Raw genomic sequence first — 57,222 nt, 5'->3', positions numbered from 1 at the left:
GCCGGGCTCGTTGTGGCCGCGCAGGAAGATGTAGAAGCCGACGAGCAGCACGATGGGCATGATGACCCGGGTCAGGATCACCATCATCATCGGGTGCATGTCGCCGGCGCGCCGCTGGCTCGGCGCGCGGTTGAGCAGGCGGCGGCGGACCGGGCCGGCGAGCAGGGATTCCGTCAGCGCGAAGATCAGCAGCGCGGCGATGCCGAGGACGATGATCTCGCCGTAGGTGTCGAAGCCGCGGAAGTCGACGAGGATCACGTTGACCACGTTGGTGCCGCCGCCGCCCTTGTAGGAATTGGCGAGGTGGAACTCGGAGATCGGCGTCGCGACCGCGTCGCGCAGGAGGTAGTGCCACGACAGCGCGAAGGCCGCGAGCCCGCCGATCAGCGCCACGCCCCCGTCGCGCACCCGGCGCAGCACGGTGCTCTCCACCGGGGTGCGGTTGGGCAGGAAGTTGAGCGCGAGCAGGAGCAGGATGATCGTCACCACCTCGACGGTGAACTGCGTCATCGCGAGGTCGGGCGCGCTGAGGTAGACGAAGGAGATCGATACCATCAGCCCGACGATCCCGATCAGGATCAGCGACAGGAAGCGGTTGCGGTGCATCACCACCAGCGCCAGCACCGCCGCCACCAGCATCGTCCAGCCCGCGACCGGCACCGGCCCCGCCGCCTGCACCTCGCGCGTCGGCGCGCCCGTGCTGCCCGAGGCCCAGGCGTGGTAGCCCGCGGCGAAGATGGCGAGCAGCCCGACCATCGCGTAGCGGGTGAAGGCGCCGTTGTGCAGCCCGTGGATCAGCCGCTCCGACAGGCGCGCGCTGCCGCCGACGACGCCGTCGAAGATGTCCTTCGCCTCGGGCCGGGGCAGGGCGTCCCAGCCGCGCAGGACGTGGCGATAGAGCCACAGCAGGAGCAGCCCGCCGAGCACCGCCGCGATCGACATGTAGAGCGCCGGCACCAGCCCGTGCCAGATCTTGATGTGCGCCGTGGTCATCTCGGCCGTGCCGCGCAGCACCGCCGACGTCACCAGCCGCACGAACGGCTCCACGAGGAACGGCGCGACGCCGATCACCACCACCGGCACGATCAGCAGCGCCGGCGGCAGCCAGAGCCCGGCGCCCGGATCGTGCGGCTTGGCGGGGTAGTCGTCGCGCACCGGGCCGAGGAAGACGTGGCCGATCAGCCGGAACGAGTAGGCCGCCGAGAACAGCGAGCCCACCATTGCCATCCCCGCCACCAGCCAGGCGTAGCCGAACAGGTTGGTGTGCAGCGCCTCCTCGAGCATCATCTCCTTGGAGAGGAAGCCGTTGAGCAGCGGGATGCCGGCCATCGACAGCGCCGCCACCGACGCGATCACGAAGGTCACCGGCATCAGCCGCCGCAGGCCGCCGAGGCGGCGGATGTCGCGGGTGTGGGCCTCGTGGTCGATGATCCCCGCCGACATGAAGAGCGCGGCCTTGAAGGTCGCGTGGTTGAGGATGTGGAACACCGCCGCCATAGCGCCGAAGGGGGTCCCGGTGCCGAGCAGCATGGTGATCAGGCCGAGGTGGCTGACCGTGGAGAAGGCGAGGAGCCCCTTCAGGTCGTGCTTGAACAGCGCGATCACCGCCCCGATGACCATGGTCAGCGCCCCCGCGCTGGTGACGATGGCGAACCACGCCTCCGTCCCCGACAGCACCGGCCACATCCGCGCCATCAGGAAGATCCCCGCCTTCACCATCGTCGCGGAGTGCAGATAGGCCGACACGGGCGTCGGCGCGGCCATCGCGTGCGGCAGCCAGAAGTGGAACGGGAACTGCGCCGACTTGGTGAAGCAGCCCAGCAGGATCAGCAGGAGCGCCGGGATGTAGAGCGGATCGGCCTGGATCAGGTCGCGGTTGTCGAGGATGTCGCTGAGGTCGTAGCTGCCGACGATCTGCCCGAGGATCAGCATCCCCCCGATCATCGCCAGCCCGCCCATGCCGGTCACGGCCAGCGCCATCCGCGCCCCCTGCCGGCCCTCGGGCAGGTGCTTCCAGTAGCCGATCAGCAGGAACGACGACAGCGACGTCAGCTCCCAGAACACCAGCAGAAGCAGGATGTTGTCGGAGAGCACGATGCCCACCATCGCGCCCTGGAAGAGGAGCAGGTAGGTGAAGAACTCGCCCATGTTGTCGTCGCGGCTGAGGTAGCGGCGCGCATAGGCGATGATGAGCAGCCCGATGCCGAGGATCAGCATCGCGAAGAAGAAGCCGAGCCCGTCGAGCATCAGCGTCACGTTCAGCCCCAGCTCGGGCATCCACGCCACCCGCGCCGTCACCACCTCGCCCGCGAGCACCGCCGGCAGGTTCGTCAGCAGCCCGACGAACGCCAGTAGCGTGACGGTGAAGGTCACCCCCGCACAGGCGGCCCGGCCCGCGGAGTTCATCACCCCCGGCAGCAATGCCCCGAGAAACGGCAAGAGTACGATGAAGAACAGCGACACGCCCGCCCCCAGTTTGAACCGCTCCCCTTATTTGTCAGATGCGAGCGTCGTGCAAACCGGTTTTCCGGGGCGGGATGCCGTGTCGCACTCTCAGCTGCTGCCGCTGATCGAGCGTTCACCGTCGTCGGTGGACGGCAGACCGAGACCGGCCCGGGAGGATCCCGGACCGGTCTGGCTTGGAGCAACGTCCCAGAGCAGATTGTCCACCGCTCCGAGGCGAATGCTGTTATATTGGCAGCATTATTTCCTCATCGGGAGGCCGGAAGTTGACGAGTGTTGACGCATCAGAGAGCCAGACCTTCGGGGCCCGGTTCGGACGACTGGTCCGCTCGTACCGCGAAGACCTCGGCCTGTCCCTGCGCGATCTGGCGGTACGGGCCTGGGACGACGAGGGCCGCAAGGCGACCATTTCGCGCCTCGAGAACGGTCGCGTTGAGCGGCCGGCGGCGCGGACCGTCATGCTCATCGCCCATGCGCTCGACATCCCGCAATCCGAGATCGACAACCTGCGGGAGCCGACCCAGCCGCTCGCCGCCAACCTCGCCGACTACATCGAGAACCTGTCGCACCGAAACCGCGACCAGCTGGAAGTTCTGGCTGCCCGCTTCGAGATCGACAACGTCTATGACCGGCCCAGCTCGGAGCTGCGGGAGCTGCTCGAGCGGAAGGCGGAGGAGTTTCGGTCCTACCGTCGCAAGGTCGGGACAATCGATCTGCGGCAGGCGGAGGTCGACGCGGCGCGCGCGGCCGCGAGCGCGGCTGCCCAGGAGATGGACTTCGCCGCGAGCGCCCGACACCTGCGCCGGGCGGATCGCCTCCAGACGACGCTCGCCATCGAGATCAAGGAAATGCGGGCGACACAGGCGCTGATGCAGGGCCAGGTCGACGGCGCGGTCGCGATCTTCGAGGCCGCCGCCGAGAGCCTGCGCGAGGTCGATCCGCGCGAGATGGCGCTGCGCCGGGATCGCTACTTCGGAGAGTTGTACGAGCATGGCCTGCGCTATGGAGACCACAGCCTCGCCGCCGCGCTGGTGATGCAGCGACAGGCCGTCGCCGCCGTGGAGGCGACGGAATGGCGCGCCGACTGGGCCAGGCTGCTGTCGAACCTCGCGACGGGGCTCGCGAACCTGGCCGAGCGCACCGAAGGCGACAGCGGGCGCGCCCTGCTGGCCGAGGCGATCCAGGCGTATCGCCGATGCTCGGCGCACTACAGGCAGGAAGGCGAGGTGCGTCAGTGGGCGATGGCCCAGCAAAACCTCGGCGGCGCCCTGTCCGTTCTGGCCGAGCGCACGGACGACCCCGCCCGCCGGGTCGAACTGCTGGAGGAGGTGGTCATGATCGTACGCGGCGCCCTCGAGATCCGCCGCCGGGAGATCGATCCGCTGGAGTGGGCGATGACCCAGCAGAACCTGTCCATCGGGCTGCGCGAGCTCGGTGTCGCGGTCGGGGGCAAGGCGGGGCACGACTTCCTGCGGCAGGCCACGGACGCCGCGCGGCAGGCGCTCGCAGTGCGGACGCGCGAGGATCATCCGCTCGACTGGGCCATCACCCAGGAGGAGCTGGCGCGGGCCGAGCTGGCGCTGGCAGGTCATCCGGAGACGGCGGACCCTGCGGCTCATGCCGCGGCCGCGCGCGAGCACATCGACCTGGCGCTCGGCGTGTTCAGCCCGGAGACGTCGCCCTTCTACCACAGCAAGGCGCTGGCCTTCCGCGCCAGCTGCATCGGGCCGGGGCCGGCGGGCGAGGGGGGCTGAACGAAAAGTGCCCCGCAGGGCGGGGCACTTCCGGTCGTTTGGGACGAGGTGGCGGAGCGGTCAGCTTTCCTGCTGCGGGCCGTACATCTCTTCGATCTGCTCGGGCGAGTAGCCGAGCCGCGCCAGCTCGTAGCGGCGACGGAAGTTCTGGATCACGGCAGACCCCGCCGCGGCGTCGGCAAAGGCCCACTGGCCGTCTTCCGCACCCTCGACGATCATCGCGAGCACCGCGAGCTCCATCGCTTCACGCGTGGCGAAGATCTCGGGCTCGTTGCGGGAGTAGCCAAGCTCGAACTCGAGAATCTCGTCGATGGCGACGAAGCGGAACGCGCCGCCCTGCACGCGGACCGAGTAGACGGTCTTGGTCGTGGTCACCGAGGTCAGCACGCGCCCCGTCGAGACGCTGACGGCACGAAGGGCGACGGTGACGACGTCCTTGCGGTACTCGTTGAAGCTGCCGATGCCGAGGTAGCGCGCGCCGGCGCCGCCGGTCACGGTGTTGGTGTCGTAGCCGACGATCGAGCCTTCGATGAGGGTCCCGGCGAAGCGCAGCGGCGGCAGCGATACGCCGCCGGTGAACGCCGTCTGCGTCTGCTCGATGATGGTCCGCTCGCGCAGGAGGTTGTCGACGCGGGCGCGTTCGACGACGTTGAACCACTGGCCGTTGCCGGCCTTCGCCAGCACGTCGGTCAGGATGTCGGCGCCGCCCTGGGTCACGGCCCGCGACAGCTCGGAATAGTTCTCGTTGGGCTCGTTCTGGCCGGTCAGATCCGGGAAGGCGTAGACGGCGATGTCGAGCGGCTGGACCGGCGGCGGCAGGCGCTCGACGGTCAGTCCGGTCGACGTCGCCGACATGACTTCTGCTGTCTCGAGAAGAAGGGCGTCACTTTCCGGGATGGCAATTTCACAGCCTGCGAGGACCCCGACAGCGCCAACCGCAAGAAGTGCCTGTTTGATTAGTCTCATTATTCGCACTGCCTCGTATTATCTATCTCGACTTCGGCGTTCATGATCTTCGCTCGCCGCCGCTTACTCGCCGACCTGCGGCACGTCCGCCTCGCCCCCGGTATTGACGGGGATGATGATCGTCGGGCCGCCGACGGCAGCCGGGCCACCGATGCCCGGAGCGCCGGCCTGCTGCTGCGACTGGTCGCCTTCGCTCGCGACGGTCGCTGTTCGCTGGGCCTCGGCGAGGCCGAAGAGGAACGACGCCAGGTTGGGGTCGCCCCCGAAGTTGGGGTTCAGGAACCCGAAGTTCAGGTTCTCGGCGGTGGACGGTCCGGCTGCCATGAGAGTGGACACCGTCACAAGTACGCCCATCGATCTACGCATCGGACTACCTCGCAAGAATTTTATTGATGGTCTGATTACCCGTCTCACCAGGACTTGAAACCCGCCAAGGCCAGCCTAGCCGGAGTTTTCAACCTGCTGTGCCGTATAGGCAACTCTCGTTGTACGAGTGCCGCACTGGCAGCAGCGTACGACGTCCGGTCAAAAGCCCGAACGTCGTTGCCGCTGTCTGATCGGATGGTTCAGCCTCCAAGCAGCGGGCGGATGACGATATCCCCGTTCTGCCTGCGCAGCACGGAAGCATTGACGTCTCCGATCGTCGTGGTGGGGCGGGTGTACGTGTTGTCGCGGACCATCCCGAGGTTCAGGCCGGGGCTCGAACCGACGCCGTTCTGCACGACACCGACTTGCAGAGGATCATCGGAGTCGTCCATCCGGTCGACGACCAAAAGATTTGCCACTCGCTGCGAGCCGAACTGCGCCACGCCGACGACCGTGTCGTCTCCCCTGACCCTGATGTTTGCGATGTGGGACGCGCCAACCTGGAGGGTGCCGACAGCGTTTCCGTCGCCGCGGACTCGCAGCACGCTCCGGTTGCCGGACCCGATCTGCGCGATGCCGACAGCGTTCGATCCGCCGACCGCGACCGCGGCCGCATAATTCTCCGGCCCGATCTGTGCCACGCCGACGAGGTTCGAATCACCCCGCGCGCCGTTCAGAGCGAAGTTCGCTCCGCCATCCTGGTAGACGCCGGTGGCGTTGTCGTTGCCGGCGACGAACTGGGCCGCGCCGTTGCCGTTGCCCTGCTGGATAATGGCTTGGCTGTTGCCGGACCCGGACGAAAAATTGAGCCCGCCGTTATTATTGCCGACCTGAGCAACGAACGCATCCTGCGCAAATACCGCAGAGCCCGCTGCAATTGCGACTGCGGCGAGTGCGTTCCGCGTCAGACGCGACTTCAGAATATCAATCATCATCGGCGCGATCCTATCGGCAGATTCTTTAACGGAAATCGAAATAATGTCGAGAGGTGGGGGTGGGCGTTAATCGCCCACTCCCTATTTTGTCAAACTTCGATCGGCATGGCTGCCGGTCTTAGTTGTTGGTGAAGCCGACGGAGCAGCAATCGTTCGACAGGGTGTAGAACGAATTCGGCTGCGGCTCGCTCGGACCCACGAGGTTCGAAAGATCGAGGCTCGGCGCCGGGATGATAAGGCCCACCACGGTCGCCTTCGGCAGGTCACCATTCGTATCATCCGACCAGTTGATCGCGCGGTTTTCGTCGCCGTACTGGACGATCTGCTGGTTGGCGCCAAGGTTCCCATTGGTGTGCACGGCGATATTCGCCGCCATGTTCGCGTTCACACCGTTGCCGTCAGCATCCTGCCAGATCAGGGCGTTCATGCCGCTCGAGCTGGCAGGGCTGAGCTGATAGGCGTAGGCGAAATTGCCACCCCCTTCGGCCAGGTTCACCGCGTCGGCATCGTTGGCCTGCTGCTGGATGATCTGCAGGTTGGGGGTGCTAGTCGGGTTCTGCGACACGTTGGCCGCGTCGTTGCTGTCCCCCATCTGCGTGATGTACGCGTCCTGCGCGTTGGCAGCCCCGGCGAATGCGAAAACGGCAGCCGTCATCATTAGCTTTTTCATAGCGTCACTCCAAGAGTCTAAAATTTCTTTATAACTAGCGGCTTTATACTGGCCGCCTGCAGCTCGGCTGATCTGCCCCTTCAGCCGTTAATGAAATATTAGTACTGCGGCTCGCCAACTTTCGGCAACAGAATCGTCGCAATCTCGCCAGATTTGAATTGATGGCCATAGATGTGGTGTGCGCCGCGGCTGGGGCTTCTAATGATGGAATCTCTCCGTTGCGAAAATTCTGCTAATGCGGGCATCGAAATTTCGGCATCAACCTATAAGTGTTAACGTGCCCCGAATCGTCGCGCTCTGATCTGCGAATCGATAGCGCCGCCGCCCGCATGCGATGCCGCTGACATTTCTGATGCGCCCTCGTGCGGCCGCCCATGGCCGGCTGTCGCGTAGGCCCGCGCGGGCCAAGGCCCCAAATTTGCCCGATTTCATCGCCACTTCGCCCGGGTCTCGCCCAAACAGGGTCACGCGCCGCTGTTTCCTTAGGGGCACCAAAACACCGGGCAAGCGGGAACTGTCGATTTGAGACGGACTGGCCTCGCCCCCGGCCACATTGAGCCAGGAGAGCACCATGAAACTCAGCATCGCCGCAGTCGCCCTTTTCGCCGCCATCCAGCTTCCCACCGGAGCCGCCGCCGACGGCGCCTTCGTGAACCAGATCAACGCCGGGCCGGTCTCGGTGTCCCTCAGCACCCCGTCCATGATTACCAATGCCGCGGCGGTCAGCGCGCAGCTGACCACGCCGGCCTTCCAGCCCCACGCCGGCAGCATCGATCTCAGCGCCTACCCCGTCGTCGGCGCCGCGACCACCGGTGCGATCGCCGACGTCACCTCCGTCGGCAACGGCCACAGCGCCACGATCGTCCAGACCGGGATCCACGCGGCGAGCATCAGCCAGACGGGCGGCATGAACGCCGCGAGCATCATCCAGACCGGGGCGGGCAACCGGGCCTCCATCTACCAGGCCGGCACCAACGGCACCGCCATGGCGGTTCAGCACGGCAGCAACAACTCGGCGCTGATCGTCCAGAACTGACGTCGTCTCCCGGAGGTGGCGCGTTGGGCGCCGCCCCGGGATGTGGTAGATCTGTCTCCGCAAGGGGAGGCTCCACGATGAAGAGGAAGCTGACGATCGTCGCCGTTGCGGCCCTGCTCGCTCCGGGCGCCGCCATGGCCGAGGAAGAAGCCTGCAAGATCGCGGTCCTGCAGGCCGACGGCATGGCCACCATCACCGGCCTCGCGCACGGCGCGCAATGGAACAGCGGGCGCTACAGCATGTCGGTGACGGTGCAGAACGGGACGAATCGTTCCGTCAGCCGGCAGGGCGGAACGATCGCGAGCGACGCCGACGGGGCGGCGACCCTAGCGCGCTCCGTCGTGTCGCTGCCGCCCGGCAGCGAGGCCGAAATCGTCCTCGAGCTCCGGAACGGCGCGGCAGAAACGCGCTGTTTCAGTCGCTTGGCGGGATGACGCCGTCCGGTTGTGCGGACGGGCCCCGGCGGGTTGCCCTCCGGGGCTGAATCCAGCATTACTTCGAGCGACCCGGGGTCGCCCCGGACAGTACGCAAACGGGGGTGATGCGCGGTGTCTTACAGTTCGATCCTGAAGGTTGTCGTGCCCGCCGCGGCCATGGCTTTCGCGGCCGCGTCGGCCGCCTCGGCGCAGGCCTACCTGACCTACACCAGCCCCCCGGCCACGGCGCGCCTTCCGGCCTTCGTCGGGCAGGTGTACCGCGGCCCCGCCTTCCAGCGCATTCCCCAGATCGTGAACTACCCGGCGTTCCGGCCTGTCGCGACAGCGGCTCCCGCGCCGGCGCCCGCTCCGGCCGCCGCGAGTCCCCGTCCGGCGCCGCCGCCGCCGCCGCCGGAGCCTGAAACGGTGATCCTGGAGCTCGGCGGCAACCAGACGGTCATCGTCCCGCGCGCCAGGCTCTCCGACAACTAGTAAGGCGCGCCGGCTCCTCCGAGCCAGCGCGTCGCCAGTGGCCGGCGCATCGCCTCAGATGTCGTCGCCGTCGCTCGCCGCGTCTTCCGGCGCCTCCATCGGCGCGGCCTCGTCGCTCTCCAGCAGCGCGGGCTCCGGCTTCACCTCGTCGAGCCGCCCCATGCCTTCGCGGAAGCCCACGAGGGACAGGGGGATCGGGAAGACCTGCCCGGTCGTGTTGGCCACGATCACCTGGGCGAATTCGGCATTGCCGATGCGGTCGACCAGCCCGGCCTCGAGAACGCCCTCGATCAGGCAGCCGTCGCTGACGCAGCGCGACACCGGCAGGCTCGTCGCCACCTCGTCGTCCAGGCTCAGCTGCGGCGCCAGTTGCAGGCTGATGCCGAGCGGCACCGCGAGCTGCACGTCGACGGAGCCGTCCGCCAGCACCGTGAAGGCCGCCGCGAGGGCGACGACGTTCTGATCGCCGGTCACGACACGCTGGTAGATCTGGCACGGCCCGCCGTCGTCGCTGACGCCGAAACACTCGAACTGCCAGTCGCCGACCCTCTCCATGGTCTGCGGAAGCTGCGGCGCCTCCTGCGCGGCCGCGGGATTGGCGGCGGCGAGGAGGACGCTGCCGACAAGGATCAGGGCCATTGATGGCCGGCTTGCTCTTTTGCTCGAAGAAATCATTTTGTGCCCCAACTTATCTGCCGGGCCCATCTGTTCCGCGCGCCCGGGGCGTTGATGTCGCAGATCGCCAGACGCAGCTGCCGACCCTACAAGAAGTAGAGCACAAGTCCGCTTGAAGCTCTACAAGAAGTGATCGAACACCGGATTTTGTGATGATGAGCCGGTAAGGGAACCCGCGAGCCGCAGGGGCAAGTCCTTCGGACATGGCGATAAGGGGGGGCAGGGGGCAGCGGCTCGTCGGCGTGTCGCGACGGCCACTGATCGAGCTGTGGCGGGCGGACTGGTGCCGTGCCGCGATAGTCGCGACCGCCGCGGAGGAGCCCCCGGCGGTCGCGTCGTCGGCGGTGCGCCTACTGGCAGGCCTCCGGCGCTCCGTCGCCGGAGACGCCCTGGCACAGGTCCTCCGTGCTGATCCAGCCCGCGTCGACGACGACGTCGAGGTTGTCGCGCGTGATGGCGACGGGGGACAGGACGATGGCGGTCTGGGTGATGCCTTGGGCGCCCTTGTCCCAGTCCTGTGCGCCCTCGATCGTCGCGGGGTCCTCGCCGTCGATGATCTTCGTGACGACCTCGCCGCCGAGGCGGCCGAGTTCGCGGGTGTCCTTCCAGGCGGTCACCGTCTGCGTGCCGCGGGCGATGCGGTTGAGGGCGGCGATGTCGCCGTCCTGGCCCGAGACGGGGACGTCGCCGGCGAGGCCGGCGCCCTCGAGCGCCGCGACGACGCCGCCGGCGGTGCCGTCGTTCGCGGCGAGCACGGCGTCGACGTCGTTGTCCTCGACGGTCAGGATCTGCTCCATGTTGCGCTGCGCGTTCGAGGGGAGCCAGCCGTCGGTGAACTGCTCGGCCACGACCTCGATGTCACCCGCCTCGACCATCGGATCGATGATCTCGCGCTGACCCTGCAGGACGTAGGTGGTGTAGGGGTCGGTGGGGCTGCCCTTGATGATCACGTAGTTGCCCTCGGGGGCCTCTCCCGTCACCGCGCGGGCCTGGATGCGGCCCACCTCGACCGGGTCGAAGGCGACGTAGGTGACGTCCGGGTGCTCGATCTGGCGCTCGTAGGCGACCACCGGCACGCCCGAATTGAGCGCGCGTTCCACCGAGGCGAGGATGGTCTCGGAGTCCTGGCTGACGATCATCAGCGCGTCGATGTCGCGGGCGAGCAGGCTCTCGATGTCGGAAGCCTGCTTGGAGGACGAGGACTGGGCGTCGGTGGAGATCAGCTCGCCGCCGAGCTCCTCGAGCGCGGCCTCGATGCCGGCCTGGTCGATCTTCCAACGTTCCTCCTGGAAGTTGGCCCAGCTCATGCCGACACGGGGGCCGTCCTGGGCGATCGCCGTCATCGGCAGCGCGGTCGCCAAGAGGCCCGCGACTAGGATTGAGCGTCTGTTCATTCTTCTCTCCCTGTAGGCGGTGAGTGTGAGTGCGATCTGCCGCACCGCCCTGCGGCGAGATCGTGGGTTTCGGGCGCTCCCGAGCATCTCAGGCGTTGCCCGGATTGTCGTCCGTGGCCCCGGCCACGTACTGGTCGAGGTCGATCACCGCGCCGGTCATCATCCGCGCGCCCGGCGAGACGAGGAAGGCCGTCAGCTCGGCCGGGTCCTCGGGCATCAGCAGCCGGCCGAAGGGCTGCGACGGGCCGAGCGTGTCGCGCCAGTTCTCGGGCAGGCCGTGGATCTCGGTCTGGGTGCGCTGCTCGCCCGGGGTCCAGGTCCAGCCGAGGTTGATGGCGTGGACGCGCACGCCGTCGCGCTTGACGGCGTTGGCGGTGTTGCGGGTGAGGGCGACGAGGGCCGCCTTGCTCGCGGCGTAGGTCGCCAGGAAGGGCGGGCCGCCGTAGGCGAGCATGGAGGTGATGTTGACGATGGTGCCGCCCGTCCCGGTCAGCATCGGCAGCGCCGCCTGCATCACCAGCATCGGCGCGCGCACGTTGATCTGGAAGATGAAGTCGAAGAGCTCGGGATCGGTGTCGGCGACGCCGCCGCGCGCGGTGGTGCCGGCGGCGTTGACGACGATGTGGAGCTGTCCGAGCCGCGTGAGAACTGGGGGCAGTTCGCGCAGGAGCCCCGCGCCGTCCTGCAGGTCGAGGACCAGCTCGGTGGCCTCGACACCTTCGCCCCGTAGCGCCTCTGCCGTCTGCGAGAGCGTCGCCGCGTCGCGGTCCACCAGCAGCATCCGGGAGACGCCGTCGCGGGCGAGCCGCTCCGCGCAGGCCGCGCCCACGCCCTGGGCGGCTCCGGTGATGAGTGCGGTGCGCGTGTCGGACATGTCGTTCTCCTCTATCCGGCGAACCGGGGCTCGGGACGGCCGGTGACGCCGAGCCCGTCGATCCGGAAGGTGGCGCCGCGCAGCGGGCCGTCGCCGGGGTACTTGGGCAGGGGCGGCTCGGCCATCGAGGTGACGAACAGCGTGTCGAGCCGCGCGCCGCCGAAGGCGACGGACGTGACCTTGCGGACCGGCATCTCGATCACCCGGTCGACGGCGCCGTCGGGGGTGAAGCGGAAGATGCGCCCGTCGAAGACGCAGGCGGACCACAGGCAGCCCTCCGCGTCCACCGTCGCCCCGTCCGGCGCGCCGCCCCGCTCGTCGGGCAGGGCTGCGAAGCTGCGGCGGTTGGCGATGTCGCCCGTGGCGGCGTCGTAGTCGTAGGCGCTGATCGTGCCGGTGAAGCTGTCGGTGAAGTAGAAGGTGCGGCCGTCCGGGGACCAGCAGGGGCCGTTCGAGCAGATGATGTCGCGCTCGAGCTGGTGGACGCTCAGGTCCGGGTCGAGCCGCCAGAGGCTGCCGGTCGGCTCGGCTTCTCCCGTGTCCATCGAGCCGCAGAGGAAGCGGCCGGCGGCATCGACCTTGCCGTCGTTGAGCCGATTGCCCGGGCGGTCGGGCTCGGGGTCGACGATGTGATGCGTGTCGCCGGTGTCGAGGTCCAGCGCGTGAAAGCCGTCCCTGAGCGCGACGATGGCCCCGCCGCCGGCGCGCAGGCACATCGCGCCGATCTCCGAGGGCACCTGCCACGCCCGCATCTCGCCGCCGTCGGCGGTGCAGCGGAACACGCGCTTGCCGAGGCTGTCGATGAAGTAGAGGCGCTCGGTCTCCACGTCCCAGAGCGGCCCTTCGCCGAGGACCGGCTTCACGTCGGCAAGTACGCTGATCCGCATCAGAAGTTGACCTCGCCCGCCCCCTTCAGCCCGAGCATGTCTCGGGCCTCGTCCGGTGTCGCCATGGCCATGCCGAGGCCGTCGAGGATGGAGGCCACGGAGGCGATCTGCTGCGCGGCGCTCTCGGCAAGCACGCCCGGCCCGGCCCAGAGGGAATCCTCGAGGCCGACCCGCACATGCCCGCCCATGGCCGCCGACATCGCCGCGATCCGCAGCTGCGACGCGCCGGCGCCGAGGACGGACCACAGGTGGTCGTCGCCCAGCTGCCGCCTGGCCATCGCGCGCATGACGGTGACGTCTTCCGGATCGGCCCCGATCCCGCCGAGCAGGCCGAAGACGGTCTGCACGAAGGGCGTGCCGGTGACGAAGCCGCGGTCGATCATGTGGCGCAGGTTGCGCAGGTGGGCGGTGTCGTAGCACTCGAACTCGAAGCGGGTGCCGTTGGGCGCGCAGGTCCCGAGCACGTGCTCGATGTCGGCGAAGGTGTTGCGGAAGACGAGGTCGCGCGAGCCCTCGAGATGGGCGTTCTCCCACTCGTTCGGCAGGTCGGGGTAGCGCGCCTGCATCGGGTAGAGGCCGAAGTTCATCGAGCCCATGTTGAGCGAGGCGAGCTCGGGCCGGAAGTGGGCAGCCGGCGCGACGCGCTCCTCGACCTTCATGAAGGGGCTGCCGCCGGTGGTGATGTTGAGCACCGCCCCGGTCTCCTTCAGCGCGGGAAGGATGCGGCCGAACGCCTCGACCGACTGGTCGGGCCGGCCGCTCTCGGGGTCGCGGGCGTGGATGTGCAGGATCGCCGCCCCGGCCTCGGCGGCGCGGCGGCCCTCGGCGACGATCTGCTCGGGCGTGACCGGCAGGTGCGGCGACATGCCCGGCGTGTGAATCGCGCCGGTGAGCGCGGCGGTGACGATGACTTTGCGGCTCATCCGGTGGCCTTCTCGTTGGCGGAGATCAGACGCGCGAGCCGGGCGAGGCAGCGGTCGCGCCAGGCGCGGCGGGCGTCGTGGGTGCTGCTCTGGCCGGAGGCGTACTGGACGAGGCGCTCGCGCAGGGTGCCGTCCCAGCGCGGCCGCGTGGGCCGCTGGGTGCCGATGGCGGCGTAGGCGGGGCCGTAGCGGTCCATGAAGTCGCCGATCCCGCCCGGCGCGTTGAGGTCGATCGTCTCGAACGGGCCGAGGAAGGTCCAGCGCCGCGCCAGCCCGTCGCGCATCGCGGTGTCGATGTCGGCCGGGCTCGCCAGCCCCTGCTCGACCAGCGCGAAGGCCTCGTCGAGCAGCGCGCCCTGCAGCCGGTTCATCACGAAGCCCTCCACCTCGCGGCTCGTCTCGATGGGGCTCTGCCCGATCGAAGACATCAGCGCGCGGGTGCGGGCCACCGTCTCGGCGCTGGTCTGCGGGCCGGGCACGAGCTCCACGGCGGGGACGAGGTGCGGCGGGTTCAGGGGGTGGGCGACGAGGCAGCGCGCCGCGCCGGCGAGACCGTCGGTGAAGGCGGAGGGCAGGAGCGCCGAGGAGGAGCTGGCGATCACGGCGTCGGCGTCGGCGGCGTCGTCGAGTTGAGCGAAAACCGACCGCTTCACCTCCAGCGTCTCCGGCGTGTTCTCCTGGACGTGGATCGCCCCCCGGACCGCGTCGGCGAGATCGGAGGCGGCGTCGATGCGCGCGCCGACGGCATCGGCCGTCTCGCCACCGAGCAGGTCCATCCGCTCCAGCGCCGCCAGCGCGTCGGGGAGGACCGCGAGCGCACGGTCGGCGACGGCGTGGTCGCGGTCGTGCAGCGTCACGGCGCAGCCGCCGCGCGCGAAGGCGATGGCCCAGGACTGCCCGATCAGCCCGGCTCCGATGATGGCGACCTTCGTCATTGCGCTCCCTGCGGCTCGTCTGTGCCTGGAATGGGAGGCTATGCGGAAAACGTTTACCTCGTCAACAGCGGCGGCAATGGTCTGCGGCAACGATCCTGAGTAGGGGCGCGATCCTGCGCGGGACTTTCGCCGCCTGGCCCTTCCGTTGTAGAAGGGGGCAAACGTTTACATGCCGGACGCGGCAGCCGTCGCTGCAGGAGGCTGGCGGAGCGGGGCAGCGGCGGGTAGACCCACCGCCATCGGCGCAGCAGCGATCGGACAAGTCACAGCCAATGAGCAACGCCCCGAAGAAGGTCTCGATCAAGGACGTGGCGCGCGCTGCGGGGGTGTCCATCGCCAGCGTCAGCCGGGTCATCAACGCGACCCCGGGCCGCGTGTCGGCGGAGACGCGCGAGCGGATCGAGAAGGCGATCACCGAGCTGGACTACCGCCCCAACCGGATCGGGCAGGCGCTCCGGGGCCAGATGAACGACACCTTCGCGCTGGTGATCTCGTCGATCCAGAACAACTTCTACTCCGCCGTCGCCTGGGAGATCGAGCGCCGCCTCAACGACGCCGGCTCGGCCATGCTCATCTACAATTCCAACGAGGACCCGGCCTTACAGGATCGCTGCCTGGGCGATCTGGCCTCGCGGCAGGTGTCCGGCGTGTTCCTGCTCTGCGCCGTCGACACGCCGGGGCTGCAGGCCGCGGCCGGCCAGACCCCGCTGCTCTTCATCAATCGCCGCGTGCCCTCGCTGCCTGGGGTGCCGTTCGTCGGGATCGACGACAAGTCCGCGGCGGCGGAGCTCGCGGGCGCGGTGCTGCGCGAGACCGGCGGCCGGATCGGCCTCATCCACGGACCGTCGCGCTCGCACACGAGCCGGGTGCGCAGGGACGGGTTTCTCGAGACGTTCGACGCGGCGGGGCGGCGGCTCGAGGGCGACAGCGTCGTCGAGGCGGAGCTGTCGATGGAGTCGGGCTACGCGTGCGCGGGACAGCTGCTCGAGAGCGGCCGCTACGCCGCCCTGATCTGCGGCAACGACCAGATCGCCTACGGTGCCTTCCGCCGCTGCCGCGAGCTTGGGCTGACGGTGCCGTCCGACCTCGCGATCTACGGCTTCGACGACAACCCGCTCAACCAGTGGCTCGCGCCGTGGCTCAACACCGTCAGCGTGCCTCACCTGCGCTTCGCGGAGGCGGCGGTGGCGGGGATGATGAAGCTGGTCGAGGGGCAACGGCCGGGCGACACGATCCTGCCGTACGATCTGGTGCTGCGCCGGTAGCCGGAGCGGCCGGCTCGCCGCGCAAGGAAAAGGGCGCGGCAAGTGCCGCGCCCTTCTCGTTGGGAGGATATGAGGGCTTACCAGCTCCAGGCGTTGTCGACCTCCGGCCGGCTCTCGAGCTGCTCTTCGCTCAGGCGCGTCACGAAGGCGACGTCGCCGAAGGTGTCGCCGACGATGCGGACGTCCTGCATGTCGATGATCACGTCGCTGTCGCCGATGTCGAGCCAGCCGCCGACTTCGGCCACGAGGCCGAGGACCTGACCGTCGCGCGAGACGACGATGTCTTCGATCTCGCCGATCTCTTCCCAGTCGGTGCCGATCTCGTTGTAGTAGCCGGTGTCGAACCAGGTGTCCTCGTCGTACTCGGCCTCGAGCGTGTAGATGTCCGCGCCGATCATGTTCTCGCCGCGCAGGGTGTTCTGCGCGATGTCGGGCGAGACGACGCCGCTGAAGGTGGTGTCGTCCATCACGTGCGTCTCCGCGACAGCCATGCCGGCGGTGGCGAGGGTGAGGGCGAGGACGGATGTGCCGATGCGGTTCATGATTGACTCCTTTCGGTTGCGATCGTTGTCACCAGTCCAACCAACGCTGGCGCGGGGAGTTCCTGTCCGAACACGCACATTTCACGCTTATTCGGGCAAGGCATAGGCGACGACCTGGTCGCTGACCTCCGGCTTCAGGATGTAGTTGCCGCCGCCCGTGAAGACGACGTACTGCCGGCCCTCGTGGACGAAGATGGCGGGGTTGGAGACGGCGGGGGCTTCGAGGAGGTCGGACCACAGCTCATCGCCCGTCTCGGCGGACAGGGCGCGCACGCGGCTGTCCATCGAGGCGCCGATGAAGATCAGGCCGGTGGCCGTCTGGGCCGGGCCACCGATGTTGGGCGAGCCCCACGCCTCGGGCAGGTAGAAGCCCCAGCGCTGCGTGCGGCCGAACGGGCGCTTCCAGACCTGCTCGCCGGTCCGCATGTCGTAGGCCGCGATCACGCCGAAGGGCGGCTCCCAGCACGGCATGCCGAGACCGTTCATGATCTTGCCGGTCTTGACCGCGTAGGGCGCGCCCTCCTGAGCATAGTAGCTGAAGGGGGAGCCCTTGGCGTTCTGCTCCTCCTCGGAGAGCGCGTCGTACTCCTCGCGCGGGATCAGTTGCAGGTAGTCGACCATGATCGAGGCGTTGGCGATGTAGAGGCCCGTCGTCGGGTCGTAGGAGCCGCCGCCCCATTGCAGCCCGCCGGCGAAGGAGGGCCAGAGCAGCGTGCCGTTGCCCTCGTCGGTGGGGGGCGTGTAGAGGCCCTCGTTGCGCAGGTCCTCGACGAAGGAGGAACAGGCGCCGAAGGAGACGGTGTCGGCGAGGCCCCAGACGCCGGGCCACTCGTCGGGATCGAGGATCGGCTCGGGGTGGCGCGGGATCGGCTGCGTCGGCGCGGCGACCTCGCCCTCGACGGTCGACGGCGGCACGTCCTCTTCCTCGATCGGCCAGATCGGCTCGCCGGTCACCCGGTCGAACACGAAGAACAGGCCCTGTTTCGTCGTCTGGACCAGCGCCGGAACCGTCTCGCCGTCCTTTTCCACGTCGATCAGCGTCGGCGCGGCCACGGTGTCGTAGTCCCAGATGTCGTGGTGGATGAGCTGTTGCGACCACAGGATTTCGCCGGTCTCGATGTCGGCGGCGGTGACGGAGGTCGCCAGCGGGATCTCCTCGGTCCGGTTGCCGCCCCAGAAGTTCGGGCTGGGCGAGGAGACGGGCATGTAGAGGATGCCGCGCTCGTCATCGACCGTCATGTGCGTCCAGACGTTCGCGGTGCCGGTCCGCGGGCGGATGTCCTCGGGGATGAACTGGATCTCCCAGTTCTTCTCGCCGGTCTGCGCGTCGAACGCGAAGACCGATCCCGGCGGGGCCTCGGCATAACGGAAGTCGTAGCCCGACCAGCCGGTGACGACCTGGTCGCCGTGGATCGTGGGCGGCTGCAGGATCGACAGGGGCCATTTGTCGTTCGTCGTGTTCCACTGGTTGAGGTCGAGGACGCCGCCGTCGCCGAAGGCTTCGCAGGGCGCGCCGGTCTCGGCGTCGACCGCGTGCATCTTGGCGTCGTTGGTCCCCATGTAGACGATCTTCTGGCAGGGTTCGTCCGCGCTCGGCGAGGCGCTCTCCCAGTAGGACACGCCGCGGGTCTTGAGGCCGGGCTGGGTCAGCTGTTCCAGGCTGGACCCGGTGTCGTAGGTCCAAATCTCCGTCCCGGTCGCCGGATCGAGGGCGATGATGCGGTAGAAGGGCGTGCCGATGTAGAGCGTGCCGTTGGCGTAGATCGGGGTGGAGTTGAAGTAGGTGGGCGGCAGGTCGCCGCTGCCGTCCGAGACGTCGCCGGTGTGATATTCCCACGCCCGTTCCAGCGCGCTGACGTTGTCGGGGGTGATCTGGTCGGCCGGGGAGAATTTCTGCGCCGCCAGGTTGCCGTGGAACGAGGTCCAGTCCTGCGCGGTGGCGGGCGTCGCGAGGGCGATGGGAGCAGCGAGGGCGGCGATGTCTCTGAAGCGCATGGGTCTCGACTTCCGTTCAGCTGTGAGAGGCGGCGCGGCCGCGTTCCGCCGCGATCAGCGGCTTGACCTGGAAGAACCGCAGGATCTGGATCACCAGCCCCACGGCCATGCAGGCCACGAGGATCCAGCTCTCGAGCAACCAGGCGGCGGCGAGCGTGCCGATCAGGCCGAGAAGGAGCAGGATCTCGAGCGTCCAGTGCAACGCCGCGGGCATTGAGGGCACGAAGCCGACGACGAGCGCCGCGCCGAGGATCAGGGCGCTAGCCGCGATGGCGAGCAGCGCGCCGGCGGTGTGGTCGATGCCGGAGGCGGGCGTGAAGTATTCATACGTGACCGCGATCAGGCCGATCAGGGCAAGCAGCGCCAGGAGGGCGGCGGGCACGACGAGGCTTTTCGGTTTCATTCTGCGACTCCCCCTTCCGTGCGCCAACGATGGAACCGCGCGGGCTGTTCCCTTCGCCTCGGGCTCGCGAGGCGGTGGAAGCCGCGAAGGGCGTTGCATCTTCGGGCAGCGCTCGCCCGGTCAGAGCACCACCAGCGCCACCGACAGCGCGTAGAGCGCCAGCACGATGACGCTCTCGAACCCGATCTTGGCGAAGCCCTCCTTCTGCCGCCGCAGCATCCCCAGCAGCAGCACGCCGGTCATCGTGATCGCGATGAGCGCGGTGCCGCGCTGGGTGGCGTCGATCTCGGCGTAGATCGAGCCGTCATGGACGACGTCGGCCGCGGCGAGAAACATCACCTCGAAGGCGTTGCCGCCGATGACGTCGCCCATCGCAAGGCTGACGGCGCCCATGCGGACGGCGGCGATGGCGGTGACCAGCTCGGGCAGCGAATTGGCGACACCGGCGAAGACGGTGCCGACCCCGGTGCCGTCGAGCGGGGTCAGCTCGACGAGGCCGAGGGAGCTCTCGCCGATGGTGTAGCCGGCGACGGCGGTGATGCCGGCGAGCACGAGGAAGCGCACCCAGAGGCTGCGCATGTGCCCCTCCGGCTTGTCCTCGGTCTCGGAGATCTGCTCGCGCGTCTCGTCGGTCTGCACGGGCTCCCACAGCTGCGTCTCCTGGATCTGGCCCAGCAGCCGGAGGCCGAAGCCGTAGATCAAGGGGATGCCGATGGTGGCCGGGTGGATGCCCCAGAACGTCCAGGAGGGGGCCGTCGAGGCGATCAGCGGCACGGTCAGGAGCACCACCAGCAGCGCCCCCTGGGCGAGGCCGGTGACGCTCGCCGCGGCGTGTTCGAGGTTGGCGCGGCGGTAGAAGATGTCGGCCACGGCGATGAAGGCGGTCTGCGCCGTCAGCCCGCCGAGCGCGTTGCCCACCGCGAGGTCGGGCGCATCCTGCGCGGCCGTAGACACCGAGGTAATTGCCCCGGGCAGCGACGTCGCCGCGCCCACGAAGAGCGCGCCGGCGACCACCTCGCCCATGCCGGTGCGGTCGGCGAGCTCGTCGGCCACCCCCGAGAGGCGCCAGCCGGCAAGCGCGATCGCCACGGCCGAAGCCAGGAAGATGAGCGTGGTGGGCCAGAGCGGCAGGTTCGACAGGTCGGGCATCCCTGAGACGACGCCGACGGGGCGGCGTCGGTTCCGTCACGGGGCAGGTTTGGCTTGCGAGGCGGGCGAAAGACGGGGTGTGGCGCGGCCCGCCGCGGACCTCGTCTACCAGATCTGATCGGGCGTCCGCGGCGTCCGGGTCATGTTGAGCCCGATACCGGCGCGCAGGCGGGCCTCGTAGCCGGCGGCGAGGGCCTCGGCCTCGGCCAGTACCCGCGCCAGCCGCACCTCGACGTGCTCGGTCAGGAGGCGACGCGCCAGGTCCGGCGCCTCCGCCGCGACGAGGATGTCGGCGCTGCGCTCGATGTCGCCAAGTTCGCCGGCCAGCCGGGATTCCACCGCCCGCCAATGGGCCGAAAGCTCGGCCACCCACGCCTCGCCCCCCTGGAAGGCGAGGTGCATCAGCCGCTTGAACACCGCGACGGCGGAGCGGGTCGCGGCGGCGCCCTGAGGCACCTCGGAGATGGCCTCCGCCCCGGTGACTTCGTGCACGCGGTCGACGAAGCGCGCGCTCTCGCCGCGCCCGAGGTAGCGGTGCCGGCCGTATTCGAGCGGCACCCGGTCGATCCCCAGGAACACCGGCACCAACGGCGCCGCGACCGGGCCGACCGGCGCGTGCCACATCATGCGCCGCATCTCCGGGGTGCCGGCCTCGAGCGGCACGATCTGTCCGTAGCCCGCGCTGTCTCCGGTCAGGCGCGGCGTCGAGACGGCCCAGACCACGTCCGCGAACGTCAGGCCGCCCGGGCGCTCCGCGCGGCGGGTCATCTCGTCCTCGATCCAGACCACGCCGGGCCGCCGTCCGCGCCCGTCGCCGAACACCCGGTTGACGTCAAACACCTCGCCGGGGCTGTGCCAGCCGAGCCGCTGTGCGGTCTCGAGGAAGTGCGGCGGAAACAGGACATCCTGACCCGGCTGCTGGGCGATGACGCCGATATGGCCCGGCCGCAGGGCGCGGATGCTGCAAGGGCCCAGCCGTTCGGCCACCCACAGGCCGAGGCCGCCCGCGCATTCGATGACCACCCATCCCTCGCGGTCATCCGCGATCAGGTGCGCGTTGCCGCCGTAGCTGGAATGGCCGTGCTGCGCGATCATGGCGCCGATGATCTCCACGCCGTCGCGGGCGCTGCGGGCCCGCTCGAGCACGAGGCGCGCGAGGTCGGAGTAGTTCGGCCCGGTCTGATCGGGGGGCGTCATCGCCACCAGGTCCGGGCGCGAAGGCGACCAGACGTCGCGCACGGCGACACCGTGCTGGTTCACGCCGCCGTTGGTCAGGAGCGCGGGCGCACCGAGGTAGTGGCTGTAGTTCACGCCCATGTACCGCGCGGTCCGCGCCGCCTGCGGGATCTCGCTCAACCGGCCGGGCAGAGCGGCGTCGGCGGTGACGCCCACCGTGATCGTGGCCCCTGCCGGGTGGTCCTCGGCCGGGGTGACCTGCAGCCAGTGGCCGGACGGCTCGTCGCCGTAGCCCGCGAGCCAGCCGTGGCCCGTCGCGCTGCGCTCGGCGCCGATGTAGAGTGCGTAGCTCATGGGGCATCTTCACCACGGCGCGGCCGCGACGTCCATCGGCGGGCCGGTCCGCGACGGAGCCGCCGAGACGTCACACGCCGAACGGCCAGGTCTCGGGGGTGCCGGGGTGGCGGTGTTCGGGGGCGAGGGGCGTCACCGCCCGGGTCTCGTCGATCCAGAGCCAGCCGTCGTACTGGCGTGAGAGGCTGGCTTGGGCATAGTGCGATTGCAGCTCCGTCTCGGGGCGGTAGATGACGCCGATGAAGCGCTGCAGCCGCTCCTCGGCGAGGCGCGTGCGCAGCGGACCGTCGGCGGCGAGGTCGAGCAGGAAGCGCGGCTGGCCGGCCTCGTGGCAGAGCCGCTCGTAGCTGTCCTCGCGGGAGGGGCGGACGCGCTTGACCTCCATCTCGCCGTCCCAGTTGGTCGCCGCGGCGACGGTGCCGGTGTGGGTGCCCATGCCGACCAGCGCGGCCTCGTCGCCGAAGCGCTCGCGGCAGAGCTGGCCGATGTTGTGCTCGCCCCGGACCGCGCCCATCTCCGTCGCCCGGGCGTCGCCGATGTGGGAATTGTGCGCCCAGACCACCGCCTTCGCCTCCGGCCCGCGCGCCTCGAGCAGGTGCTCGAGCGTCTCGAACATGTGGCTGTCGCGCAGGTTCCAGCTCTCGGCGCCGCCGTAATACATGATCCGGTAGTAGCGCTCGGCCGAGCGCACCAGCCGGGCGTTCTGCGCCGCGTCGAGGAAGCTCTGCCCGTCCCGCGTCTCGTAGTCGAGCCGCTTCTCCAGCAGGTCGCGCAGCTGGGCGATCACCTCCGCCTCGCAATCCTCGTAGCCCCGGCTGAGCACCGCGCGGCCGTAGGTGGCCGGGTCGCTCTGCCACGGCGTGAGGCAGCCGTAGCGCTCGCGGGCGATGCGGGCGGCCTCCGGGTCGTGCGCGTCGAGGTAGGCGAGCACGGCGGCGATGGAGCCGCGCATGTTGTAGATGTCGAGCCCGTAGAAGCCCGCGCGCCGCGCCGGCGGAACGCCGTCGTTGTGCCCGCGCAGCCAGTCGGCGAAGTCCGCGACGGCTTCGTTGCGCCACATCCAGGTGGGGAAGCGTGTGAAGGCGGGCTCCTCGAACTCCCGCGCGGCGTGGTGGCGGACGAAGCGGTCGACGGCGGCGGCGTCGGGCCAGTCGGCCTCGACGGCGACGATGGAGAAGCCGTGGTGGGCGATCAGGTGCCGGGTGACGGCGGCGCGGGCGCGGTAGAAGTCGTCGGTGCCGTGGCTCGCCTCGCCCAGCAGCACCACGCGCCGGTCGGCCCAGCGGTCGAAGAGACGGCCGAAGGCGGGGTCATCGAAGGCGGGCAGGGGCTCGGCCGCCTCGGCGATCGTCTCGGGCAGGCTGCGGCTGCGGGCGGGGACGTGGGACGAGGCGGCGCGGCTGCCGTCCTCGGCCCAGCCCTGCGCGCCGATCAGCGGCACGAAGCGCACGCCCGCGATCCGCTCCTGCTCCCATCTGTCGTCGCCGGTGCGGGTGATCTTCAGCAGCGACTGCCCCTCGGCGGCCGCCACGTCGCCCACCGGGATCACGAGCCGGCCGCCGGGCGCGAGCTGGGCCTTCAGCGCCTCCGGCACCAAGGGGCCGCCGGCGGCGACGAGGATCGCGTCGTAGGGCGCGGCCTCCGCCCAGCCGAGGGTGCCGTCGCCCACATGCACCTCGACCGAGCCGTAGCCCGCGGCGGCCAGCCGCTCGCGCGCGGTGCCGGCGAGGGGGGCGTGGCGCTCGATGGAGTGAACCGCGCCGGCGATCTCGGCGAGGATCGCGGCGGCGTAGCCCGATCCGGTGCCGACCTCCAGCACCCGCTCGCCGGGCCGGACCTCGACCGCCTCGATCATCAGCGCGACGATGTAGGGCTGCGAGATGGTCTGGCCGTGGCCGATGGGCAGCGGGCCGTCCTCGTAGGCGAACTCCTCCGAGCCCGGCGCGACAAACGCCTCGCGCGGCACCTTGCGCATCGCGTCGAGCACCCGGGCGTCGCGGATGCCCCGCGCGGCGAGCTGGCGCTCCACCATCCGGTCTCGGGATCGGGTCGTGTCGGGCATCGCTGGAACCTCCTCCTGTCGCCCGCGCGCTCAGCCCGGCCAGCGCCAGTCGCGGATCTCGGGCAGGTCGGTGCCGGTGGCGCGCACGTGGTCATGGTGGGCCTCGAGCCGGTCGCGGCAATGGGCGGCCAGCGCCTCGGCCGCCGGGTCGTCACGGCCGCTGCGGCGCAGGGCGGCGAGGACGAGGTGGAAGCGGTCGAGCGCGTTGCGCACCGCCATGTCCGCCGGCGTCGTGGTCGTGCCGCTCTCGCTGTAGCCGTGAACGTGAAAGTTGTGATGGTTGCGGCGGCGGTAGGTGAGCTCGTGGATCAGGCCGGGATAGCCGTGGAAGGCGAAGATCACCGGCTTGTCGGTGGTGAAGAGCGCGTCGAACCCGGCATCGTCCAGCCCGTCGGCGTTGCGCGGCGGGGGCTGCAGCGCCATGAGGTCGACCACGTTGACCACCCGCAGCGCCAGGTCGGGCAGGTGCTCGCGCAGCAGCGCGACGGCGGCGAGCGTCTCCTGCGTCGGCACGTCGCCCGCGCAGGCCATGACCACGTCGGGCGGTACTTCGTCGGAAGCCCAGTCCCAGGCGCCGAGGCCGGCCTCGCAATGCGCCCGCGCCGCCTCGGGCGACAGCCACTGGCTCTCCTCGTGCTTGCCCGAGACGATGACGTTGACCCGGTCGCGGCTCTCGAGGCAGGCCCGCGCCACCTGCAGCAGGCAGTTGGCGTCGGGCGGCAGGTAGATGCGCACGACCTCCGCGCCCTTGGAGGCGACGTGATCGAGGAAGCCGGGATCCTGGTGACTGAAGCCGTTGTGGTCCTGCCGCCAGACATGGGAGGTCAGCAGGTAGTTCAGCGAGGCCACCGGCGCGCGCCACGCGAGGCCCCCGCTCACCCGCAGCCACTTGGCGTGCTGGTTGAACATCGAGGCGGCGATGTGGACGAAGGCCTCGTAGCTGTTGAAGAGCCCGTGCCGGCCGGTCAGCAGGTAGCCCTCGAGCCAGCCCTGGCAGAGGTGCTCGGACAGCACCTCCATCACCCGCCCGTCGGGCGCGAGGTCGGCATCGTCGTCGCGCACCTCCCCCGTCGCCTTGCGCCCGGTGACGTCGAAGACGGCGTCGAGCTTGTTGCTCTCGGTCTCGTCGGGGCCGAACAGGCGGAAGTTGTCCGGGTTGGCGCGCATCACCTCGCGCAGCCAGGCGCCGAGCGCCTTGTTGGCGCTGGCCTGCACCGCGCCGGGGGCAGGGACCTCGACCTCGGCGGGCGCGAGGGCGGGCAGGTCGAGCGGGCGCAGCAGGCGGCCGCCGTTGGCGGCCGGGTTGGCGCTCATCCGGCGGACGCCCTCGGGAGCGATGGCGCGCAGGGCCTCGGCGGGGGCGCCGTCGCGGAACAGCTCGTCGGGGCGGTAGCTCTTCAGCCACGCCTCGAGCTGGCGCAGGTGGTCGGGGTCGTCCTTCACGCCGGGCAGCGGGATCTGGTGGGCGCGGTGGGTGCCCTCGACCGGCGCGCCGTCGACGCGCTCCGGCCCGGTCCAGCCCTTGGGGCTGCGCAGCACGATCAGCGGCCAGCGCGGCGTCTCGGCCGGCGTCGCGGTGCCGTCGCGGGCGGCGCGCTGGATGGCCGCGATGGAGTCGAAGGCGGCGTCGAGCGCGGCGGCCATGTCGCGGTGCATCCGCGCCGGCTCGTCGCCGCAGACGAAGAGCGGCGCGTAGCCGTGGCCGCGAAACAGCGCGTCGAGCGCCGCGTCGTCCATCCGGCCCATCACCGTCGGCCCGGCGATGCGGTAGCCGTTGAGGTGCAGGATCGGCAGCACCGCGCCGTCGCGGGCGGCATCGACGAAGCGGATCGACGGCCAGCTCGCCGCGAGCGGCCCCGCTTCGGCCTCGCCGTCGCCGATCACGCAGGCGACGTGCAGGTCGGGATTGTCGAAGGCGGCCCCGTGCGCGTGCATCAGGCTGTAGCCGAGTTCGCCGCCCTCGTGGATCGAGCCCGGCGTCTCGGGCGCGGCATGGCTCGGCACGCCACCGGGGAAGGAGAACTGCTTGACGAAGCGGCGGATTTCCTCCGCGCCATGGCCGGCCTCGGGGTAGACCTCGCCATAGGTGCCCTCGAGCCAGGCGTTGGCGAGGACGGCCGGCCCGCCGTGACCGGGGCCGGCGATGAAGATCATGTCGAGGTCGCGGGCGCGGATCGCGCGGTTCAGGTGGGCATAGACGAAGTTGAGCCCCGGCGAGGTGCCCCAGTGACCGAGGAGCCGGGGCTTGATGTGATCCGCGCGCAGCGGCTCCTGGAGCAGCGGGTTGTCGAGCAGGTAGATCTGCGCCGCCGAGAGGTAGTTGGCCGCGCGCCACCAGGCGTCCACTTGCGTGAGGTCGTCGCTCATCTGTCGCTCCCATCGAGGTGTGCCGCCACCGCCCGTGCGATCTCCGCCTCCTCCCGGGCCGGCAGGACCCGCACCTCGACCGCGCTCGCGGGGGTGGAGATCAGGGGCGCCGAGCGTGCGTTGGCCTCCGCGTCGAGCCCGACGCCGAGCCAGTCGAGGCGGGCGCAGAGCCGCTCGCGCAGGCCGGGCTGCCCCACGCCCGCGCCGCCGGTGAAGACGAGCGCATCGACGCCGCCGAGGCTGGCGACCATCGCGCCCAGCTGGCGGAGCAGGAGGTGGCAGTAGAGATCCAGCGCGCGCGCCGCGCCGGGCGCGTCGGAGGCGAAGAGATCGCGCATGTCGGCGCTGATGCCCGAGACGCCCTTGAGCCCGGCGTGGCGGTAGAGCAGCTCTTCCATCTCCTCGGGCGTGCGCCCGTCGCGCTTCATCAGGTAGAGCAGGGCGCCCGGATCGAGCGCGCCCGAGCGGGTGCCCATCATCACCCCGTCCAGCGGCGTCAGACCCATCGACGTGTCGACGCTGCGCCCGTCCTGCATCGCGCAGAGGCTGGCGCCGCCCGACAGGTGCAGCGCGACGACGCGGCGGGCGGACGACAGGGCCCGCATCTGCCGCGCGACGGAGGCGTAGGACAGGCCGTGAAACCCGTGCCGCCGCAGCCCGCGGGCGACGTCGTCGGGGAGCGGCAGGCGGCGGGCGACCTCGGGCAGGGTGGCGTGGAAGGCGTCGTCGAAGACCGCGAACTGGGCCAGCTCGGGATCCTCGGCGCGCAGCCAGGCCGCCGAGTCGAGGTTCGCGCCCTGGTGCAGCGGTGCGAGCGGCGCGAAACCCCGCAGCGCCGCCTCCGTCTCCGCATCGAGCGGCACCGGCGCACGGAAGCGCCCGCCGCTATGGACGACCCGATGCCCCACCACCAGCGGCCCGGGCAGCCGCTCCCGCACCCGCGCCGCCAGCGCCGACACCAACGCCCGCCGGTCCGGTTGGTCGGGCAGGGGCAGCGGGGGCAGGTCGTTGCCGTCACCGTCCTGCAGCACGACGCCGGTGTCCGTGGTCTCGTCGAGCTGACCGCTCAGCTCCGGCTCAGACGGCGCGTCGGGCGGATAGGCGGCGAAGCTGACGCTGGAGGATCCGACGTTCAATGCGAGAATGCTGCCGGTCATGAGCGGCCGCCCCCGAATTCGTGTGAAGGCGCCGGATCAGCCTTATCGCGGGGCTCGGACGTCAGCGGCCCGTCGCTGGGAGGCAAGCCGGCCAGGAGTGGTCGCCCATCGATACTGATACGAATGCACACACGCGCTCCCCCTCTGATGTCCTCTCAACGACGAGGCGTGCGGCCTGTTCCGAGCAGTGTCGAGGGCAAGGACCACTAAGGATGATTATGGTAATGGACGGCGCGAGCCGGGCTGAAGCCCGGCCTACGGCTTTGCCGGGACGAAGCGCTCAATCCGATGCCAGCCGACTGTCGCGCAGCTTTCCGGACTGGCTGAGGATCGGGTAGGCGATCATGGCGAAGGCGGTGTTCACGTTCTTGATGGCGCGCAGTAGCTCCAGGTGGATGCTGCTGGTGTTGAGCGTCTCCTCGAGGCCGCGCTGCAGGCGGAAGAGGTGGCGCTCTTCGAGCTGGCGGGCCAGGTCGCGGACCTTGTCCTTCTCCTCGACCAGCTTCTCGGCCAGCTCGGATTCGTCGTTCATCAGGACGGAGATCCCCAGCTGGACGTTGCGCAGGACCCGCTCGTGGAACTCGGTCAGCTCCTGCCAGCCGTCGTCCGAGAAGGTGAGCTTCTCGAAGCTCTTGCGCGCCGCGAGCCGGGGAATGGTCTGGGCCACGATGTCGGCGGCGGCCTCGAGGTTCGCCCCGACGCCGGCCAGGTCGAAGGCCCGGGTGCCGATCTTGTCCTGCCGGTCGCTGGCCTGCACCTGGGCGAGGTAGAGGCGCAGCTCCAGCGAGAGACGCTCGATCAGCGCGTTGGTCTCGGCGAGGCGCGCGGCCTCGGCGGCATCGTAGACGTCCATCAGGCCGATCGAGCGGCGGAACATCGCCTCGACCAGTCCGCCGATGTGGACCAGCTCGCGGACCGCGCAGGAGAGCGCCCGCTTGGGCTGGCTCAGCGCCTCGGGATCGAGCGCGGAGCGGTGCGCCAGGGGATTGGCCTCGGCGCGCGCCATGGGGAAGAGCCTCTCGTGCGCCCGGTGCAGCGCGCCGACGAACGGCAGGAACAGCAGCAGGAGCGCGAGGTTGAAGGCCAGGTGCAGGTTGATCGCCTGCTGGCCCGCACTGCCGCCGGGGATCTGCTGCAGGACATCCCAGGAGAACAGCACCGCGAGCGCGACGAGCGCACCGCCCCCGCGCAGGGCCAGGTTCAGCCAGACCACCCGGCGCACGCTGGCGGCCGATTGCAGGGTCAGGAGCAGGGCGATGAGGCAGCCGCCGAGATTCGCGCCCAGCACCATGGCCAGTGCCGCCTCGAGCGGCAGGACGCCCTGGGTCGCCATGGTCGCGTAGAGCAGGATCGCCGCGACGCTGGAATGCACCAGCCAGGCGAATACGGCGGAGACGGCGAAGGCGGTGACGAGGTCCCGGGCGAGGTAGGCCATGGCCCCGCTTGCGGCCGGGCTCTCCACCAGCGGGCTGCTCGCGGCGCGGATCAGGTCGAGCGAGATGAAGATCAGCGCCAGCCCGATCAGGATCCGCCCGACCTGCCGCGCCCGGCGCTGGCGGGCCCTCAGGAAGATCAGCACGCCCGCCAGCAGCAGCAGCGGCTCCACGAGGGCCAGCTGCGAGGTGAGCACCTGGGTGACCAGGGCGGAGCCGACGTCCGCGCCCAGCAGCAGGGCGAGCCCGGCGACGCCCCCGATGTTGCCGGCCGAGAGGAAGCTGGCCATCAGCACGACCACCGCCGTGGAGCTTTGCAGCAGCACGGCGGCGGCCGCGCCGCAGCCGGCGGCGCTCGGCCGGCTGGTCGTCGACCGTCGCAGCCACAGGCCCAGCTGGTCGCCGAAGGCCCGCTCGAACCCGGTCCGCACCAGCCGCACGGCCCAGACGAGAAGGGCCGCGGCGCTGGTGATGTTCAGCAGGAAGATGACCGGATGGCTTTCCAAGGTGCTGATTATCCTCTCTGTTCCGAGCGGGCTGCGTCGGCGGCCTCCGGGGCGCAGCCTGCTCTAGCGAGGTCAGCCGTCACGGGTCATGATCCATTCCACCTCCGGCGCGGGCACGAAGCGCCACTTGCGCAGGGGGCCGGCCATGACGTTGAGGTAGTACATCTCGAACCCGTAGGGCGCGCCGCAGGGATGGTGGCCGCGCGGCACGCAGACCACGTCGCCGTCATGCACGGCCATGGTCTCGTCCAGCTGCCGGTCGTCGGTATAGACCCTCTGGATGCCGAAGCCGTCCTTCGGGTTCAGCCGGTGGTAGTAGGTCTCCTCGAGGTAGGTGATCCGTGGATAATCGTCCTCGTCGTGGCGGTGGCTGGGATAGGAGGACCAGTTGCCGTCGGGCGTGAAGACCTCCGTCACCAGAAGGCTGTCGCAGTAATCCTCGGCCTCCATGGCGATGTTGTTGATGTGCCGGGTGTTGTTGCCCTTGCCGCGGGAGGTGAGGGTGATGCCGTCCGGTCCGATCCGCCGCGCCGGATGGCCGCCCTTGCCCGGGGCCGAGCAGACGGCGATGGTGCAGTCGGTGGTGGCCTCCGCTGTCCAGTCGCTGCCGTTCGGCAGGTAGAGGCAGTGGGGCGGCGTCTTGTCGAAGACGTCCATCCGCTCGCCCAGCTCGCCCCAATCCTGCCCCGCGCCCTCGATCCGCGCCTTGCCCTCGACCATGACGAGGATCACCTCGCGCTCGCCCGTCGCCTCCGCCACCCGCTCTCCCGGGCGCAGCCGGTAGAGGCCGAAGCCGACATAGCGCCAGCCGGCGCTGGCCGGGGTGATGTCGTGCACCTTGCCGTGGCTGCCGAAGGGGCGGTGGAGGAGGTCGGGCATGGCTTATCCTTTCGCGCTGGCGGGAGCGATCTCGAGGCCGGACCGGCGGCAGATCCCGACGATGTGGTCGAAGCCCAGCCTGGCGTATTCGGCGGGCGGGGCCTTGGCCGGGTCCTGCTCCGCCTCGACGACGATCCAGCCCTCGTATTGCATGGCCGCCAGCCTGTCGGTGACCGCCTGGAAGTCGATGCAGCCCTCCGGGTCTCCCGGCACGGTGAACGCCCCCGCCTGCACCGCATCGAGGAAGCTGCCGTCGTTCGCCCGGATCCGGTCCAGCACCGGCTGTCGGACGTCCTTGAAGTGGACGTGGCCGATGCGGTGAGCCCACTTGTCGAGCACCCCGGTCACGTTCCCCCCGGCGAAGTGCAGGTGCCCGGTGTCGAAGAGCAGGTCCAGCTCTGGTCCCGAGCCGTCCATCAGCCAGTCGATGTCCTCTTCGTCCTGGATCATGGAGCCCATGTGGTGGTGGTAGGCGAGCGGCATCCCCTGCCCCCGCGCCCATTTCGCCAGCTCCGTCAGGCGGCCGGCATAGGCGGTGACGTCCTCGCGGGCGAGCTTGGGGCGGCGCGAGAGGGGGGCCGCGGCATCGCCCTGGATGGTGTTGGCGCATTCGGCATAGACGATGCAGGGCGCGTCCAGCGCGGCGAATTGCGCGACCATGCCGCCGAGCGCCGCCTTCTCCGCCGCCGCGTCCTGCGCCATGAGGCTGCCGGAGAACCAGCCGCCGCAGAGCGCGACGCCGTAGCGGTCGAGATAGGCGCGCAGGCCGTCGGTGTCCGCCGGCATCCGGCGGCCCCGCTCGACCCCGGCGTAGCCGATGCGCGCGGCATCCTCCATGGCGCCCTCGGTGGTGTAGGCGGCGGTCAGCTCCGGCAGGTCGTCGTTCTGCCAGGCGATGAGGGAGACCCCGATCTTGACGCTCATGTCCCTGCCCTTTCAGTCGCTGCGCTGGCGTGCGGTGTTGGCCTCGTACTCGGCCCGGGCGGAGGCCACCTCGGGGCGGGCGGAGACTTCCGGCACCGCCACGTCCCACCAGTGCCCGCCGACGCCGGTGCCCGGGTAGGGGTCCGTGTCGATGACGATGACGGTGGGGATATCCCGGTCGCGGGCCTTGCCGATCTCGGCCTCGAGGTTCTCCAGATCCGCCACCTTGACCGCGGCCGCCCCCATGGAGGCGGCATGGGCGGCGAAATCGATCTGCGGCTGCGCCTCCACGCGGGAGGAGGCATAGAGGTTGTTGAACTCCGCCCCGCCGGTGCCCTGTTGCAGCCGGTTGATGCAGCCGTAGCCCCGATTGTCGGTCAGCACCACGGTGAAGGGAATGCGCCGCATCACGGCGGTCGCCAGCTCGGAATTGGCCATCATGTAGCTGCCGTCGCCGACGAAGCAGACCACGTCCGCCTCCGGCCGGGCGAGCTTGATGCCCATGGCGCCCGCCAGTTCGTAGCCCATGCAGGAGTAGCCGTATTCCATGTGGTAGCCGCCCGGCGCGGCCTGCCAGAGGGTATGGAGCGCGCCCGGCATGGTGCCGGCGGCGCACATCGCCACGGTCTTCGGGCCCGCCTGCCGCTGGACGGCGCCAATGACCTGCGCGTCGGTGGGCAGCGCCCCGGCTTCCGGCGCGGCCATGACGGCGGCGGTGGCCTCGAACCACTGGGACCGGGCGGCGCTGTCATGGTCGGGCCAGCTTCGGTCGCCGAGCGCGGCACTCAGCGCCTCCAGCGCCACCCTGGCGTCCGCGACAAGCCCCAGCGCGCCGTGCTTGCCGGCATCGTAGCCGGCGGTGTTGATCGAGACGAGGCGGCGGGCGGGGTTGGCGAAGAGTGTCCAGCTTCCCGTGGTGAAATCCTGCAGCCGGGTGCCGACGCCGAGGACGAGGTCCGCCTCCGCCAGCGCCCGGTTCGCGGCGTCGCTGCCGGTGACGCCGGGCGCGCCGAGGTTCATCGGCTCGTCCCATCCCACCGCGCCCTTGCCGGCCTGGGTCTCCGCCAGCGGAATACCGTGGCGGCGGGCGAAGTCGCGCAAGGCCTCCTCCGCGCCCGCGTAGATCACCCCGCCGCCGGCGACGATCACCGGGCGGCGCGCGGCCTTCAGCGCCTCGGCCACGGCCTCCAGCTCCACGGGGTCCGGCGCGGAGCGGCGGATGCGCCAGATGCGGGGCTCGAAGAAGCTCTCGGGGTAGTCGTAGGCCTCGGCCTGGATGTCCTGGCAGAAGCTCAGCGTCACCGGGCCGCAGCGGGCCGGGTCGTTCATCACCTGCAGGGCCCGGGGCAGCGCGGTGAGCAGATGCTCGGGGCGGCTGATGCGGTCGAAATAGCGGCTCACCGGGCGGAAGCAGTCGTTGGCGCTGACGGTGCCGTCGCCGAAATCCTCCACCTGCTGCAGCACCGGGTCCGGGGCGCGGCTGGCGAAGACGTCGCCGGGGATCAGCAGCAGGGGCAGCCGGTTCACATGGGCGAGCGCCGCGGCGGTGACCATGTTGGTCGCCCCCGGCCCGATGGAGGAGGTCACCGCCATCGCCCGCTGGCGCTTGCTGGCCTTGGCGAAGGCGATGGCGGCATGGGCCATGGTCTGCTCGTTCTGGCCGCGCCAGGTGGGCAGCGCGTCGCCGATGCCGTGCAGCGCCTCGCCGAGGCCGGCGACGTTGCCGTGCCCGAAGATCGCCCAGACGCCGTCGATGAAGCGCTCGCCCGCCTCCGTCTTCTGGACGGAGAGCCAGCGGACCATGGCCTGGGCGGCGGTCAGTCGGAGGGTGGCGGTCATCGGGCGGTCTCCTCTATCGGCGCGGCGCGGGCGGTGTCCCAGGCGTCGCAAAGGCGGCTGTAGCGCCGGGCCATCAGCGCCACCGCCTCGCCATCTTTCATCTCGCCCGTCAGCCAGGCGCGGGCGGCATCGCCGAAGATCGTGCGCCCCACGGCGAAGCCCTTCACCAGCGGCTGCGCCGCGGCGAGGGTGAAACTCTCGGCCAGCGCCTCCTCCGGCGCGTCGAGGCCGAGGACGACGATGCCCCTCGGGTGCGGATCGTGGGCCTCGATCGCCGCCACGGCCCGGGACCAGCCGGCCTGGGTCTTCAGCGGTTCGAGCTTCCACCAGTCGGGAAAGACGCCGAGGCCGTAGACCCAGTCGATCAGCTCCGCCATGGTGCCATCGTCCACCGGGCCGACCTTCGAGGGGATCAACTCCAGAAGGACCTCCAGCCGCTCTCGACGGGCGGCGGCGAAGAGCCTCTCGATCCGCGCCGCCTGCATCTTGCGCGTCTTGTCGTCGTCCCCGGGGTGGGCGAAGACCAGCAGCTTGACCACGTTGTCGCGGGACCATTCGCGCAGGCCGCCGAGGTCCGGCCCCAGCTCGGGCTCGAAATCCACGGGGCGGGAGCCCGGACGCTCTGCCGGCCGGCCGATCCAGAGGCCGGTGCCGGTGGCCCGGTGCAGCGCGTCGCGCCCGATCCGGCCGTCGCAGAGGATGCCGTAGCCGGGCCGGCCGTCCTGCACGGACAGCGCGGCGTCGAGGCAGAGCTGCTTGAAGGCGGCGCCCTTCTCGGGGGTGTAGCCGTCCATCTCCTCGAGCTGCGCCCGGTGGTCGAAGGCGAAGGCGCGCAGCACCGGCCAGCTGCCCCCGGCGTTGCGGTGGCGGTTGGTGGCCCAGTGGATCTGCTCGAGTTCCGCGTCGTTGCGCAGGTCGGGGCGGATCACCCCGCGCTCGAGGAAGAACTGCAGCTCCTCCCAGCTCGGATAGGCCGGGGTGCAGCCGTGGCGGCTGACCGCGAGCGCCCCGCAGGCATTGGCGTAGGTGAGCGCGCGGGGCCAGTCCTCGCCGTCGAGCCAGCCCTTCAGCAGGCCCGACATGAAGCCGTCCCCGGCCCCGAGCACGTTGAAGACCTCGATGGGAAAGCCCGGCCCGGTCTGCCCGTCGTCGAGGCTGCCGGGGATCGCGCCCTCGAAGGCCGACGCGCCCATGGGCCCACGCTTGCAGACCAGCGTCGCCGCCGAGACCGCGCGCACGGCCCGCAGCGCCTCGAGCGTGTCGGTGGAGCCGCCGGCGATGTGGAACTCCTCCTCGGTGCCGACGATCAGGTCGAACTGGTGCAGCACCTCCTGCAGGGCCGCGGTGACCTCGGCGCTCTCGGCGAAGCGGCTCTCGCCCTCGCCATGGCCGAGCACGCCCCAGAGGTTGGGCCGGTAGTCGATGTCGAGCGCGGTGCGGGCGCCGTGCCGCCGCGCCAGCTGCAACGCCTTCAGGACGGCGGAACGGGTGCGCGGGTGGCTGAGGTGGGTGCCGGTGGCCACCACCGCCCGGGCCGAGGCGACGAACGCCTCGTCGATGTCCGCCTCGCACAGGCCCATGTCGGCGCAGTCCTCGCGGTAGAAGATCAGCGGGAACTGCGTCTGGTCGCGGATGCCGAGGATGGCGAGGGCGGTCAGCCGCTCCGGGTCGGTGACGACGCCCCCGGTCTCGACGCCCTCGCGGGCCAGCTGCTCGAGGATGAAGCGGCCCATGTGCTCATCGCCCACCCGGCTGATGAGCGCCGATTTCAGGCCCAGCCGCGCGGTGCCGCAGGCCATGTTGGTGGGCGAGCCGCCGATGTACTTGTCGAAGGAGCCCATGTCCTCGAGCCGGGTGCCGACCTGGCTGCCGTAGAGGTCCACCCCGGCCCGGCCGATGGTGATGACGTCGAGCGGTTTGGCGGTCATGCCGGCACCTCCTCGCCGACCCGGACCTCGGCGCCGGTCCGGACCGAGGCGAGCGCCGCCTCCGCCAGCTCCAGCGCCCGCACCCCGTCCTCCCCGGTCGTCGGCATCGGCCCGCCCTCGCTCAGCGCGGCGACGAAGGCGGTCATCTCGGCGGCATAGGCGGCGGTGTAGCGGGTCATGAAGAAGTCGAGCAGCGGCGGCCGGGTGTAGCCGGACCCGGTGGCCAGCTCGATGTCGGCCTGGCGGTGGTTGCCGGCCGAGACCGCGCCGAGGCTGCCGTGCACCTCGATCCGCTGGTCGTAGCCGTAGGAGGCGCGGCGGCTGTTGCTTATGGTGCAGAGCTTGCCCGAAGACGTGCGCAGAAGGACGTTGGCGCTGTCGTAGTCGCCCAGCTTCTCGATGTCGCCGTCGGTGAGGACGGAGGCCTGCGCCATCACGGTCTCGACCTCCTCGCCCAGCAGCCAGCGGGCCACGTCGAAATCGTGGATGGTCATGTCCTGGAAGATCCCGCCGGAGCGGCGGATGTAGTCGTGCGGCGGCGCGCCCGGGTCGCGGGAGATGAGATGGACCATCTCGACCTCGCCGATCTCGCCCCGGTCGATGACGGCCTTCAGGGCGCGGAAATCCGGATCGAACCGGCGCTGGAAGCCGACCATCAGCCGCCCGCCGGTGGTGGCGACGGTCTGCATCACCTGCCGGGCCCGGGCGGCCTCCAGGTCCACCGGCTTTTCGCAGAAGACGGCCTTGCCGGCGCGGCAGAAGCGCTCGATCAGGTCGGCGTGGGTGTCGGTCGGGGTGCAGATGACGACGGCGTCCACGTCGGGTGCGCCCTCGATCGCCTCGATCGTCCGGATCTCGCAGCCGTGGGTCTCGGCGACGACGCGCGCCGCGCTCTCCACGGCGTCCGCCACCGCCACCAGCGCCGCGCCCGTCGTGGCGCCGAGGGTGCTGGCATGCACCTGCCCTATGCGTCCGGCTCCGAGAATGGCGAAACGAGTGGTCATGGCGTCTCCGTTGCGATCCAGCAGGCCCGGGCATGGCGTCCGGGCGTCGCGCGGAACTCTGCGGCAGAGCGGTCCGCCCGGTCAATTTCCACGCCGTGTTTCACGCCATCCATGACGTCGAGCCCCGTCTCTAGAAGACGCATTAGCGTCATCAGACCATCTCCGGGAGGTAGATCCTCGGCTCGAGGAACTGCTGGCCCGGAACTGCCTCCGCCCCGGGACCAAGCCCCTCCACCACCAGGCTCACCAGGTTTCGGCAAAGCTCCGCCAGCGGCGTCGAGATCACCATGGCGGCGAAGCCGTCGGCCAGCGCCGCGCGGCTGTCGGCCGTCAGTTCGTTCACCACCAGGCCCACCTCCCCCGGCGCCCGCGCCTCGCGCAGGGCCGCGATGGCACCCTCCATCCCGCCGCCGGCCACGTAGATCCCGGCCAGGTCGCGGTGCCGGCGCAGCAGGTCGAGCGTCGCCTCGTAGGTGACCTCCCGGGTCTCGAGATTGACCACGGTGTCCGGCACCGGGAACCCCGGCGCCTCGCCCCGGACGAATGACCGGAACCCGGCCTCGCGCAGGTCATGCCCGTGCCAGCGGTTGCCGCCGACGAAGACCGCGAGCTTGCCGGGGCGGCGGATGGTCCGGGTGAGCATCCAGCCCGCCAGCCGCCCCACCTTTATGTTGTTGAGCCCGAGGTAGGATGCCCGGATGCCCTGGGCCATGTCGTTGAGAAGCGCGACGACCGGCACCCCCCTCTGCTCCAGCGTCTGAACGGCGGCGTCGAGCTTCTGGTGGTTGACGGCCACGCAAGCCAGGGCGTCGACCTTGTCGCCGAGGTCCAGCAGCTCCGTTACGAAATCGTCCGGCGCCTGGGAGGCGGCGAACCGGATGCACACCTCGCCCCGCACGTCGGCGCGCGCGGCCATCGCGGATTGAAGCTCGCGGGCGAAGTTCTGGTAGAACTCCTGCTGGCGCTTGACCAGCACCACACCCAGCCGCTTGCGCGGGACCACGAGGCCGAGCCGGTGGTCGATGAGACCGCGCCCGTGGTAACCGACCCGGTGCGCCGCCTCGGCGATCCGGCGCAGGGTCTCCTCGCGGACCTTCATCCGCCCGTTGAGGGCCCGGTCGACCGTGGTCACGCTCACCCCCGCCGCGCGGGCGACATCCTTGGTCGTCGGTCGGTTCGCCATCACCCTCTCCCTTGACGGACGTGATGGATTGGTGATGCGAAAAGCGTCACGAGTCCAACCCCGCGGCGGCCGGTCATCCTCGTGTCGCGGCGAAGCCCTTCGCGATCTGCGCGATCAGCTCCAGGTCCTCCATCGCGTCGGCCAGTGTCGTGCGCACCGGCGCGCCTTCGGTGATGGCGGCATGCAGGGCGTCGAGCTCGATCCGGAACGGGTCGGCGAAATGCGGGCCGTCGATCACGGTCCGCCCGGCGCCGCCCTCCAGACTCGTGGTGGTGAGGGTCGTCGGCAGGTAGCGGACATAGGGCGTGTCGTAGCTCAGCGAGAGCCGCTGGTGCTGGCCGATCACGTCGATGCCCGCGTCGAAGACCGGCACCTCGGTCACCGCCGCCTCGTAGCTCGCCAGGAAGCTGCCGTAGTCGAAGAGCGCCGAGACGACGAGCCCGCCGCTCGATTGCGCCGCCGAGACCACCCGCCGGGGCATGCCGAATAGGTCGCGCATGGCCGAGAGCGAGTGACAGCCCAATCCCGTCAGCGTCCGGTAGGCCCGCTTCTCCCCGGCCGGGGCCGCGGCGCCGATGACGCTGGCGACCTCCGCCTCGCCCGTCCGGTGCAGTTCTGCCGCCGCCTCCGGGCCGACATCCCCCGCCCGCACCGGGCCCCGGGTCTGGGCGGTGAAGAAGGGGCTCTCCGTGATCAGGTCGCGGATCCGCACGTGGCGGATCGCCGCCGGCTCCGGCAGGGCCGCCTTCATGGCCAGGAACGGCCGGGTGTAGCGCCGCATGTAGCCGACGAAGACCACCCGGTCGGTCTTCCGCTCCAGCAGCGGGCGCAGGGTCTCGGCCGTGAGGGTCGCGGGCTTTTCGACGAAGACGTGCTTGCCCGCGTCGAGCGCCGCGGCGATGAACGGCCCGTGGGTCTCGTCCGGCGAGAGGATGAAGACCACGTCCACGCCCGGGTTGGCGATCAGCGCGGCCGGGTCGGAGGTCCGCAGGGCCGCCCCGTAGCGCGCGCCCATGGCCTCGGCCAGCGAAGGCGACAGGTCGCAGACCGCCGTGATCTTCCAGCGCGGATCATCCGAGAGCAGCGGCAGGTGCATCAGCTGGGCCACCTCGCCCAGCCCGATCAGTCCGACGTTCAGGGGCATGGCACCACCGCGCCTGCAAGGAAGTCCGCGTTGCGCCGGGCGAGGGCCAGGGGCGGCTCGGCGGCGGCCGGGGTCCAGTCCTGCTCGACCACCACCGGTCCCTCGAAGGGTCCGAGCCGGCGCAGGAAGGCCGGGATGTCGACCACCCCGTCCGCGAGCGGGCAGAAGGCCCCCTGCCGGGTCGCCGCCGCCGGGCTGAGCCGACCGGCTGCGACCTCCGTCACGAGGCGCTCGTCCACGTTCTTCAGATGCACCGCCGAGAGCCTCTCGCGCGCCTTGTCGAGATAGGCGAGCGGGTCCTCGCCCCAGAAGGCGTGATGGCCGGTGTCGAGGCAGAGCCCGGCCTCGGAGGTCTCCAGCAGGCGGTCCACCTGGGCCTCGGTCTCGATAGCGGTGAGCACGTGGGGGTGGAAGGCCAGGGCCAGCCCGTGCCGGTCCCGCAGGTGCCGCGTGGCGCGGGTCATGGCGGCGGCGACCCGCGCCTCCAGCTCCGACCCGGGCGTGCCTTGGCCGGCATCCATCACCGTCGCCACCTTCGCGCCGCCGGACGCGAGCAACGGGCCGACCCGGTCCAGCATGTCGGTCAGCGCGGCCTCGGGCCCGGAGAAGTCGTGCACGATTACCGCGCCGACCAGCGACAGGTCGCGGGCCGCGAGCATCTCCGCCAGCCGCGCCGGGTCTTCCGGCATGAAGCCGATCGGCCCCAGCTCGGTCCCGCCATAGCCGGCGGCGGCGATTTCATCGAGGTAGCGCGCGGCGCTGAGCGGCGCCCCCTCGGCATGGTAGACCCCCCAGGATACGGGGGCGTTGGACAGCATCATCGAAGGTCCTCGGTCCAGATCGGATTGGTCAGGGCCCGGCGCAGAGGTTGCCGCGCAATCTCCTCTTCGGTGAGGCCCCAGGGCAGGCCGCCGGGAAAGGCGGCGCGGAATTCTTCCAGCAGGCGCTCCCGCGACGCGCGGGCGACGAGCTCGGCCCGCAGGAAGCCGCGCGGGGCGAGGTCGGGCCGCAGCACGGCCTCCTCGCCCGCGATCTCCGCTCGGGCGATCTCGCCGGTCGCGTCATGGAAGGTGACGATGTCGCCCGCCGCGCCACGCACGGTCAGGGCCGCCTCGCCGTGCCCGGTGCCGCCCATGGGCGTGTCGCCGAGGGTCAGCTCCAGGTGCGGGCCGTCCGGCGCCTCGGTGATGTAGCCGTGCCCGGCCTTCATCGCCGTCAGGACTGCCGCCTCGGACAGCTCGGGCAGATGCAGGACCGTCGTCGGCCGCGCCAGGGTGAAGGGGCCCTCGGGGCGCAGCTCCGCCGGCTGGTGCCAGTCCGAGCCGCCGATCGCCGGCAGGCGCATCCCGGCCGCGAGCCGGGCCTGCCATCGCTCCAGCGAGACCCAGTTCCAGGCCAGCCAGGGATGCTGCCAGACCTCCATGAGATCGGTCTCCGGCCAGTCGTGCCTCCAGGGAAAGTCCGGCTTGTCGTGGTTGATCGAGAGGAGACCGCCCTTCGCATGCACCTCGGCCGCGACGACGTGGGCATCCCCAGGGGCGGTGATGCGGAAGTCGATCCAGTCGTCCAGACCGAAGACGTTCGCGTGGCCGTGCTCGGTGGTCACCTCCATGCCGCGCAGGAAGACCAGCGCCGGCGAGGAGGCGCCGTCGAAGTACTGCCGGGCAGTGACGGTGTTGTGGTCGGTGACGGCGAGGAAATCGAGCCCCGCCTGCCGGGCGGCCGCGTGGAGGGTCTCGGGGCTGCCGGCGGCGTCGGAGTGGAAGGTATGGCAGTGGAAGTCGCCGCGATACCAGCCCGCGCCCGCGCGGCGGGGAGCCGGCCGTTCGGCCGGGCAGGAAAGCGCGCGCTCGCCGCTGTCGAGGCTGACGTCGATCCGGATCTCCGCGCCCTCCGGCGGGATCCGGTAGAGGCCGAGGAGCAGCGACCAGGTGCCCGCCGGGATCTCGCCGGCCACGTAGCCCGGGGTCGCGCCGTCGCGGCCGAGAGAGAACCGCGACCGCGCCCCGCCCGACCAGCCGCGGAAGCCTTCCCGGGCCGGAAAGGCCCCGAAGCGCGGATCGGCGCAGCCGAGGTCCACGATGCAGGACTCGCTCTTGGGGTAGTCCACCGCGACGTCGATCCGGGTCGTGCCCGCGGGCACCTCGAAGGGCACCTCGAGGTAGGGGGACCGGGCCTTGTCCGCCGGCGTCACCCTGACCGTCTGTCGGCTCATTCATCCACCCCGGGAACCCGCACGCCGTCCGGACCGAACAGGTGGACGTGCGTCGTGGCGAAGCCCAGGCGCGTCGTCTCGGGCAGGTTCAGGGGCTCGTCGGTGAACAGCCGGGCGGTGAGCCGGGAGTCCTTGGTCCGGGCGAGGGTCACCAGCGACTCGGGCCCCATGTTCTCGTTGGCGAAGAGTTCGCCCGCGATCTGCCCCGCCTCGGATCCGTCGGCGATCCACAGGTGCTCGGGCCGGACGCCGAAGGTCATCTTGCCCTCGGCGGCGGCCGCTTCGATCGCCGGAGTGACCGGCAGTTTCGGCACGGTCAGCCCCTCGGCCTCGAGCACCAGCGCGCCGCCCTCGATCCGGGCCGTGCAGTCGATCAGGTTCATCGGCGGGTTGCCGACGAAACTGGCGACGAAGGTGGTGGCGGGGCGGTGGTAGATCTCCAGCGGCGGCGCGTAGTGCACGATCCGGCCGCGGTCCATCACCGCGATGCGGGTGGCCAGCGCCATCGCCTCGGCCTGGTCGTGGGTGACGTAGACCGCGGTGATGCCGAGGTCGCGCTGCAGGTGGTTGAGGAAGCCGCGCGCGTCGAGCCGCAGCTTGGCGTCGAGGTTGGAGAGCGGTTCGTCGAACAGATAGACCTCCGAGGGCGTCACCAGCGCCCGCGCCAGCGAGGTCCGCTGCTGCTGCCCGCCGGAGATCTGCGCCGGCATCCGCTCCATCAGGTGACCGATCTGGAGCACGTCGCCCACCCGCCGGGCCTCCGCATGGCGCGCCTCGCGGCTCTCGCCCCGGACCTTGAGCGGGTAGGAGATGTTGTCGGCCAGGTTCATGTGCGGGTAGAGCGCGTAGTCCTGGAAGACCATGGCGATCTTGCGATCCTTGGGATGCACGGCGGTGACGTCCCGGTCGCCGATCAGCACGCGGCCCGAGGTCGGGGTCTCGAGCCCGGCCATCATCCGCAGCGTGGTGGTCTTGCCGCAGCCGGAGGGGCCGAGCAGGCAGACGAATTCCCCGTCCCGGATCTCGAGGTCCAGGTTCTCGCAGGCGGTGAAGCTGCCGAAGCGCTTGGTGATCTTTTCGAAGGTTACGGATGCCATGTATTCAAGCCTTGATGCCGCCGAAGAAGCGAAAGCCGAACTTCCAGCTCACGAAGAGGTACAGCACGACGACGGGGATGGAGTAGAGCAGCGCGTAGGCCGCCAGGAGCGTGACGATCGGAGTGCCGGCTTCCGAGTAGAAGGAGTAGATCGCCACCGAGGCGGGCATCTTCTCGGCCGAGCGCAGCAGGATGAAGGGGATCAGGAAGCTGCCCCAGATGTTCACGAAGGCCCAGACGACGACGACCACGACGCCGGGCCGGATCACCGGCAGGGCCACGTCGAAGAAGGCTTGCGTGGGCGAGGCACCGGCGACCATGGCGCTCTCCTCGTAGCTGCGGGGGATGCCGTCGATGAAGTCGCGAAGGATGAACATCGCCGTGGGCAGCAGTCCGCCGGCGAAGACGAAGATCACCGCCAGGTGGGTGTCGATCAGCCCGACGCGGGAGATCATCAGGAAGATCGGAACCATGGCCGCCGAGCCGGAGACCACCGAGGAGAACAGCAGCAGCACGTAGGTCACCGCGCCCTTGCCCGGCAGCGAGGAGCGGGACAGCGCGTAGGAGGCCAGCGTCGCCGCGAAGGCGACGCAGACGACCCCGCCGACGCTCTGGATCAGGGAGTTGAGCAACGCCCGGATCGCGAAGTCGTTCTCCAGGACTGTCCCGAAGTTGGAGAAGGAGAACGGCCGCGGGATCGCCAGGCCCAGTTCCGCCCGCGGGTTGAACGGCGCGAAGAGGAACCAGACCAGCGGCAGCGCGAAGATGGCGCCGATCAGGGCCGTCAGGGCGGTGAACCCGACGCGCGAGAAGTGGAGATGCGCGAAGCGACCCATCAGGTGGCCTCCTTTCGGGGTGTCCTCTTGCGCGCGACCCAGAGGTAGAAGAGCGCGAAGGCGAGGTTGATCAGCATGACCACCACCCCCACCGCTGCGCCCTTGCCGAAGTCGAAGTCGCGGAAGGCCACGCGGTAGGTGTAGATCGACAGCACTTCGGTCTGTCCGCCGGGGCCGCCACGGGTGAGCAGGAAGGGGGTGAAGACGTTGAAGGTCCACATGGTGATCAGGATCAGGTCGGTGACCACGTGGCCACGGATCAGCGGCAGGCCGATGTCGCGGAACTTCTGCCAGCTGCTCGCCCCGGCCACGTCCGCGGCCTGGAAGTAGCTCGGCGGGATCGAGGCGAAGGCGGAGTTGAACAGCATCATCGAGAACGCCGTCCCGCGCCAGGTGTTGAACACCACGATGACCCAGAACGGGTAGTCCAGCAGCCAGTCGCCGCGCGGCAGGCCGAGCGCGTCGAGGATCCCGTTCAGCGTGCCGTTGTCGTAATCGAGGAAGGCGAACCAGGCGAAGCCGATCACCACCTCGGGCAGGATCCACGCGCCGATCACCATGGTCTCGGTGAAGCCCTTCACCGACTTGGGCACCTGTTGCAGCAGCCAGGCCAGCAGCAGGCCCAGCAGCGCTTGCCCGATCAGCGCCGAGAACAGCACGAACTGCACCGTCAGGATCAGGCTGAAGCCGAAGGTGCCGGGCTCCACGCCGCGGCCCGAGGTGAAGAGCTCGATGTAGTTCTGGAACCAGACGAAGTCCGGGTTCAGGGCGGTCGGGCCGAGCAGCGAGCGGTTGGTGAAGCTGACGAAGATCACCCAGAAGAACGGGACGATCACGAACGCGCCGACCAGCAGCCCGGCAGGCGACATGAACGTCGCGCCAGCCCGCGCCGAAAGGAGGGAGAATCGTTTCATAGGTGTTCCAGAAATCAGGGTCGGGCCGCGCGGCGTAGCCGTCGCGCGGCCCGGGGGTCAGTCCTTACATCAGGCTGACGGTGTTTTCCTCGCCGACGATCTCGGTGACGGCTTCCTTGTACCGGGCCATCGCCTCCTCGGGCGACATCTGCCCCGAAACGACCGCTTCGGTCATCCGCTGGATCTCGGCGGAGACGGCGTTGTAGTTGCTGTCGTTCGGACGGGCCGTGGTCAGCGGCAGCAGCGCGCCGGAGGTCTCGGTCAGGAACGGCTCGTTCGGCACCTCGACGTCGTCGCGGATCGAGATCCGCGGCTGGAAGGTCTGGAACTCGTCGATCTGCTCCTTCGAGTTCATGAAGGACAGCAGCTCCCAGGCCAGCTCCGGATCGTCGGTGTTGGGGTTCACGACCCAGCCGGTGCCGCCGGAGATGGTGACGTAGTCCTGGCCGTTCCAGCCGGCGCCGGGCTCCATCGCGGGCATCTTCGCCCAGGTCATGACCTCGTCGCGGTCTGCGACCTCGAACTCCGACCCCGGCGCGGTGACCGAGCGGTAGAACCAGTCGCCCTCGACCAGCATCGCGGTGGTGCCGTCGCGGAAGTTGGCGAAGGTGCGGTTGCGGCCGTCGCCGAGCTGCTGCGCCCGGGCGTCGCCCAGCTCCTCGTCGACGTAGATCGTCTTGTAGAGGTTCAGCACGTCCAGGATGCCCTGGCTCTCGACGATGTAGCGGCCCTCCTCGTCGACGATGCTTTCGCCGGTGCCGAGGATGGCCATCCAGTAGCCCTGCATCGTCGTCGCCTCGCCCATCGGGACGCCGGCGTTGAGCTGCAGCGGGTGGCTGTCGGGCATGGCCTCCTTGATCTGGCGCGCCGCGTCGAGCAGCTCCTCCCAGGAGTTCGGCTGGAAGCTTGCGGGATCGATCCCGGCCTCCTCCAGCAGGTCGGCGCGCACGAAGATCATCCGCACGTCGGTGCCGAGCGCGATGCCGAAGGTGCCGCCGTCATAGGACATGAGCGCGCGGGAGCCGTCGGAGATGTGCTCCCAGCCCTCCCAGTCGTTCACCTGCGGGCCGACGAGCTCCTCGAGCGGCTTCAGCAGGCCCGCCTCGACGAAGTTCGGGATCAGGAAGCCGTCGAAGCCGGCGATGTCGGCCCCGGCCCCGGTCGAGAAGTCGAGCGCGAGTTGCTGGGTGAGCTGCTCGTCGCCGCCGGCGAATTCGCTCAGCGAGACGGTGACGCCCTCGTTGGCCGCCTCGAAGTCGGGGATCACGCTTTCCTTGATCCAGTCCGCCAGCGCGGAGTTCACGCCATCCGAGACACAGCGGCACGAGATGGTCAGGTCCTGCGCCGCGGCCGGTGTTGCCACCGCGAGCGCGAGAAGTACGGATTTCCATTTCATGGTCTTGTTCCTCCCTTAGCGCGGATGGTCCGCGCCCGCCTCCTACAATGAACACGATTTCAATCCTGTCAACATCTACCGTAGGCGAGCCGTGAGGGCATCTCTCGCACCAACCGGGACGGAGCCCGCTCTCATTGGTCCATAAGCCGATCTCGCGCCGCCGGCCTCCCATTGCCTTGCCGGTTGCAGAAGTGGTATCGTGTGCAAAATCGGGCTCGGGGAGCACAGGAATGAACGGGATGGGGCGCCGCGCAACTGCCAGTATGGTGGCCGAGGCCGCCGGCGTCAGCCGGGTCGCGGTGAGTCGGGCCTTCACCCCCGGCGCCTCCATCGACGCCGGCAAGCGCGACCGGATCCTGAAGATCGCCGCGGAGCTGAACTACACCCCCGACCGGGCCGCCCGGGCCTTGCGGACCCGGCGCTCGCACCTGATCGGCCTCGTGGTGCCCGACGCCTGCTCGCCCTGGGAGGCGCAGGAGATCGACGGGCTGACCACGGTGCTGCAGGAGCACGGCTTCGGCTGCGTGCTGTTCAAGACCCGAACCGACTTCGAGCTCGACGACGCCCAGCTGCGCAACATGCGCTCGTTCAACCTCGACAGCGCCATCGTGTTTCCCGAGTGCGTGCGCCCGAAGCGGCTGGCCCCCTACCTCGACCGCGCGGTGCCGGTCTACATCGACTACATGACCGGCCCCGCCGACGAGACCCTGCACGACCGGCTCGAGGTCGATCTGCGCCCCGGCCTCTCGAAGGCCGTGGCGCTGGTGAGCGGCTACGCGCCGTCGCGCATCGCCTACATCTGCGGCAAGACCGAGAGCGAAGCCGAGCACGCCCGTCGGGAGGTCCTGCGCGAGCTCCTCGCCGAACGGGGCCTTCCCGAGCCGCGCCTCCTGGCAGGCGACTTCAGCTACGCCCGGGGCCACAGCGCCGCGCTGGAGCTGTTCCGCGTCCATGGCGGGGCCGACGTCATCTTCGCCGCGAACGACGAGAGCGCCTTCGGCGCCCTCGACGCCATCCGCTACGACCTGGGGCTGAAAGTGCCGCAGGACGTCAGCGTCATCGGGTTCGACAACATCTCCCAGGCCGCCTGGGGCGCCTACCGGCTGACCACCGTCGGAATCGACCTCCCCGCCCGGATCCAGTCGTTGGTGCGGATGATCCTGGAGCGGCTCAAGCACCCGAACGCCCGCCCGCTCTGCGACCGGATCACGACCAACCTGACCGTCCGCGACACCGTCGGCTGACACATCACAGGCTCCGAATGACCCAAGCGTCCCTCCCGCCCGAGACCCTCCATCTCGTCTTCAAGACCCACCTCGACATCGGCTTCACCGATCACGCCGAGGCGGTCCGCCGACAGTACCACGAGCGGTTCATCCCCCAGGCCATCAGCACCGGCACCCATTTCTGGCGCGAGGATCCCGAAGCGCCGAAGTTCGTCTGGACGACCGGGGCCTGGCTGATCCACGACCACCTGGAGCGCGGCACGCCCGAGCAGGTCGCCCGGCTGGAAGAGGCGATCGGGCGCGGGCTGATCCGCTGGCACGGCCTGCCCTTCACCACCCATTCCGAGCTGATGAGCCCGGCGCTCTTCCGCGCGGGGCTGTCCTACGCGCAGGAGCTCGACGCGCGCTTCGGGATCACCACCCGGGCGGCCAAGATGACAGACGTCCCCGGCCACACTCTCGGCATCGTGCCGCTGATGGCCGAGGCCGGGCTGCGGTTTCTCCACATCGGCGTGAACGGCGCCTCGCCGGTGCCGGACGTGCCGGACGTCTTCCGCTGGCGCGCCCCCTGCGGCGCCGAGATCGTGGTGATGTACCAGGACGACTACGGCCGGACCCACCTGCCCGACGGCATGAAGGACGCGCTCAGCTTCGCCCATACGCGGGACAACATGGGGCCGCAGTCCGTCTCGCAGGTGATGGACGTCTGGCGCGAGATAGCGGGCGCCTTCCCGGACACCCGCCTGCGCGCCTCGAGCCTCGACGACTACGCCGACCTGCTCTGGCAGAAGCGGGAGACCTTCCCGGTGGTCGAGGCGGAGATCGGCGACAGCTGGATCTACGGCGCCGCCAGCGATCCGCAGAAGCTTGCCGGCTTCCGGGCGCTGCAGCGGGTCTATGACGATTTCGCCGCCGAAGGCCTCACCGCACCGCGCCGCGCGTTCGGCCGCGAGCTGGCGATGGTGGCCGAGCACACCTGGGGCGTCGACATCAAGACCTACCTGCGCGACACCGAGGCCTTCGACCCGCCGAAATTCCGGGCCGCACGCGCCACGGACTACCGGTTCCGCTTCGCCGAGGCGAGCTGGGCGGAGCAGCGCGCCTACCTCGACACCGCCATCGCGTCCCTCGACGGGCCGGACCGCGAGCGCGCCGCGCGGGCGATGGCGGCAGTCGCGGCACCGGCTCGACTGACCGCGCCCGCCGGAAGCGCCCGGATCGACGACATGCGCGTCGAGGTCGATCCCCGGACGGGCGACATCCTCTCCCTTTCCGGCCCTCGCGGCCTGCGGCTGGAGGGCGCGCCGCTCTTCGGCTTCCGGCACCACAGCTACGACCACGCCGACTTGTCACGCCACCTGGACAGCTACCTGACCACCCGCCCCGAATGGGCGATCCTGGACCACGACAAACCGGGCCTCGAGCGTGCGGCCGCCGCCCGCAGCTGCCGCGTCACCCCGGCCTTCGCCGGCCTCTTCGCCAGCGAGACCTCCCTCGAGGTGCGCACCCGGCTGCCGAGCGAGGCCGTCGCGGAGCTGGGCGCGCCGGAGGAGGTCAGCTACGTGCTGACGCCTGGCGCGGACCGCGTGGACATCTCCCTCGCGCTCCGGAACAAGCAGGCGAACCGGATGCCGGAGGCGGGCTTCCTGTCGGTCTGCCCGGCCGGCGCGGACGGCTGGTCGTTCCTGAAGACCGGACAGTGGATCGACCCCTCCCAGACCGTGCCGCGCGGCGGCGGCGCCCTCCACGCCGCATTCGCCGCCCGCAGCCGCAACAGGAACCGACCGCTTCACCTCGAGCTGCTCGACAGCGGCCTGATCGCTCCGGCAGGCGCCGACTTCATGACGTTTAGCAAGACCACTCCGAAGTGGGACGGCGGCCTCGACCTGGTCCTCTACAACAACAAGTGGGGCACCAACTTCCCGATGTGGTGGGAAGGCAGCATCGGGATCAGGCTCCGCCTCTCTCTCGGCGGCTAGGAATCAGGCCACGCCTGTCACCGGCCGACGCCGGCTGAGCAACGAGAAGGCGGGTTGCCAAGCTTGCTCGGAGACGCGCGTTCACCAGCGCGGCGGCTCGTGGCCAATTCGAGTGCCAAGTGTGCAACAGTGTCTCCATATGGCGGCAAGCGGCTTGCTCCCTATGCAAAACCTGCCATCTTCCCGCTGCCCAACACCGGGCAGAGTCAGGCGCCCACGCCCGCTTAGAGAGACATAGATGCCGAGTATTTCGTCCCGCCGCCGTAAACTGTTCATCGCCAGCCTGATCACAAGCACCGCCCTCGCCTCCCCCGGAGCAATTCTGGCCGAATCCTACACATGGACCGGCGCCGACGGTGACCGATGGGGCGACGCCGATAGCTGGCTTCCAATGACCGGCGTGCCGGACTCGACCGCCGATCAGGCGACTTTCGGCGCTCAGGGAAGTGGCCAGACGACAGCTCGCCTCGACGGGACCTTCACCGTCAATCGTGTCTCCGTCGCCGAAAACTTCAGCTACACCATCGACGCGTCCAGCAGTCGCAAACCCGGCAGCTTGACCTTCGGCGGATCGACGCCGGAGGTGTCGGTGGCCAACGGTGGAACACTGGACCTCGTCGGTCCCGCCGGGTCGTTCGCGGCGACGGAGCCCCTGACCAAGGCAGGGCCGGGCACGCTCGGTCTTGGTACAGAGCTCGACGGCGCGGTCCTGGTCAGGGATGGTACTCTCGAGCTCGGCAAGGGGCGTCGTATCTCCGGCGACGTGACGCTCGAGCAAGGCACCGCTCTCGTGGTGACGTCCCGGCTCCAAGAGGCGAACGAACAGACCTCGTCCTCCATCGGCTCTCTCTCCGGCGCCGGAACGGTCGCTCTTACGGGGTTTGCCGATCTTGTGGTGAACGGCAATGGCAGCGACACGACCTTTTCAGGAGATTTCGACGGTCTGGGTGGCCTTGTCAAAGCGGGTGAAGGCAGCCTGACATTGACCGGCGACAGCTCCGGCTTCGAAGGCGGGTTCGTTATCGAGGACGGCGCTCTGATCGCGGGAAGCGATCAAGCTTTCGGAGGTCGGTCCATTTCGATGGTCGGCAGAGGCCCAACGCTCGGAATTCTCGACGGTGTCACCGTCGGGAGCGACCTGCTCGTGCAGAACGGTGGCCACTTCTCGGTGATCGAGGGCCAGGGGACCTTCACCGGCGAGATCAGCGAGCAGACGCCGCCGTTCGACCAGCCCGGGGGGATCCCATTCACCGTCCTGGTCCCGGATGTCGAGGAAGAGCCGACTTTCCCACTGCTGACCAAGATCGGTGCCGGGGAGCTGGTGTTCACCGACGAGGTGAACGTGGTCGACGTCGACCTGGCGGTCGCCAACGGCCTGCTGACCTTCAACGGCACGACCAACCGCGCAATCATGATCCGCGACGCCGGCGCGCTCGGCGGCAACGGAACGCTCATGACCCTGGCGGTCGGGAACGGCGGCACCCTGGCTCCGGGCAACTCCATCGGTACCCTGGTGGTGACGGGCGACACCAGCTTCGCAGCCGGGTCGCGCTTCGAGGTGGAGCTTGCTGCCAACGGGACGTCGGACCGTCTCGAGGTCGGCGGCACCGCGGCGCTCGATGGCTCCGTGGCGCCCAGCGACGTGGACCCGGCGGCGGATTATGCCGCGCGCCAGCGCTACACCATCCTCACGGCTGCCGGCGGCATTGCCGACGCGTTCGACGGGGTCGAAGAAGACGCCGCGCTGGTCGAGTACGAGCTCAGCCAGGACGACAACAACGTCTATCTGACGCGGATCGTCGTCACGCAGGAGCCCCCTGCCGAGCCGGAGGAGGAAGAGCCGCAGGCACCCGAGGAGCCGGACGAGCCCGAAGAGGAAGAGCCGCAGACGCCGCAGGACCCCGAGGACGAAGAGCCGCAGGCGCCCGAGGAGCCCGAGGAGCCGGAGGAAGAAGAGCCGCAGGCCGAGGGAGCCGACGACCCGCTGCCCGACTTCGGCCTCCCGGCCGAGGGCAGCAACGCCACTCAGCTGGCGATGGTCCTGAGCGAGTTCGACTTTTCCGGCCGCGACGAGACGATCCTCAACAGCTTGCTGAACCTCAACGAGGCGGAGCTGAACCTCGCCTACCGGATGCTCGGCGGCCAGATCCACGCCGAGGTCGGCCGCGCTTCCGCCGAGCTGTCGCAGGTCTTCAACGGCGCCATGCTCGACGCCGCCGGCAGCGTCGTCGCCGCGAGCGAGGGAGCGGCCGGCCTCGGCAGCATGCCCGTCGCCCTGTCGTGGGCGGAGGTCTACGGCAACGGCCTCGACGTGGACGGCGACGGCAACGCCTCCGGCCTCACCCGCGACTCCTACGGCGTGGCGGTGGGTACGGAGACCGGCCTGTCGGTCTTCGGGGACCAGCTCACGGTCGGGGTCGCCCTTGGCTACAGCGACGCTCACCTGGCGCTCACGGAGGTGTCGGAGACCGCGGACATCCAGTCGCTCCACCTGGGCATCTACACCGAGAGCGGCGCGGCGCCGACCGAGACCGGCATCGCCTACACCTCGGCCCTCTCCTACGGCCGCCACGACATCGCCACCGAGCGCAACATCGCCTTCGGCAGCGTCGACCGCACCGCGACCGACGAGTACATGGCCAACAGCCTCAACGTGTCGGTGAAGACGAGCTACAACGTCGCCCTCGACAATCGCTTCGGGCTCGCGATGGCGTCGCCCTTCGTCGCGCTGCATTACTCGCAGGTGGAGGTCGGAGACGTCGACGAGACCGGCGCCGGGTCGCTGAACCTGTCGGGCTCCGACAACGGCGACGACTGGGCGGCGATGTCGGTGGGTGTGACCACGACCGGCACGTTCTCGGTGGGCGGCAACACCGTGTCGACCAGCTCTACCCTCGCCTACGAGAAGGTGCTGGGCGACAGCATCGGCTCCGCCACGCTCATGCTCGACGGCAGCCCCGCCTCGTTCGAGGTTCAGGGGGTCGACCAGTCTCGCGACCGCATCCGCGCCGGCGCCCAGGGGACGATGGCGATCGGTGACAGCACGAGCTTGTCCGTCGCCCTCGATGGCATCTTTGCCGAGGACCGCGAAGAACTGAACGTCAGCACAAGCGTAAGCTTTACCTTCTGACGCGACGCCCTTCTTAATGACGCCGCCGGCTCCCGCCCGGCGGCGTCGTCTCGTTCGACGCCCAGTGTTTGAGGCAAGGAAATGCTCTCCGAGATCATCCCCTTCCAGGCGAAGCACGCTCCGGAGGCGCATGCCATCGAGCTGCCCACCGGCACCATCACGTACCGCCGCTTCGCCGCCGACATAGGACGGATGGCGCAGGCGCTCGCCGACGAGGGCATCGCTCCGGGGCAGGTGGTTCTGGTCAGCGACGCCCGTCCCTACATCCACCTGCTCAGGCTCATGGCGCTGTTGCAGCTGGGCTGCACCTCCGTATCGGAGGAGCGGCTGCGGCGAACGGCCGGGCTCGTGCGGCCCGACTGGGTGCTTGCGGAGACCCCGCCCGAAGACCTTCCGGAGACGACGAGAGTCATCCTGCAGGATGCCGAGCGGCTCGGCCGGGTCCTGTCGGCCGAACCGGTGCCCGGGCCGCGCCCCGAGGTGAGCGCCGAGACACTCGTGCGGCTCGACATGACCTCGGGCTCCACGGGTCAGCCCAAGATCGTGCCGCTCAGTCTCGCCATGATGGTCGCGCGCCTGCAGAACAACGGACCGCTGCTGCCCTTCCCGGTGCGGCTGCTGTCGACGATGGGGCTCGATGTCACCGGCAGCTTCCTGGCGCTCCTCAAGGTCTGGTCGCTCGGCCAGACCGCGGTCTTCGCCGGCCCGCTGAGCCCGGGCGACGCCCTCCGGCAACTGAAGCCGACCTTCGCGGTCATGGCGCCGATCCAGGCGCAGCACCTGCTCTCCACCTGGGACGCGAGCTGGCCGCGGCCCGAGACCTTCCGTCTGGTCACCGGCGGCGCGCCTCTGCCCAGGCGGCTGCGCGATGCGCTGATCGCCACGATCACCGACGACATCCCCGTCAGCTACGGCTCCACCGAAGGCTGGCTGATCTGCCACGGCGATGCCAAGGCCCTGCCCGATGTGCCCGGCGCGACGGGCTACGTCTTGCCGGGTGCGGCGCTGCAGATCGTCGACGATGCCGACACACCGCTCCCTTCCGGCGAGATCGGGCGGGTGCGCGTGCGCAGCGGAGAGATGGTCGCGCATTACTGGACCCCTGAAGGCCAGGTGCCGAATCCGTCGTTCCGTGACGGCTGGTTCTACCCGGGCGACCTGGGCCAGCTCACCGCCGAGGGGCTGTTCGTCCATAGCGGCCGCACGGACGACGTCCTCAACCTCGGCGGCGAGAAGGTTGCCGCCTTCGAGGTCGAGGAGCAACTCGCCGCCCTGCCGGGCGTGCGCGAGGCCGGCGCCTTCGCGCTCGCCGACGCCAGCGGCGTCGACTGCTTGCACGCGGCCGTCGTCGCCGATCGGCCCGCCTCGGACATTACGGCCGACTTCATCGCCCGGTTCCGCCGCGAGATCGTTGTCACCGCCCTGCCCCACCTGCCCCGCACGCCGTTCGGCAAGCTCGAACGGCCGACGCTGGTCGCGCAGGTCCGACAGGCGCTTGCGGAGAGTTAAGGTCGGTTCCAGCGTCCGCCGACCCCGCGCCGGAACAATGCGCTACGACGACGCGGTGGTCGTCGAAGTCGGACCAGGCATCGCCGCGCCCTGTTCGTCGAACAGGTAGAAGGCGTCGGAGCGGAAGCCGAGATCGGCGGTGTCGCCATGCGCGAGGGCGACGCGTCCGTCGGACTTGACCCGCAGGGCTTCCGGCAGGCCATCGACCTTGAAGTAGATGAGCGCGTCGGCGCCGTGACGTTCGATGACGTCGACGGTGCCGCGCGCGTGGGCGGTGGTCCGGCTGTCGCCGGCAGGCTCGATCACAACGTCCTCGGGGCGGACGCCGAGCGACAGGCTCTGTCCGGCGCGCGCGGCGCGGCTGGGCAGGAGGGCGCGCGCCCCGTTCGCAAGCCGGATCGCGCTGCTGTCGCCGCTATTCTCGACCATGCCATCGAGGATGTTGATCTTGGGCGCACCGATGAACTCCGCGACGAAGCGCGACGCCGGCCTGGCGTAGAGCTCCATCGGCGCGCCGACCTGCATGACCTCGCCGTCCTTCAGCACGACGATCTGGTCCGCCATCGTCATCGCCTCGACCTGGTCGTGGGTGACGTAGATCATCGTGTTGCCGATCGCGTGGTGCAGCCGGGACAGCTCGACGCGCATCTCCGAGCGCAGGGCCGCGTCGAGGTTGGAGAGCGGCTCGTCGAAGAGGAACACCTCGGGCTCGCGCATCAGCGCCCGGCCGATGGCGACGCGCTGGCGCTGGCCACCGGAGAGCTGCCCCGGCTTGCGGTCGAGGAGCGGATCGAGCTGCAGGAGCCGCGCCACCTCGACGGTCTGCGCGCGGCGTTCCTTGCGGCTGACGCCCTTGAGGCGCAGGCTGAACGACATGTTCTCCCACACCGTCATGTGCGGGTAGAGCGCGTAGCTCTGGAACACCATCGCCGCGCCGCGGTCGGGAGCGGGCACGTCGTTCATGCGACGCTCGCCGAAGCGGATCTCGCCGGACGAGGCCGATTCCAGCCCGGCGATGACGCGCAGGAGCGTGGACTTGCCGCAGCCCGACGGGCCGACGAACGCCACGAAGGAGCGGTCCGGCACCTCGAGGGAGATATTCTTCAGAACCTCGTGCGAGCCGAAGCTCTTGCTCACGTTCGAAAGCGTGACGTCGACCATCTGGCTGTGCCTCCCGCTCTTACTTGACGGCGGTGATCTGGATTTCCACCAGGTCGCTCGCCTCGGCCAGCCGCGCCTCGACGCAGGCGCGGGCCGGAGCGGCGCCCTCGGGGATCCAGGCGTCCCAGATCGGGTTGAAGGCGTGGCGGTTGCGGATGTCGGACAGCCAGATCATCGCGGAGACGATCTTCGTACGGTCCGAGCCGGCCTCGGCCAGCAGGGAGTCGAGCTTGTCGAGGATGTCGCGGGTCTGGCCCTCGAGGTCGAGGGTCCGGTCGGAGGCGATCTGGCCGGCGAAGTAGAGCATGGTCCGCTCGGCGGGCACCTCGACGACCTGGCTCATGCGTTTGCCGCTCTGGATGCGGTTCAGTTCGTTGCTCACGGGTATGTCCTCGCTTCAGTCGTGGGTCGTGGAGGCGCAGCCCTCGGCGCGCATGATGTCGGCGACGCGCGCGGAGAGGGTCTCGACGGTCTTGTCGCGGTTGGCGGCGCCCTGCTCGAGGTCCGCCTGCGTCGGCTCGCCGTTGATGCCGCCCGAGTCCGGGTGGATCGCGTGGCGGGAGCGCAGCTTGTACCAGGGCTTGTCGATCTTGAAGTCGCGGGCGCGCTCGGGGTGGTAGACCGCGCCGGTGACGGCGGCGACCTCGGTCTCGCCCTTGTCGGCGTGGTGGATGCCGCTGATGCCGGCCTCGGTCCACCAGTTCCAGCAGGCGAGCTTGGCGTCGGGGTAGGTTTCCCAGACGGCCCAGAACGCCGCCTCGCAGGGCGCCTTGTTGGCGCCGTGGCCGCTGACGAAGATCAGGTTGGTGAAGCCGTGGTGGCAGAAGCTCAGGGCCAGCTCCTTCACCACGGTGGTGAAGGTGCCGGTCGTCAGGCCGATGGTGCCGGGGTAGTCGCGCATCTCGTCGGCGAAGCCGTATGGCAGGCCGGGCGCGAGGATCGCGCCGGTGCGTTCGGCGATGGCGCGGGAGAAGTACTCCGCGGTGTCGATGTCGACGCTCAACGACAGGTGCGGGCCGTGCGCCTCGATCAGGCCGACCGGGATCAGCACCGGAAGGCGTCGATCCAGGGCGTCGACCTCGTGGTTGGTCAGCCGCTTCCACTCTATCATACCGTCATCTCCATCCAACTTCTGTGCGCCGTGTCAACTTTTGTGCAGGCCCGGCCGGGCCCGCCCCTGTCCTCAGCCGTTCTTCAGCACCGCCCGCATCGTCGCCTCGTCGGTCACCAGCACCTCGACGTGACCCGAGCGCAGGGCGGCGGTGACGACCGGCACCTTGCCGGTGCCGCCGGACGCCATCACCAGCGGCCGGACGCCGCGCAGCTCGCTCAGGCCCGGCCCGACGAGCTGGCGGTTGATCGGGTGGTCGACGGGCCGGCCGTCGATGTCGATGAACGTGCCGAGAATGTCGCCCACGGCTCCCGCCTCGGTGAGCTCGGCGACCGAGACGCCGGGCGGCAGGGCATGGCGGATCAGCAGCGACGCCTCGGACATGTCGCCCGCCGCGAAGCAGGCGACATCGGCCTTCATGATCAGGTCCTTCACGTCGGCGTAGAATTGCTGGGCGGTCAGGACGTAGCGGGCCTCGGGGGTGTCGGCGTAGATCGGCGCCGTCATGTAGTAGCGCTCCGCCTGCAGGAGCCGGCCCATCGCGCCGATGATGTCGATCGCGTTCTCTTCCGAGGATCGGGGCGGCGCGCCGAGGAGCGCGACGATGCGGGCGTCGCGCCGGATGGTCGGGCGCAGGTGGCGCAGCATCTCGCGCATCGTCTGCCCCCAGCCGATACCGAAGATCTTCTTGTCGGCGTCGGCCACCTGCTCGGACATGTAGCGCGCCAATCCGGCGCCGATCATCGCGTGCGTGCGCTCCGGCTTGACCGGCGTGGGCACCACGACCGCGTGACGGAGGCCGAACGCCTGCTTCGCCCGCTGCTCGAGCTCGACGCAGGAGGCCATCGGCGCGGTGACCTCGATCCGGACCAACCCCTGCTCGCGGCAATCCGCGAGCATCCGGTTCACCCGGAAGCGCGACACGCCGAGCGCGTCCGCGATGTCGGACTGGGTGCGCTCCTCGATGAAGTAGAGCCACGCGGCGCGCAGCATCAGCGCGCGGTCCCGCTCGGCGACATCGCTTTCTTCCAGGGGGCGGTTGAAGGAGGCGTCGGACACGGGAGAAGCGACCTCTCTGAGCCAGCTGCAATTTTTGTTGATCTGAAACTACATTTGTGCCTACACTGTGTCAACCGCGGATGGCGAGGGACAAAGCGCCGCCGCGATCAACAAGGAGGTCATCATGAAAATCAGTGCCAAATGGTTCTCCGCGACGGCGATGGCGTTGGCCCTGCCGGCCGCGGCATCTGCGCAGACCGAAGTCAACATCGTCGCCTTCGCGCCCGGTTTCGCATGGGCCGACATGTTCGGCGCGTCCGGCACCGAGAAGACGGACAAGCTGCGGGCCTTCGAGGAGGCCAACGACATCGTCATCAACATCGAGTTCGCCGACGAGGACACCGCGCGCCAGAAGGTGCTGCTCGACCTAGTCAACCAGACCGGCACCTACGATCTCGTGATGCTCGGCTCCGATGGTGCGGTGCAGACCTTCTCCTACGCCGGCTATCTCGAGCCGCTCGACGACCTGCTGCCGACCGCGGCCGAGTATTTCGACCCCGACGCGGTCTACCCGCAATTCCTCGAGGCCAACACGGTGAACGGCCAGCTCTGGGCGCTGCCCTACTACTCGTTCGGGGCCGGCGCGGTCTATCGCACGGACATCTTCGAGCGCTACGGCATCACCGAGTTCCCGGAGACGACGGAGGGGCTCGAAGAGGCGCTCGAGACGATCAAGGCCGGGCTCGAGGCCGACGGCATCGACGACGTCTACCCGCTGACCATGAGGGGCGCGCCCGGCGAGGAGCCGAGCCTCGATCTCAATGGCTTCGTCTACGCCTATGCCGGCTACCCGGCCTGGTTCGAAGGCGGTGCGGTGACGCCCGAGGAGATCCGCGAGACCGACGCCAAGCCGATCTTCACCGGCGATTTCCGCGACGGCTTCGAGGCGTTCGTGCGGTGGTCGCGGGATTACGGTCCCGACGGCATCGCGACCCATACCTGGGTCGATATGATGAACCTCTACGGCGCCGGACAGGCGGCCGTCCTGCTGCCCTCCGCCATCAATGGCTTCGCGGCCCTCGGCGGCAGCGAGAACGAGGACGTGGTGAACAACACCGCCTTCGCCCCTGCCCCCGTCGGGCCGTCGGGCAAGCCCCTGCAGAGCTTCTGGACCTTTTCCGTCGGCGTCAGCGCCTTCTCCGACAACAAGGAAGAGGCGTTCAAGACGCTCGCCTTCCTGACCGGCGAGCAGGCGATGCAGGGCTTCGCCGAAAGCATCGGCTGGCCGTACTCCACCTTCCCCTCGATCACCAACGGCGAGACCCTCGCCGCAAAGTGGCCGGCGGAGATGCTGGCCGAGATCGAGGCGAGCTACGAGGCGGCCGACCCGCAGTACTTCCCCTACATCCCCGAGCTGAACGCCTTCATGGAGCGGATCGGCACCGAGGCGTCGGCGGCAATCTCGGGCTCCAAGACCGTCGACGAGGCGCTCGACGACCTGCAATCCTGGGCCGAAGAGCGCATGGAGCGCGGCGGCTACTACGACTGACGGCA

General features: G+C 69.8%; 47 protein-coding genes (1 of these 47 cut by a window edge). 10 read left to right on the top strand and 37 right to left on the bottom strand.

All coding sequences use genetic code 11. The features are described 5' to 3' along the window. On the bottom strand, positions 1-2,463 hold the 5' portion of the coding sequence (locus tag OG2516_RS17385; RefSeq protein ID WP_007257112.1) for a monovalent cation/H+ antiporter subunit A. The gene continues 414 nt to the left of window position 1, outside the view; only the first 2,463 of its 2,877 coding nucleotides appear in the window; it begins with the start codon at positions 2,461-2,463; its stop codon lies off the left edge, out of view. 176 nt (positions 2,464-2,639) lie between these two features. Between OG2516_RS17385 and OG2516_RS17380 the strand changes: the two genes are divergently transcribed. Beyond that, positions 2,640-4,217 (top strand): helix-turn-helix domain-containing protein, encoded by a 1,578-nt coding sequence (locus tag OG2516_RS17380; protein WP_192808395.1) that lies wholly within the window; start codon positions 2,640-2,642, stop codon positions 4,215-4,217. Between the two features lie 60 nt (positions 4,218-4,277). Here OG2516_RS17380 and OG2516_RS17375 read toward each other — a convergent pair whose 3' ends face one another. The 4 genes from OG2516_RS17375 to OG2516_RS17360 form a co-directional block, all read right to left on the bottom strand. Then, complete coding sequence (locus tag OG2516_RS17375; protein WP_007257110.1) at positions 4,278-5,072, bottom strand: CsgG/HfaB family protein; 795 nt, start codon at positions 5,070-5,072, stop codon at positions 4,278-4,280. A 174-nt stretch (positions 5,073-5,246) separates the two neighbouring features. After that, complete coding sequence (locus OG2516_RS17370) at positions 5,247-5,537, bottom strand: curli assembly protein CsgF (protein WP_281004413.1); 291 nt, start codon at positions 5,535-5,537, stop codon at positions 5,247-5,249. A gap of 212 nt (positions 5,538-5,749) precedes the next feature. Continuing rightward, positions 5,750-6,484: a hypothetical protein gene (locus OG2516_RS19185; protein WP_007257108.1), complete on the bottom strand. Its 735-nt coding sequence runs from the start codon at positions 6,482-6,484 to the stop codon at positions 5,750-5,752. A 118-nt stretch (positions 6,485-6,602) separates the two neighbouring features. Further along, positions 6,603-7,154 carry a hypothetical protein gene (locus OG2516_RS17360; RefSeq protein ID WP_156799432.1) on the bottom strand — a complete coding sequence of 184 codons (552 nt, stop codon included), beginning with the start codon at positions 7,152-7,154 and terminating at the stop codon, positions 6,603-6,605. 571 nt (positions 7,155-7,725) lie between these two features. Here OG2516_RS17360 and OG2516_RS19180 point away from each other — a divergent pair. The 3 genes from OG2516_RS19180 (at position 7,726) to OG2516_RS17345 (ending at position 9,098) form a co-directional block, all read left to right on the top strand. Continuing rightward, positions 7,726-8,190, top strand: coding sequence for a hypothetical protein (locus tag OG2516_RS19180; protein WP_007257106.1), 465 nt, complete (start codon positions 7,726-7,728; stop codon positions 8,188-8,190). A 77-nt stretch (positions 8,191-8,267) separates the two neighbouring features. Beyond that, positions 8,268-8,624 (top strand): curli-like amyloid fiber formation chaperone CsgH, encoded by a 357-nt coding sequence (gene csgH, locus OG2516_RS17350; RefSeq protein ID WP_007257105.1) that lies wholly within the window; start codon positions 8,268-8,270, stop codon positions 8,622-8,624. 114 nt (positions 8,625-8,738) lie between these two features. Then, positions 8,739-9,098, top strand: coding sequence for a hypothetical protein (locus tag OG2516_RS17345; protein WP_156799431.1), 360 nt, complete (start codon positions 8,739-8,741; stop codon positions 9,096-9,098). A gap of 54 nt (positions 9,099-9,152) precedes the next feature. On the opposite strand, the gene OG2516_RS17340 is transcribed toward OG2516_RS17345, so the two are convergent. The 6 genes from OG2516_RS17340 to OG2516_RS17315 form a co-directional block, all read right to left on the bottom strand. Then, the gene (locus OG2516_RS17340; RefSeq protein ID WP_007257103.1) at positions 9,153-9,737 is read right to left on the bottom strand and encodes an invasion associated locus B family protein; all 585 of its coding nucleotides are present in this window, start codon (positions 9,735-9,737) and stop codon (positions 9,153-9,155) included. Positions 9,738-10,123: 386 nt separating this feature from the next. Next, on the bottom strand, positions 10,124-11,167 hold the full coding sequence (locus tag OG2516_RS17335) for a substrate-binding domain-containing protein (RefSeq protein WP_040616309.1): 1,044 nt from the start codon (positions 11,165-11,167) through the stop codon (positions 10,124-10,126). An 88-nt stretch (positions 11,168-11,255) separates the two neighbouring features. Continuing rightward, entirely contained in the window at positions 11,256-12,041 is a 786-nt protein-coding gene (locus OG2516_RS17330; protein ID WP_007257101.1) for an oxidoreductase, read from the bottom strand. Between the two features lie 11 nt (positions 12,042-12,052). Then, positions 12,053-12,928, bottom strand: a complete 876-nt coding sequence (locus tag OG2516_RS17325; protein WP_007257100.1) for an SMP-30/gluconolactonase/LRE family protein — start codon at positions 12,926-12,928, stop codon at positions 12,053-12,055. Continuing rightward, entirely contained in the window at positions 12,928-13,851 is a 924-nt protein-coding gene (gene kce, locus OG2516_RS17320) for a 3,5-dioxohexanoate:acetyl-CoA acetone transferase (protein ID WP_007257099.1), read from the bottom strand. Before kce ends, OG2516_RS17325 begins: the two co-directional genes overlap by 1 nt. Then, positions 13,848-14,786, bottom strand: coding sequence for a 3-hydroxyacyl-CoA dehydrogenase (locus OG2516_RS17315; RefSeq protein ID WP_007257098.1), 939 nt, complete (start codon positions 14,784-14,786; stop codon positions 13,848-13,850). The genes kce and OG2516_RS17315 overlap by 4 nt, the downstream gene beginning before the upstream one ends. A 272-nt stretch (positions 14,787-15,058) precedes the next feature. Between OG2516_RS17315 and OG2516_RS17310 the strand changes: the two genes are divergently transcribed. Next, the gene (locus OG2516_RS17310) at positions 15,059-16,051 is read left to right on the top strand and encodes a LacI family DNA-binding transcriptional regulator (RefSeq protein WP_007257097.1); all 993 of its coding nucleotides are present in this window, start codon (positions 15,059-15,061) and stop codon (positions 16,049-16,051) included. A gap of 77 nt (positions 16,052-16,128) precedes the next feature. On the opposite strand, the gene OG2516_RS17305 is transcribed toward OG2516_RS17310, so the two are convergent. The 22 genes from OG2516_RS17305 to OG2516_RS17200 all read right to left on the bottom strand — a co-directional run bounded on the left by OG2516_RS17305 (position 16,129) and on the right by OG2516_RS17200 (position 44,553). After that, positions 16,129-16,593 (bottom strand): PRC-barrel domain-containing protein, encoded by a 465-nt coding sequence (locus OG2516_RS17305; RefSeq protein ID WP_007257096.1) that lies wholly within the window; start codon positions 16,591-16,593, stop codon positions 16,129-16,131. Positions 16,594-16,680: 87 nt separating this feature from the next. Continuing rightward, on the bottom strand, positions 16,681-18,588 hold the full coding sequence (locus OG2516_RS17300) for a pyrroloquinoline quinone-dependent dehydrogenase (protein ID WP_007257095.1): 1,908 nt from the start codon (positions 18,586-18,588) through the stop codon (positions 16,681-16,683). Between the two features lie 16 nt (positions 18,589-18,604). Beyond that, a complete protein-coding gene (locus OG2516_RS17295) occupies positions 18,605-18,991 on the bottom strand; it encodes a hypothetical protein (RefSeq protein WP_007257094.1) in 387 nt (128 codons plus the stop codon). Positions 18,992-19,111: 120 nt separating this feature from the next. Beyond that, positions 19,112-20,140, bottom strand: coding sequence for a sodium:calcium antiporter (locus OG2516_RS17290; RefSeq protein ID WP_007257093.1), 1,029 nt, complete (start codon positions 20,138-20,140; stop codon positions 19,112-19,114). Positions 20,141-20,245: 105 nt separating this feature from the next. Further along, a complete protein-coding gene (locus OG2516_RS20905; RefSeq protein ID WP_007257092.1) occupies positions 20,246-21,670 on the bottom strand; it encodes a C69 family dipeptidase in 1,425 nt (474 codons plus the stop codon). A 70-nt stretch (positions 21,671-21,740) separates the two neighbouring features. Next, on the bottom strand, positions 21,741-23,732 hold the full coding sequence (locus OG2516_RS17280) for a protein-L-isoaspartate(D-aspartate) O-methyltransferase (protein ID WP_040616305.1): 1,992 nt from the start codon (positions 23,730-23,732) through the stop codon (positions 21,741-21,743). 30 nt (positions 23,733-23,762) lie between these two features. After that, positions 23,763-26,099: a phosphoketolase family protein gene (locus tag OG2516_RS17275; RefSeq protein ID WP_007257090.1), complete on the bottom strand. Its 2,337-nt coding sequence runs from the start codon at positions 26,097-26,099 to the stop codon at positions 23,763-23,765. After that, positions 26,096-27,256, bottom strand: coding sequence for an acetate/propionate family kinase (locus tag OG2516_RS17270; protein WP_040616302.1), 1,161 nt, complete (start codon positions 27,254-27,256; stop codon positions 26,096-26,098). Before OG2516_RS17270 ends, OG2516_RS17275 begins: the two co-directional genes overlap by 4 nt. Before the next feature lie 280 nt (positions 27,257-27,536). Beyond that, a complete protein-coding gene (locus OG2516_RS17265) occupies positions 27,537-29,195 on the bottom strand; it encodes a Na/Pi cotransporter family protein (RefSeq protein ID WP_007257088.1) in 1,659 nt (552 codons plus the stop codon). Between the two features lie 72 nt (positions 29,196-29,267). Beyond that, positions 29,268-30,074 carry a 5-deoxy-glucuronate isomerase gene (gene iolB / locus OG2516_RS17260; protein ID WP_007257087.1) on the bottom strand — a complete coding sequence of 269 codons (807 nt, stop codon included), beginning with the start codon at positions 30,072-30,074 and terminating at the stop codon, positions 29,268-29,270. 3 nt (positions 30,075-30,077) lie between these two features. Continuing rightward, positions 30,078-30,998: a myo-inosose-2 dehydratase gene (gene iolE / locus OG2516_RS17255; protein ID WP_007257086.1), complete on the bottom strand. Its 921-nt coding sequence runs from the start codon at positions 30,996-30,998 to the stop codon at positions 30,078-30,080. Positions 30,999-31,010: 12 nt separating this feature from the next. Continuing rightward, positions 31,011-32,837, bottom strand: a complete 1,827-nt coding sequence (gene iolD, locus OG2516_RS17250) for a 3D-(3,5/4)-trihydroxycyclohexane-1,2-dione acylhydrolase (decyclizing) (protein WP_007257085.1) — start codon at positions 32,835-32,837, stop codon at positions 31,011-31,013. After that, positions 32,834-34,765 (bottom strand): bifunctional 5-dehydro-2-deoxygluconokinase/5-dehydro-2-deoxyphosphogluconate aldolase, encoded by a 1,932-nt coding sequence (locus tag OG2516_RS17245; protein WP_007257084.1) that lies wholly within the window; start codon positions 34,763-34,765, stop codon positions 32,834-32,836. Before OG2516_RS17245 ends, iolD begins: the two co-directional genes overlap by 4 nt. Further along, positions 34,762-35,769 (bottom strand): inositol 2-dehydrogenase, encoded by a 1,008-nt coding sequence (iolG, locus tag OG2516_RS17240; RefSeq protein ID WP_040616300.1) that lies wholly within the window; start codon positions 35,767-35,769, stop codon positions 34,762-34,764. Before iolG ends, OG2516_RS17245 begins: the two co-directional genes overlap by 4 nt. A 151-nt stretch (positions 35,770-35,920) precedes the next feature. Then, positions 35,921-36,952, bottom strand: a complete 1,032-nt coding sequence (locus OG2516_RS17235) for a LacI family DNA-binding transcriptional regulator (protein ID WP_007257082.1) — start codon at positions 36,950-36,952, stop codon at positions 35,921-35,923. Between the two features lie 73 nt (positions 36,953-37,025). After that, positions 37,026-38,096: a Gfo/Idh/MocA family protein gene (locus OG2516_RS17230; protein WP_007257081.1), complete on the bottom strand. Its 1,071-nt coding sequence runs from the start codon at positions 38,094-38,096 to the stop codon at positions 37,026-37,028. Then, entirely contained in the window at positions 38,087-38,917 is an 831-nt protein-coding gene (locus tag OG2516_RS17225; protein WP_050769203.1) for a sugar phosphate isomerase/epimerase family protein, read from the bottom strand. Before OG2516_RS17225 ends, OG2516_RS17230 begins: the two co-directional genes overlap by 10 nt. Further along, the gene (locus OG2516_RS17220; protein WP_040616298.1) at positions 38,914-40,311 is read right to left on the bottom strand and encodes a CehA/McbA family metallohydrolase; all 1,398 of its coding nucleotides are present in this window, start codon (positions 40,309-40,311) and stop codon (positions 38,914-38,916) included. Before OG2516_RS17220 ends, OG2516_RS17225 begins: the two co-directional genes overlap by 4 nt. Then, the gene (locus OG2516_RS17215; RefSeq protein ID WP_007257078.1) at positions 40,308-41,408 is read right to left on the bottom strand and encodes an ABC transporter ATP-binding protein; all 1,101 of its coding nucleotides are present in this window, start codon (positions 41,406-41,408) and stop codon (positions 40,308-40,310) included. The genes OG2516_RS17220 and OG2516_RS17215 overlap by 4 nt, the downstream gene beginning before the upstream one ends. A 4-nt stretch (positions 41,409-41,412) precedes the next feature. Then, positions 41,413-42,243 carry a carbohydrate ABC transporter permease gene (locus tag OG2516_RS17210; protein WP_007257077.1) on the bottom strand — a complete coding sequence of 277 codons (831 nt, stop codon included), beginning with the start codon at positions 42,241-42,243 and terminating at the stop codon, positions 41,413-41,415. Continuing rightward, on the bottom strand, positions 42,243-43,157 hold the full coding sequence (locus OG2516_RS17205) for a carbohydrate ABC transporter permease (RefSeq protein WP_040616296.1): 915 nt from the start codon (positions 43,155-43,157) through the stop codon (positions 42,243-42,245). Before OG2516_RS17205 ends, OG2516_RS17210 begins: the two co-directional genes overlap by 1 nt. Before the next feature lie 64 nt (positions 43,158-43,221). Then, positions 43,222-44,553, bottom strand: coding sequence for an extracellular solute-binding protein (locus tag OG2516_RS17200; RefSeq protein WP_007257075.1), 1,332 nt, complete (start codon positions 44,551-44,553; stop codon positions 43,222-43,224). Positions 44,554-44,792: 239 nt separating this feature from the next. On the opposite strand from OG2516_RS17200, the gene OG2516_RS17195 reads away from it, so the two are divergent. From OG2516_RS17195 to OG2516_RS17180, 4 genes are all read left to right on the top strand, one after another. Next, a complete protein-coding gene (locus OG2516_RS17195; RefSeq protein WP_217598186.1) occupies positions 44,793-45,797 on the top strand; it encodes a LacI family DNA-binding transcriptional regulator in 1,005 nt (334 codons plus the stop codon). A gap of 17 nt (positions 45,798-45,814) precedes the next feature. Continuing rightward, on the top strand, positions 45,815-47,758 hold the full coding sequence (locus tag OG2516_RS17190) for a DUF5054 domain-containing protein (protein WP_007257073.1): 1,944 nt from the start codon (positions 45,815-45,817) through the stop codon (positions 47,756-47,758). A 238-nt stretch (positions 47,759-47,996) separates the two neighbouring features. Then, a complete protein-coding gene (locus tag OG2516_RS19175; RefSeq protein WP_156799430.1) occupies positions 47,997-50,888 on the top strand; it encodes an autotransporter family protein in 2,892 nt (963 codons plus the stop codon). Between the two features lie 81 nt (positions 50,889-50,969). Further along, complete coding sequence (locus OG2516_RS17180) at positions 50,970-52,397, top strand: class I adenylate-forming enzyme family protein (protein WP_007257070.1); 1,428 nt, start codon at positions 50,970-50,972, stop codon at positions 52,395-52,397. Between the two features lie 42 nt (positions 52,398-52,439). On the opposite strand, the gene OG2516_RS17175 is transcribed toward OG2516_RS17180, so the two are convergent. The 4 genes from OG2516_RS17175 to OG2516_RS17160 all read right to left on the bottom strand — a co-directional run bounded on the left by OG2516_RS17175 (position 52,440) and on the right by OG2516_RS17160 (position 55,728). Next, positions 52,440-53,558 (bottom strand): ABC transporter ATP-binding protein, encoded by a 1,119-nt coding sequence (locus OG2516_RS17175; protein ID WP_007257069.1) that lies wholly within the window; start codon positions 53,556-53,558, stop codon positions 52,440-52,442. A gap of 19 nt (positions 53,559-53,577) precedes the next feature. Further along, a complete protein-coding gene (locus OG2516_RS17170; protein ID WP_007257068.1) occupies positions 53,578-53,940 on the bottom strand; it encodes a RidA family protein in 363 nt (120 codons plus the stop codon). A 15-nt stretch (positions 53,941-53,955) separates the two neighbouring features. Further along, on the bottom strand, positions 53,956-54,669 hold the full coding sequence (locus tag OG2516_RS19170; protein ID WP_007257067.1) for a creatininase family protein: 714 nt from the start codon (positions 54,667-54,669) through the stop codon (positions 53,956-53,958). Between the two features lie 72 nt (positions 54,670-54,741). Beyond that, positions 54,742-55,728: a sugar-binding transcriptional regulator gene (locus OG2516_RS17160; protein WP_007257066.1), complete on the bottom strand. Its 987-nt coding sequence runs from the start codon at positions 55,726-55,728 to the stop codon at positions 54,742-54,744. A gap of 124 nt (positions 55,729-55,852) precedes the next feature. Here OG2516_RS17160 and OG2516_RS17155 point away from each other — a divergent pair, with 124 nt between their 5' ends. After that, the gene (locus OG2516_RS17155) at positions 55,853-57,217 is read left to right on the top strand and encodes an extracellular solute-binding protein (protein ID WP_007257065.1); all 1,365 of its coding nucleotides are present in this window, start codon (positions 55,853-55,855) and stop codon (positions 57,215-57,217) included. Positions 57,218-57,222 lie beyond the last annotated feature (5 nt).

Origin of the sequence: Oceanicola granulosus HTCC2516 (assembly GCF_000153305.1) — a bacterium.
Classification (GTDB): Bacteria; Pseudomonadota; Alphaproteobacteria; order Rhodobacterales; family Rhodobacteraceae; genus Oceanicola; species Oceanicola granulosus.
Note: the sequence above shows the minus strand (reverse complement) of the source record. Positions and strands in the feature narration are given on the sequence as shown.

Bases quoted from the DNA above. Each gene is read 5' to 3' on its own strand.
- OG2516_RS17375 (WP_007257110.1), bottom strand. From the start codon at position 5,072: ATGTCGGCGACGTCGACCGGACTGACCGTCGAGCGCCTGCCGCCGCCG.
- OG2516_RS17370 (WP_281004413.1), bottom strand. From the start codon at position 5,537: ATGGGCGTACTTGTGACGGTGTCCACTCTCATGGCAGCCGGACCGTCC.
- OG2516_RS19185 (WP_007257108.1), bottom strand. From the start codon at position 6,484: ATGATGATTGATATTCTGAAGTCGCGTCTGACGCGGAACGCACTCGCC.
- OG2516_RS17360 (WP_156799432.1), bottom strand. From the start codon at position 7,154: ATGAAAAAGCTAATGATGACGGCTGCCGTTTTCGCATTCGCCGGGGCT.
- OG2516_RS19180 (WP_007257106.1), top strand. From the start codon at position 7,726: ATGAAACTCAGCATCGCCGCAGTCGCCCTTTTCGCCGCCATCCAGCTT.
- csgH (WP_007257105.1), top strand. From the start codon at position 8,268: ATGAAGAGGAAGCTGACGATCGTCGCCGTTGCGGCCCTGCTCGCTCCG.
- OG2516_RS17340 (WP_007257103.1), bottom strand. From the start codon at position 9,737: ATGGCCCTGATCCTTGTCGGCAGCGTCCTCCTCGCCGCCGCCAATCCC.
- OG2516_RS17335 (WP_040616309.1), bottom strand. From the start codon at position 11,167: ATGAACAGACGCTCAATCCTAGTCGCGGGCCTCTTGGCGACCGCGCTG.
- OG2516_RS17330 (WP_007257101.1), bottom strand. From the start codon at position 12,041: ATGTCCGACACGCGCACCGCACTCATCACCGGAGCCGCCCAGGGCGTG.
- OG2516_RS17325 (WP_007257100.1), bottom strand. From the start codon at position 12,928: ATGCGGATCAGCGTACTTGCCGACGTGAAGCCGGTCCTCGGCGAAGGG.
- kce (WP_007257099.1), bottom strand. From the start codon at position 13,851: ATGAGCCGCAAAGTCATCGTCACCGCCGCGCTCACCGGCGCGATTCAC.
- OG2516_RS17315 (WP_007257098.1), bottom strand. From the start codon at position 14,786: ATGACGAAGGTCGCCATCATCGGAGCCGGGCTGATCGGGCAGTCCTGG.
- OG2516_RS17310 (WP_007257097.1), top strand. From the start codon at position 15,059: ATGAGCAACGCCCCGAAGAAGGTCTCGATCAAGGACGTGGCGCGCGCT.
- OG2516_RS17305 (WP_007257096.1), bottom strand. From the start codon at position 16,593: ATGAACCGCATCGGCACATCCGTCCTCGCCCTCACCCTCGCCACCGCC.
- OG2516_RS17300 (WP_007257095.1), bottom strand. From the start codon at position 18,588: ATGCGCTTCAGAGACATCGCCGCCCTCGCTGCTCCCATCGCCCTCGCG.
- OG2516_RS17295 (WP_007257094.1), bottom strand. From the start codon at position 18,991: ATGAAACCGAAAAGCCTCGTCGTGCCCGCCGCCCTCCTGGCGCTGCTT.
- OG2516_RS17290 (WP_007257093.1), bottom strand. From the start codon at position 20,140: ATGCCCGACCTGTCGAACCTGCCGCTCTGGCCCACCACGCTCATCTTC.
- OG2516_RS20905 (WP_007257092.1), bottom strand. From the start codon at position 21,670: ATGAGCTACGCACTCTACATCGGCGCCGAGCGCAGCGCGACGGGCCAC.
- OG2516_RS17280 (WP_040616305.1), bottom strand. From the start codon at position 23,732: ATGCCCGACACGACCCGATCCCGAGACCGGATGGTGGAGCGCCAGCTC.
- OG2516_RS17275 (WP_007257090.1), bottom strand. From the start codon at position 26,099: ATGAGCGACGACCTCACGCAAGTGGACGCCTGGTGGCGCGCGGCCAAC.
- OG2516_RS17270 (WP_040616302.1), bottom strand. From the start codon at position 27,256: ATGACCGGCAGCATTCTCGCATTGAACGTCGGATCCTCCAGCGTCAGC.
- iolB (WP_007257087.1), bottom strand. From the start codon at position 30,074: ATGCCCGACCTCCTCCACCGCCCCTTCGGCAGCCACGGCAAGGTGCAC.
- iolE (WP_007257086.1), bottom strand. From the start codon at position 30,998: ATGAGCGTCAAGATCGGGGTCTCCCTCATCGCCTGGCAGAACGACGAC.
- iolD (WP_007257085.1), bottom strand. From the start codon at position 32,837: ATGACCGCCACCCTCCGACTGACCGCCGCCCAGGCCATGGTCCGCTGG.
- OG2516_RS17245 (WP_007257084.1), bottom strand. From the start codon at position 34,765: ATGACCGCCAAACCGCTCGACGTCATCACCATCGGCCGGGCCGGGGTG.
- iolG (WP_040616300.1), bottom strand. From the start codon at position 35,769: ATGACCACTCGTTTCGCCATTCTCGGAGCCGGACGCATAGGGCAGGTG.
- OG2516_RS17235 (WP_007257082.1), bottom strand. From the start codon at position 36,952: ATGGCGAACCGACCGACGACCAAGGATGTCGCCCGCGCGGCGGGGGTG.
- OG2516_RS17230 (WP_007257081.1), bottom strand. From the start codon at position 38,096: ATGCCCCTGAACGTCGGACTGATCGGGCTGGGCGAGGTGGCCCAGCTG.
- OG2516_RS17225 (WP_050769203.1), bottom strand. From the start codon at position 38,917: ATGATGCTGTCCAACGCCCCCGTATCCTGGGGGGTCTACCATGCCGAG.
- OG2516_RS17220 (WP_040616298.1), bottom strand. From the start codon at position 40,311: ATGAGCCGACAGACGGTCAGGGTGACGCCGGCGGACAAGGCCCGGTCC.
- OG2516_RS17215 (WP_007257078.1), bottom strand. From the start codon at position 41,408: ATGGCATCCGTAACCTTCGAAAAGATCACCAAGCGCTTCGGCAGCTTC.
- OG2516_RS17210 (WP_007257077.1), bottom strand. From the start codon at position 42,243: ATGGGTCGCTTCGCGCATCTCCACTTCTCGCGCGTCGGGTTCACCGCC.
- OG2516_RS17205 (WP_040616296.1), bottom strand. From the start codon at position 43,157: ATGAAACGATTCTCCCTCCTTTCGGCGCGGGCTGGCGCGACGTTCATG.
- OG2516_RS17200 (WP_007257075.1), bottom strand. From the start codon at position 44,553: ATGAAATGGAAATCCGTACTTCTCGCGCTCGCGGTGGCAACACCGGCC.
- OG2516_RS17195 (WP_217598186.1), top strand. From the start codon at position 44,793: ATGGGGCGCCGCGCAACTGCCAGTATGGTGGCCGAGGCCGCCGGCGTC.
- OG2516_RS17190 (WP_007257073.1), top strand. From the start codon at position 45,815: ATGACCCAAGCGTCCCTCCCGCCCGAGACCCTCCATCTCGTCTTCAAG.
- OG2516_RS19175 (WP_156799430.1), top strand. From the start codon at position 47,997: ATGCCGAGTATTTCGTCCCGCCGCCGTAAACTGTTCATCGCCAGCCTG.
- OG2516_RS17180 (WP_007257070.1), top strand. From the start codon at position 50,970: ATGCTCTCCGAGATCATCCCCTTCCAGGCGAAGCACGCTCCGGAGGCG.
- OG2516_RS17175 (WP_007257069.1), bottom strand. From the start codon at position 53,558: ATGGTCGACGTCACGCTTTCGAACGTGAGCAAGAGCTTCGGCTCGCAC.
- OG2516_RS19170 (WP_007257067.1), bottom strand. From the start codon at position 54,669: ATGATAGAGTGGAAGCGGCTGACCAACCACGAGGTCGACGCCCTGGAT.
- OG2516_RS17155 (WP_007257065.1), top strand. From the start codon at position 55,853: ATGAAAATCAGTGCCAAATGGTTCTCCGCGACGGCGATGGCGTTGGCC.